The following is a 44,221-nucleotide window of genomic DNA, read 5'->3' on the forward strand; positions in this document are numbered from 1 at the left end:
GATGTAAGCGATTGGCTAAAAGCCGGTGCTAACCAAGTTGTTATTGGTTCTATGGCGGTAGAAAAACGCGAGCAAGTAAAAGCCTGGGTTGAACAATTTGGCGCCGAGCACTTTGTTATTGCTCTTGATGTAAATAAAACAGCTACGGGCTGGGCACCTGCTACCCATGGTTGGTTAAGTGAATCTGAGTTTGGTTTACTTGAGCTTGTAGATTTTTATGTAAGCTTGGGCGTTATTGACTTTTTATGTACGGACATCAGTAAAGATGGCACCATGACTGGCCCATCGTTTGAGCTTTACGAAGATTTAACTCGCCATAACAGCAGCATTAAAGTACAAGCTTCGGGTGGGGTAAGCTCACTTGATGACATTAAAAAACTTAAAGAGCTGGGCGTTGGTGGTGTTATTTTAGGTAAGTCACTACTTGATGGCGCATTTAGTGTTGAGGAGGCGTTGGCATGTTATCAAAACGCATAATCCCGTGTTTAGATGTAAAAGACGGCCAAGTAGTAAAAGGCGTTAAATTTAAAGGCCACGAAATAGTGGGCGATATTTTAACAATGGCAAAAGCCTACAGCGATGCCGGCGCCGATGAACTGGTTTTTTATGAAATCAGCGCAAGTGTTGAAAAACGCCTACTTGATGTAAATTGGGTAGAGAGCATTGCCCGCCATATTGATATTCCATTTTGTGTGGCTGGCGGTATTAAATCGGTAGCCGATGCAGCACGTGTACTAGAGCGTGGCGCTGACAAAATAAGTATTAACAGCCCTGCTATTGCCCGCCCTGAGCTTATAAAAGAGCTACACGATGAATTTGGTAAGCAATGTGTTGTTGTAGGTATTGATAGCTTTTACGATGAAGTGACCGGCGAGTATTTAGTGTATCAATTAACCGGCGATCCTAATGCATCAAGCCGTACACGTTACAAAACCGAGGAATGGGTTAAACGAGTACAAGACTTAGGCGCAGGCGAAATTGTTTTAAACTGTATGAACCAAGATGGCGTACGAAACGGTTACGACAATGAGCAGCTAAGTAAAATGCGCGCATTATGTAATATTCCTTTAATCGCATCAGGCGGTGCAGGCAGTATGCAAGACTTTGTTGATGTATTTAAACAAAGCGAAGTCGATGGCGCATTAGCAGCAAGCGTTTTTCACAAAAATGTGATTAACATTGGCGAATTAAAACAATTTTTAACTGATAACCAAGTGGCAGCAAGACTATGCAAATAACACAACAAAACCAAACCCAAGTAGATTTTGCTAAAAGCGAAATGATCCCTGCGATCGTTCAAGATGCTCGCTCTGGTGTTATTTTAATGCAAGGCTTCATGAACAGCGAAGCACTAAAGGTAACGCTTGAAAGTAACAAAGTAACCTTTTACTCGCGTTCAAAGTCACGTTTATGGACCAAAGGTGAGTCATCAGAAAACTACTTAAACGTAGTATCGGTGCATACCGATTGTGACTTCGACTCAATTTTAGTACTGGCTAATCCAGAAGGCCCAACATGCCACTTAGGCACACAAAGCTGCTTTGGTGATGACGCAAAACCTAGCTTAAGCTTTTTAGCGCAATTAGAAGATGTGATTGTTGAGCGTAAAAACGACGACCCAGCAAAAAGCTACACCGCTTCATTATTTGCTAAAGACTTAAGCCGTAGCTGTCAAAAAGTGGGCGAAGAAGGCGTAGAAGTAGCGCTTGCTGCAATGAAACACGATAACGATGAGCTTACTAACGAATCGGCTGATTTAATTTACCACCTTACTGTATTGCTACAACGCCAAGGCTTAGCTCTTGAAGACGTTGTAAAATGCCTACAAGGTCGCCATAAATAATACTGCTGCTTTATTTTAGCGCATTTACAGGCCCATATTTTATGGGCCTTTTTACGTTATGGTATTTATTTTTTTACATAGGTTGCGTATGGTGCAGCTTATCGAATTCTTTTAGCGTTGCTTATGAATAAATCAATTATCACAGCCTTATCCTTATTGGTACTAACAGGCTGTGTAAGCCAAAAAGCCCCTGCGCCTAAAATAGTAAAAACGCAAAACGCATGTAGCCCACTAAACACATTACTTAATGCGCACACTAACGGCTTTAATGCAGTAAAAGCAAATAAAGTGGGAAAGGATTTTATAAACCAGTGGCATGCTAATACTCATTTTATAGGCAATACCTGCACCATTACTCAACATAATAAGCAGTTTAGTTATCAATGCACGAGTGAAAACAAACAAGCCCATGCCACAAATCTACATATACAAACAGTGGATAAAATACGTCAATGTGTAGCGTCACAAGGCTGGTACGAAAATACGAAAGAGTCAGCAACCTCAATGAGTAGTAACTTTGTTTTGGATGAAGCTCACCCAGTTATCACCTTATTTACCTCTCAAAGCAGAACGCGCTATATTACCCGTTTTGAAATTGCTCCACCGCTAGGAAATTAAATGCAAAAACCCACACACTCAAACACTAAGTTAAAAACAGACTGTTTAGGCATATGTGAGCGCCGCTGCGGTTATTGCACTGGCTGCGGGCGAACTAATGAAGAAATATTTGATTGGATCATCCTCAGCCAAGAAGAAAAAAACGCCATTTTAGCGCAGCCGCGAGCTGACTTAAAAAAGCCATAAATTTGCCACTTGCGTGTAACAGCCCCCCTTTAGTATTGCTAAAAACGGTAAGGGGTGAACATCATGGCAGCATTATTTGTAATAAACTTAGCGCGCTCAGCGCAGCGACTCGCAAATACTCAAACGCAACTGGCACGTGTTAACTTGTCATTTGAACGGATTGATGCCGTAGATGGCGCACAATTAAGTACACAACAAAAGTTCCTACATTACAGCCCGCAATTAAATAAACAGCAGTATCACTATCCGCTAAGCAATGGCCAAATCGGCTGCTATTTAAGCCACCGTAAAGCATGGCAAAAAATAGTTGATGAAAAACTAGATTACGCGATTGTGCTCGAGGATGACTTTTATATTGATGAGAGCATTCATAATGCGATAAAAAATATTGAGCAGCTACAGCAGCCCTGGCAGCTTATTAAACTCGCCGCTTATGAAAACCGCACTCGCCCTATTGCCTATCAGCAAAACCTAAATAACCACCAGCAATTAGTCATACATAAAAAGCTAATGACCGGCTGTTGTGCTACGGCAATCAGCTATGAAGGGGCTAAGCAATTACTTAAAGCCACAGCTCAATTTGGCCGCCCTGTAGATTGCGACTTACAGCATATTTGGGAAACCCACGTAAATGGTTTTTCGCTTATGCCATACCCTGTTTCGCAAAATACAGACATACAGAGTGATATTGCAAGCTGCGCTACTAAAACCAAGGTTAAAAAAGCTTTTTTTAAACGTAAGTTTCAACAATTACACAGCGGCGTTTTAAATAAACTTTATACAAATGCATTTATAAAACAAAGCAAGCAAATTAAACTTAATAAAAAAGGCGCTTCAAAAGCACCTTCTTTACTTACGCAAGGTTCTTAATTTTATAACTATGCTTTATCGAGCGCTTGGCTTACATCGGCAATAATATCGGCAATGTTTTCAATACCGACTGATAGGCGAATTAAATCACGGCTCACACCTGCGCTTGCAAGCTCTTCATCATTTAATTGGCGGTGCGTGGTTGACGCTGGGTGACAAGCCAGCGATTTAGCATCGCCAATATTAACTAAACGCAAGATCATATTAAGCGCATCAATAAAGCGCGTGCCTGCTTCAAGGCCACCCGCGATACCAAAGCTTAAAATGCCTGAGGCTTTACCACTGGTGATTTTTTGGCTCATTACATTATATGGGCTTGATGTTAAACCAGCGTAGTTAACCCAAAGAACTTTAGGGTGATTTTCTAGGTATTCAGCCAGTTGCTGCGCGTTTTCGCAGTGGCGATCCATTCGTAAGCCTAAGGTTTCTAGGCCAATTAAAATGTCAGATGCGTTTTTAGGCGCAAGTGCTGCACCGGTATTTCTAAGTGGCACTACTCTACAACGACCAATAAAGGCTGCTTCTGCAAAGGCATCGGTATAAACCACATTGTGATACGACGGATCGGGTTCATTCATCATTGCAAAGCGTGTGGCATTGGCTTTCCAATCAAATTTACCTGAATCAACAATCATACCGCCAATAGCTGTACCGTGTCCGTTTATATACTTTGTCAGTGAATGAACCACTATATCGGCACCTAACTCAAATGGGCGGCATAAATACGGGGTAGCTACAGTATTATCAACAATAAGTGGCACCCCTTTACTATGAGCAATGTTAGCTAAACGCTCAATATCGACAATATTACCTGCGGGGTTACCAATGGACTCACAAAATACTGCGCGGGTATTATCATCAATCGCGTCTTCAAAGGCGCTAAAATCATCAGCTTTAATCATGCGTGCTTCAATACCTTGGCGCGGTAACGTATGGGCAAATAAGTTATATGTACCGCCATATACTTGGCTGGTGCTCACAATATTAGTGCCTACTTCACACAAGCATTGAATAGCATAGGTAATAGCTGCCATGCCCGAGGCTACCGCTAGCGCACCAATGCCCCCTTCCATTGCAGCAATACGCTGTTCAAGCACCGCATTGGTTGGGTTCATAATACGAGTATAAATATTGCCTGGTACTTTTAAGTCGAATAAATCAGCGCCGTGTTGCGTGTTATCAAACGTGTAAGATGAGGTATTATAAATAGGCACTGCTGCTGATTTAGTGGTTTCTTCAGACTCGTAACCATGGTGCAGTGCTAATGACTCTAATTTCATAATTATTTCCTTCAATATTGTGATGATTAAACCTAGCATTATTAGCTTATAAAATGCACATGAATTAAATTAATGAATTATGAGTGTCAGGGGTATTAAAGTTTGCGGCATGAGTTTTGCTCAATCTAGAGGGTGTTTTATTTCACTGCATAGGTTTTGTTTTATCAAAATACCAAAGCAGAAGCAGTAAAGCCTATCATATTAATGTGTAGCGTTATTTGGCTAAAGGGTTTAAATACTAAATGCGGTGGGCGGCTCAATATACGCTATTTAAAGCTCAATGGGTTTTAGGTTAACACTTATAATAAATGTACTTATAACGCTTTAAAATCAAGTAACTGTAACGCAGGCAGCGGTTTACTAAAGTAGTAACCTTGAATCAAATCGCAATTTAGTTCGGCTAGTAATTTTTGTTGTGCTGATGTTTCTACGCCCTCAGCTACCACACTTAAGCCTAAGCTATGCGACATTGCAATTGTGGCTTTAACTAAGCTGTAGTCTTCTTGGTTTTCGGTAATACCACAAATAAAGCTGCGATCTATTTTTAATACCTCAAACGGATATTGCCTTAAATAGCTAAGCGATGAGTAGCCTGTGCCAAAGTCATCCATGGATAGTTTAATACCGAGCTTATTAAGTGCATACAATGACTCTGTTATATTGGTTTGTACGCTCATTAACACGCCTTCGGTTATTTCAAGCTCGACATTTTTAGCACTTACTCCGGTTTTTTCTAACGTGCTTGCTATAAAACTTAGCAGCTCTGAATCTCTAAATTGGCTTGGTGATAAATTAATTGCCATGCTGTAGTTTTGTTGAGTGCTTGCCTGCCACTGCGTTAAAAATGCTAATGCCTGCTCAATAACAAACTTTCCAATAGGAATAATTAAACCTGTTTGCTCTGCTAACGGAATAAATTCATCGGGCATAACCTTACCAAGCACACTATTGTTCCAGCGTAATAGCGCCTCTGCCCCAATTATTTTAAGTGTTTTAGCATCGCATTTAGGTTGGAAATACAATTCAAATTCGTTTTTTTCAAGAGCAACATGCATTTGCTCTTCAATTGCTAACCGCCTTTTTATGGCGGTATTCATTTCGCTGGTAAAGCAGGCGTAGGTGTTTCTGCCAAGCGCTTTTGCTTGGTACATTGCTGTGTCTGCATGGCGTAATAAATCAGAGGCTGTTACCCCATTATCAGGGTACAAAGCCACGCCAATACTTAACGTTAATAACAATTCGCGACCATCTATTTCAAAGGGAGTTCTAAAGCTTTTAAGTAAGCGTGTAACAATCGCTTCTAACTGTTTTTTACTGCGAAGCTCTGATTGTAGAATAATAAATTCATCGCCCCCTAACCTGCCTACGGTCGCGTTTTCATTAACTATTTGGCTCAGTTTATTAGCGGCGGTGATAAGTAATGAGTCGCCAATTTCATGCCCGAGTGTGTCGTTTACTTTTTTAAAGTCATCTAAGTCGATAAAAATAACAGCGGCTAAAGTGTTTCGTTCGCTCGCAGTGTTAATTAGCTGAGTAAGTCGTTTTAAAGAATAAAAACGATTAGGAAGTAGCGTTAAGCTATCGTAATAGGCTTGTTTACGTATAAGTTTGTTTGACTCATGCTGCTCTGTTATGTCGCGAATTATCACCATTACTTGGTCTGAATGATGTAAATAACTCACTCGCGCTTCGAAATACAAAACGCCTTTGGGTACTAAAAGTTCGTATTCAAAGCATACATTACCTTTGTGAATTAACAGCTCTTGAATATTGTCTTTAAACATTTTGGCTACAGTATAGGGCAATACGCTAAACATCGATTTATTTAAAAATTGCTCAGGCTGTAAATGTAAGTTGCTCAAATCATTTGCGTGGTAATCAACTATGGTGCCATCCGGTTTGAGTAAAAAGTACAAATCAGGAATGGCTTCAAATACTTTTTCGAGCATCTGCTGTTTATCCATAGCTTGCGCTTGTGCTTGTTTTACATCGCTCAAGTCTATGTCGATGCAGTACATCTGTTTTACCCCATGCTGATTTGTAAACATAACATGGCTTGAAAACACAGTAACATTGCTGCCATTTTGATGCTGTAATGTAAGCTCAGCCGCGGGTATTTCGATATCGTTTATGAGCCACTCACGATGAGCATCTATAACCGCATCTTGCATTGGGGGCGGAATAATTAAATCTTCTAGTTTTTTTCCGGTTCCGTATTCCTTTGTATAGCCATAAAGCAGTTCACTGCCTTTATTCCAATAAATAACGCGGCGCTGCTCATCGTATCCTTGCACAGAAATACTGTGTATCGCATCAAATAACTGATGCAGCGGATCGTTAAGCACAAATTGATGTGAGAGGATTTGAGTGGTTTTTAATGACTTCATTTATACGCAACCTAGAGTCGTTATTAACACAATAATAGGACGTACTCTTAAAATTAGCACTTTTAGGTTGGTTTTTAAGTGATATACCTTTGCATAAGATATAAAAAAAGGAGCCAAAGCTCCTTTTTTTAAACGCTATTATGATTAATCAGCTTGCACATTAATCGGGTGCTCTACCCCCACCCATGCTTTAAATAAGGCCCGTTGAGATAAAGTTGCACTTTTATCAGCAACCACCTTTTTAGGTTTATCATAATCTTGCGATAAAATGAGGGTTGTCGATTGAAGTGCATCGCGACGAATAAAATCGATAGTGACTTTTTCACCCGCTTTAAATACTTCTAAGCTCGATTTTAGATCTTTTCCAACATGCTGCTTGTTAACCGCCACAATTTTATCGTCTGTTGTGAGGCCCGCCTGCCATGCTGCTCCGCCTCTGCGAACGTGGGTAAGTGTTAATAACTCACCGCTATTTTTTGCAGTCGCATCAATGCTTGCTAGTGGCTTAGCGCTCTCAGGACGAGTAAGCTTTAAGCCAACTTTACCTAATAAAGCATCAAAATCTATATTAGCTGGGGTGCTCACGTTATCGTGCCACCACGTTGTGTAGTCTTCACCTGTTAGGTCTTTTAATATTGCCAGTACATCTTGCTCAGTAAACCCTTGTGGTAACGTGTGCTTGTTGTATAAAGCGTTGTGTACTTGGCGGTAATTAACTTTTGCCTGGGTTGTTTCTAATAAATGTATATCTAACAACATAGAAAGCAATGAGCCTTCTAAATATATATTGGTGCTGTAATTACGCGCGTGGTCGCCGCCTTGGTTTATCCATTTATCAAAGCTTGTTTCGCTGGCACTTTGTACTTCTCGACCTGGTGTTTGTAAGTGACGATTAATCGTTTTACTCATCACTTTAAAAAACTCATCGGTGGTTTCTATGCCTGAGCGCACTAATAGATGATCTTCAAAGTAGCTAGTAGAACCTTCCGAAATCCATAATAAATTTGAGTAGTTCATGTTGGTGTAATCATAAGGCGCCAGCCCTTTAGGGCGGTAAGCTTTTACATTCCAGGTATGAATAAATTCATGCGCAGCGGTACTTATAAAGCCTAAGTAGTCTTCGCGGCTACCAAAACGATTCCGTGGGCGCTGTATAATGGTTGAGTTTAAATGCTCAGTTGCCCCGCCAGCACCCGATGTAGCATGCACCATAAATACATAACGCTCATACGGGTAGCTATTCCAAATAACATTACCTGTGGTCACTAATTTTTTTAAATCAGTAAGCATTAGTTGCTCATCGTAGTTGCCTTCGCCCCATATGACTAACTCGTATTGGCGGCCATCTACTTCAAATTTATGAAGTTTGTTAATTCCTGTTTCTATTGGTGAGTCTACCAGTACATCGTAATCTGCGGCTTTAAAACTGTGTTTATTACTCGCATTTTCCATGCCTGATACAGAGCGCCACGCTTTAGGCACCTTTAAATCTACGGTAACTGGTTCTTGGCGAAATGATTCACTAAACATAAAAAAGCCAGATGCATCAATAAAAGCATGGCTATCGTCTATGTGGCGTGCACGTTTTCCTAACTCGTTTGCATAGACTTGGTAATCAATATTCACGTGTGTTGGCTCAGCTAAATGCACTCGCCATGTACTGTGATTAATTTTTTCCCATTTTAATGCATTGCCATTGTCGTCTGTGGCCGCAAAGTAACGTACCCCATTGGCTAAATTTAATATTTCGTAGCGACCAGTACGCCATGCAGGCAATTTAACATCGATATGCGATTGCGCCGACTTTGGAAACTCTACACTTACATTACCTAAATGATGTTGTGGCTGTGTAATACTTAAAGAATAATTTACATCGGCTAACGCAGGGGCTGCACAACAGGCCGCTAACATTGACAGGACTAAACGCTTTTTCATAATGACTCAAGGTTACTTATTATTTGAAATAAGCCTAACAAGGCATAAATTAAAAGTGAATTAAAAACGACAAACAACCTAATAGCTCAGTTTACATGCAGAGTCTAAGTAAAAATGCTAAGTTTTTAATTAGATAACTACACTTAATATGATTTTGTTGTAAACTGAAGGTAATGTAATTAATACGATGGCGGTATGCTTAGGTGTCTGAAAACTCTAACGCTGTAGATAAAAAGTTAAAGCAAGCAATTGAAGCAAGGATAGCCATTGAAAATGCGCGTAAGCTCCAAGTTGATACTTTATCAAATCTAACTGCAAAATTGTCTTTAAGCTGTAAAGGGCTTGATATTGAGCTTGATAATAAACTCGCCAAATTTAGAAGTTCGCTAAATAAAGGTGTCGGGTTTGAAATATTATCCCCTTTAATAGATGACATTTTATTATTACTGCAAAACCAAGAGGCGTTACAAACAGCCCATCAGCGAGAGCTGTTTTCGAGCGTACAAACAGCCGGTAAGCTTTTACAAAAAACCAAAGGCTTACCAGATGATACCCGTCGCACTTTAAGACATTTACTCGACCACGAAATTAATAATGTACAGTCAACGCACGACTACATCCCGATATTAAATCAGCTTATTAACTTTTATCACCATGCTTTGCATAGCAAGCTTTCAACCACAGATGAAACAAGTACCAATGCTTCTCCTCGTATGGCTAAAAAGCTGTTAGAGCTTGCAAATGAGCTGGTATTAGAGGATGAATCGACTGAACAAATTAAACAAATAAAAAATACAATTACCGAAAACGATAATGTAGAAACCCTGCTGCAAGCCGCTTTAAATATAATAAGCGTCGTGGTCAAAAATATCAGTAAAGAGCGCCAATCGGCACAAAGCTTTTTAGTCTCGCTTAACCAAACATTAGAAGAGTTGCACTCATCAATTGTATCTACCAGCCAGCACTCTAAATCAATGGGGGAAGAGTTCGATACACTAAATAAACGTATTGAAGGAAAAATAAAGCATTTAAACGAGCAAACCCAATCTGCTACGTCTATTTCCTCTTTAAAAGAATTAGTTGATAACGAGCTAAAATCACTCAGCCAAGACTTTATTGCTAAAGAGCAGCTAGAAAGAAAAGACCGCGAAACGCTGATTGCCAGCTTTGATGAAATTAACGAGCGAATCGGCAGCTTAGAAGGCAAACTAACCAAATATAAAAAACGCCTAAACGAGCAACGCTTTAAAAGCTTACTCGACAGCCTTACAAAACTTCCTAATAGAGCGGCTTTTGATGAACGTTACAATCACGAGCTTCACTTATTTAATGTCCAAGCCTCGGATGTTACCCTAGTGGTTATTGATGTGGATCACTTTAAGTCAATTAATGATAGATTTGGTCATACTGCAGGCGATATAACCTTACAAGTTATTGCAAAGGCGCTGCAAAAATCAGTAAGGCAGTCTGATTTTATAGCCCGCTACGGCGGAGAAGAATTTGTACTACTTATGCCTGGGCTTTCGTTGTTGAACGCTGCGCAGCCGCTTGAAAAACTTAGAAAAGTGATTAAAAATATTCCTTTTAAATTTAGAGAAAAAGAAATAGAAATCACCATTTCGTTAGGCGCTACACAATTTAAAAAAGGCGATACACCGCTCAAAGCATTCGACAGAGCAGATGACGCCCTCTATGAAGCAAAGAAAACGGGTCGGGATCGCCTTTGTATGAGTAAATAATGTCATAATTCTCAATTAGTTTGAGTGCTAAAGTAGATGACATGCAGTTTTTACATTTTAAGCAGCAAGGAGAATGCCGATGTTAATACAGTTAAACCCGACTGGGGTTTTAGATTTACTGTCACAATTGGAAGTTGATTTATTAGAGCAATCTTCAGCCAGTGAACGTTATCGACTTTTTAGAAACTGTGCCTTAGCCGTCCTTAACGTAGGCAGCCACACAGATGCAAGTAATGAAATTTACGACAAATACCAAGACTTTGATATTCGTTTAGTCAGTCGCGAGCGCGGCATTAAAATTGAATTAGAAAACCCTCCCGAAACCGCCTTTGTTGATGGCGAAATAATTACCGGTATTCACGAGCATATTTTTTCGGTGATCCGCGATATTTTATTTATTTGCCAAAAATACGAAAAAGATCTTAAAGAACAAAAAGCCATTACCCACATGGTATTTGATATGCTTAGAAACGCCGGGGCGCTGCGCGTTAACAGCGAACCAAATATGATTGTGTGTTGGGGTGGGCATTCAATTAACGAAATAGAATATAAATATACAAAACAAGTCGGTTACGAGCTTGGCTTACGTGGTTTAAATATATGCACTGGCTGCGGCCCGGGGGCAATGAAAGGCCCGATGAAAGGTGCCACTATTGGCCATGCTAAACAACGTATTAGTGAAAACCGTTATCTTGGTTTAACCGAGCCTAGTATAATTGCCGCAGAGCCACCAAACCCTATTGTAAATGAGCTGGTAATTTTACCCGACATTGAAAAGCGCCTTGAAGCATTTATTAGAACGGCGCATGCAATTATTATATTTCCAGGTGGTGCAGGTACTGCAGAAGAATTACTTTATTTATTAGGTATTTTGCTGCACCCAGATAACGAAAAACAGTGTTTGCCTGTTATTTTAACCGGCCCTAAAGAAAGCGAAGCGTACTTTAGCGAGTTATGTAAGTTTGTAGAGCTGACATTAGGCAAAGAAGCCCTTGATAAGTTTGAAGTAATCATTGATGATCCAGCTCTAGTAGGGCAAAAATTAAAATCAGCTATGGCAAATGTACGTAATTATCGTAAAAGCCAAGGCGATGCCTACTACTTTAACTGGACACTTAAAATCGATAACGATTTTCAGCAACCTTTTGCACCTACGCACGAAAACATGGCAAGTTTAGATTTGCACCTAGAACAGCCCAAGCAGCAATTAGCGGCTAACCTACGTAGAGCGTTTTCGGGGATTGTTGCTGGCAATGTCAAAGATGAAGGCCTACGCGCTATAAAAGCACATGGACCCTATGTGTTAAGTGGTGAGCCTGATTTAATGAAAGATATGGATAAACTATTACAAGCATTTGTAGACCAAGGTCGTATGAAGTTACCCGGTAGTAAGTATATCCCTTGTTATGAAATAAAAGCATGAGTTTGACTATTTGAAACCCCATTTACTTTTAATTGATGCGCTTAATTTAATTAGGCGCATTTACGCAGTTGACGCTAACCAAACACACCATAGTGAAGAGCAGATGCTAAAGGCCAGTTGCGCGCGCGTAGCACATGCTTGCAAAAAGCTTTTACAGTCAACAAATGCCACTCACGCTATAGCTGTTTTTGATGGCGACAAAAGCTGGCGCTACCACTTTTATAAGCAATATAAACACTCTAGGGCCCCCATGCCCGACACGCTTAAAAATGCGCTGCACAACTTTAAAGAAGCTATAGAGCAAACGGGTATCGTTGTATTTGAACCGCTTAACGATGAAGCCGACGATATCATAGCCACCTTAGCCGACAAAGCTGCAAAAAATAAGATAAACAGTACCATTGTTTCTACCGATAAGGGTTTTTTACCTTTTTTGAACGACTATATTTGTGTGTACGATTATTTTAAAAAGAGCTACCTAGATTGCGACAGCATTGAGCAGCGCTTTGGTATTGAGCAAAGTAAACTTATTGATTTTTGGGCCTTAGCGGGCGATAAAACTAACGATGTACCCGGCGTTAAAGGCATAGGGACTAAATCGGCTCAGCTTATTGTAAATACCTACGAAAGCATAGATAGCGCCATAGAAGATGATGCCCTATCAAGCAGTATTCAAAAAAAGCTAGTTGAGGAAAAAGACATGTATGTTATTTCTAAACAATTAGTCACTTTGCGTACAGATATACAGCTAGGTTTTAGTTTAAAGCAGTTAAGGTTGCATTAGTCGCATGTTGATAGCACTGTTTAAGCGCACAACATATACTCACTTTATTGTTGCGAGTGTGAGTTAAAAATGATTAAAAAGTTTATAAGATACTTAATATTAGGGTTAGGCTTGTATGCACTCATTGCGACTTTAGTGATCACCTTTTATAAAGATGACCCGCAAGCAATGATTTGGCAAGACCGTGAGGCCTTTAACGAGCGCTACATAAGAAAGCTGTCAATTGATGAGGCGGTTACTTTAAACAGTGTACTCGATTATTTAGGAAGCCCCGATTTAACCTATGCCAAACGTAATAAAGACCAAGTATGGCAGATTGTTTTTTACCGTACTCAGCACCAAACTTCAGATGGCATAACCACGATGGATGAATGCACCGGCTTATTATTTAAAAATGGTGAGTTATTTTTATGGGGCCCCAGCGCCTATACAACTTATCAGGAAAAGATCAGGTGATGGCCAATGGATGAGCCTATTTCAAAACAGTTAGTGCGGTTACTACACAACACACATCAAATACTAACAATTTATAGTGACAAAACGCAGTGGCAACATCTTTATCCGCTTGTTGTACAAACAGCCCAGCATTATCGCGTTTTGTATCAGCAACACCCACACGCTTTACAAGCGCGTTTAAGCTTGTACACCAGCCACTACGACTTTGCTACAAACCTCGTTATTAACCAATGTGTTATTAGCACCGCACTGTGCGCTAGCCAGCAATTTGATGACGAACTAACCGAGCTTTATATTGGTGTGGCATTGGTAGAGCATTGCTGCGTTGTAGCGCAGCATAATAAAATTGCGCAGCAGCAAATGCTTACACTCAGCGATAAAAAAATATGGCGTTTTCGCCATCAGCTAGCAGCAAAAGTGTTGCTCAGTGCACAGCACCCTACTCAAAATAGCGTGCGTATGTTGGCTAAATTAAATAAGTATAAGCAAGCGTTACTAAGTACTAGCGACATAATGCTATACGACAATGCCATAACCTTGTGTGCATTAAGTAATATTATCGCGATGAACATAACCTATACATCGAAAAAGAACCCATTAAATTTTTACAAAGCTTTGGGTGAATTGTATGTCAAAACAGCTAACCCATTTGCGCAAAGGTTAATTAAGGATTTAATAGCGCATATAGGCCCACACCTGCCAGGCAGTAAAATTGTTTACAGCGACCAAGCAATGGTTTATCTAGCAAGTGATGAGACTAATAAGCATATACTTATTAATGCCAATAATGAGAAAAAACTGGCGTGGTACAAGGTTAAAACCTCACTTAAAGATCAACCACTGCAATGGCTATGTACTGATAAACGGGTATTATTTTTAGCCTGGAACAATGAGCACCTGGTACGTAAAGCCCCGGTGCAGATAAGTTCAAAGGCCGAATTAATAGCGTTAGTGAGTCATATAAAAGTAGCGCATGAATATAGTTTTAAAGGCTTAGATAAGTTACTGGCCCCTTTTAGTGAAATAACACAGAAGCTCTGCCAAGCCGTCAGGCCCTATAACAATCAGCACCAAGCCGCCAAAGACTTACGCCATAGCTTGTCGATGGTCGGCTACGATAATGCACCGGCGATTATTCAGCGGGTTATATTTGAGCAATTAGTGGATACATCACATCATCCGCACAAACACATCGTACTGAATAAACTTAATAGCTTTATTAGTATTTTAGCTTTAATGGTAAGTAATAACCCAAAACAGCAATTTGAACATATAGCCTTGCCCATCTATGGTTACGTGCATTATTTATTAACCCATTGCAGTGCACAGCTCTGTGCAAAAGTAACCATAAGTAGCGTGCCTAACCAAACCTATAGTGCCCCATTAGCAGCCTTTTTTGGGGTGGAAACGATTAATAATGAACATTTAAATACAGAATTAACACAGCTACTGAGTGATAATCCATGGACCAAGCCCCTACTCGATGCTGAACAACAACCTAAAAAAGCGCTAAACGAGCAGCATAAATTATGGATTAGTTTAAAGGTCGTGGCGCAAACTATTTTTAAACCCGCTCTGCCTTTAACGCCTTGGCAAAAACAAACTTTAAATGCGCAGCTAAAAGCACAAGGCTTTAAATCTGAGGATGATTTTTTTGCGCAACTGCAAGGCTTATCGCTATATAACAGCATTTAAGTCACTTATGCTGACTATAAACACAGGTTATACCCTGTATTTATAGTATAAACTGGCAAAATGGGCGATAAGTTGGTATAAATGCGCCCTCAAAATATATCCACATACGTCACATAAATGACCTAACAAGCAGTTACTATTATTAGTAATAATTTATGTGCGTTTTTTATTCTTTTAAAGGAAAAGTCAATGGCCAAACAAACCATCACAGTGATCAAAGGCGACGGCATCGGTCCGAGCATTATCGACTCAGCACTTGAAATATTAAAAGCCGCAGGTTGCGATTTTGATTATGAATTTGTTGATGCAGGCCTTGCTGCACTAGAAAAAACTGGCGAGCTACTTCCTCAAGAAACAATTGATACAATCGCTAAAAATAAAATCACTCTTAAAGGTCCTTTAACGACGCCGGTAGGTGAAGGTTTTACGTCTATTAACGTAACATTACGTAAGCAGTTTGGTTTATACGCAAACGTACGCCCTGTTAAATCATTTGTTGGTACTAAAGCACGTTACGATGATATCGATATCATTACTATTCGTGAAAATACCCAAGGTATGTACTCAGGTTTAGGCCAAGTAGTAAGCGAAGACGGTAACGAAGCAGAAGCTAAATCTGTAATTACTCGCGAAGGCGCTGAGAAAATCATCACTTTTGCCTACGAGTTAGCAGTACGTGAAGGCCGTAAAAAAGTAACCGCAGTACACAAAGCAAATATCTTAAAATCTACCTCTGGCTTATTTTTAAAAGTTGCACGTGAAGTTGCTGAGCGTTACCCGCAAATTGAATCAACTGAAATGATTGTTGACGCAACATGTATGAAGCTAGTTATGACTCCAGAAGAGTTTGACGTTGTAGTAACAACTAACTTATTTGGCGACATTTTATCTGATCTTTGTGCTGGTTTAGTTGGCGGTTTAGGTATGGCACCAGGTGCAAACATTGGTGAAGATGCTGCTATTTTTGAAGCCGTTCACGGAAGTGCACCAGATATTGCTGGCAAAAACCTAGCAAACCCTACTTCAGTAATTTTAGCGTCTATCCAAATGCTTGAGCACTTAGATATGGGCGACACGGCTGAGCGTATTCGTAGCGCAGTAGCTGATGTAATTAAATCTGGCGATCGCACAACACGTGACTTAGGCGGCAGCCACGGTACAACTGATTTCACTCAATCAGTAATCGACCGTTTATAATTTAACAAGGTTAATCTTGTTTTAAGCCTAAAAAGCCAGCATATTGCTGGCTTTTTTGTATTTTAACCTTTGCTGATAACATCACTTGGCATAACTACGCTATTTATTTTAAATAGAATTTTTAATGCAGCGAGCATCACCTTTTATACCACTGGTGTTAAGTTATTAGACATTTAAGTCAAATGGTTTTACTTCACAAAATCATTAAACTTTATTGCTGGTACGCCGGTAAAATCCACTTATCACTAATAGCGCAATTAAATAACCTATTGCCCCACCACTTGATGACGATTCACTTTGCGCTTCTTGTACCGAGACTGTTAGCTCACTACTTATAACTTCATTGGTTTGGCTGTCTGTGAGTACAAGTTTTACTGTATAACTACCTGCACCTTGGTAATTATGACTTGGGTTTTGCGTTATACCTAGTGGGCTGCTATCGCCATAATCCCAGCTATATGTATAATTACCAGATCCACCTAATGGTGAGCTATTAAATTGTACCGCTAAGTTATTTGCCGTATGGCGTGTACTTAATTGCAGCGGTGCATTAACACTCAAAGCATGCTGTTGGCTAACACTTATTCCTTGCGTATCAGTTACTATTAACGCGAGGGTATAATCTCCAGAGTAGCTAAATTGGTAATCTAGGTTTTCAGTTTGCGATACGGGTTCACCATCTATAAGCCAACTCATGTTGTAAGGTGCTTTACCGCCAGTTACGATTGCTTGAGCAGATAAAGTCGCACCGTTTAACTGATACGTTAAATTTTCAATTTCTAGCGGTTTTGTGATGGTAATTTGTTTAGTTTGTGTTTGCGTAGTCGTCTCACCCATTGCCGAAAAGGTAACGCTGTATGTGCCGTAATCGGCATAGGTATGTGTAGGACTTAGCTCAGTACTCGATTGCCCATCACCAAAGTCCCATAAAAATGTATCTGTGGGGGTTAACTTTAAACCGGCTACATTAAAGCTAACGGTTGCCTCGTTTACTGTTGTGGTTATTTGTTGTAGCGCATCATAGCTAAGCAAAAGCTCTGCTGTTTCACTTTCAGGGTGTTGGCTGACTATTTCAAAGTTAAACCCTTGGGGAGTAAGCACCACACCTGATTCAGCCTGCTGCGTAAAGCTGTAATCAAAATGATCATTAAACTCACTAATGGCAGCTAAGTCTTGATCGCCTAAACCTGCACTTTGCTGATATAAACTAAATGCAGCATCGCGTACTTGTATAGGTGTATCTGCAAGTGTGGTGCTACTTGTACCGCGATAAATTGGCTTTTGATCCGCATCAACCACTAAATTAAAACCACCCCCTGGGTGATCAGTTGTGTTGTTGTTATCAAATGCACTATTGCTATACCACAATAAAGCTCCCGGTGAATATTGCTCTGCTTGTAAGCCGGCATCCACACCTCTGTGCGCACGTAGCTGTATATAGTAGTGGGCTGGTTTAGCATAAATATAACTACTCACGCGGCTAAAACCATTTAACGCTAAGTTAATACTTGGCTGCTCTGCGTTATTTTGCCAAATCACAGTATTGTTGTTTGTTATTTTTAAATCATCGGCTACAAAACCATAATACTGTGTGTTTGTATCGGTAATATACTCAATACTTAATGTAATGGTTTGTCCTGCATATTGTGTTAAATCAAACTCATGCATTAAAAAACCATTAGGTTGCTGCGCATCTGCATGTAAAAACGAATCACCAGTTATATACGGGCCTATATCGCCATAATAAGGATTTGTCTCGATTGTATAATTACCAGCTAAAGGAGTTTGATTTACCTTTACTTGTACAAGGTCATAATCGCGCTCAATACTGTAGTAAGCTAAAAAGCTAAGAGTCAGTGGTGTAGCCGCCTCAGGTAAGGTCACGGTTTGTGAGAGCGTGTGTGTTAGGTTGTTACCTGTACCAGAGTAAAATTGAAAATCACCTTCAACCGGGGTTTTAAATTTTTCTAGCTGCTGCGCAAGTGTCACTTTAATTTGGCTTTGCTGCTGAGAAAGTGAGCTAGTATAAACTAGCGACTGCTGAGGCTGGCTGTTCACTTCCTCCATGGTTAAATTAAGCTGGTTCACCCAATTGCCTTGGTATCTGTTTTGTAAATACTCAAGCCCCTGTGCACTAAACATAACGGGCTGTGAACCCCTAGGCCCACCAGCCCAGCTACCAGTAGACATTATTGACCAAGACGATACAGGCTCACCCACGGTATTTGACTGTAAGTCGTACTCATCTGCTAAACCTAAGTCGTGACCAAATTCATGCGCAACGACACCTATGCTGGCATCTATTGGGTTTATCGTATAACCCGATAACTTAACGCTACTACCGGCAATACTGACAGGTTCACTGTTTTCATCAAATACGTAGTAGCGGTGAGACCAAATTGCATCAACGCCTAAATAGCCTCCACCGGATTCTTCACCAATACTGGAATGAAAAACCATAACATGGTCGATAATGCCGTTTGGCTCGTTGATAATGCCATCGCCGTCAATATCATCTAAATCTGTTAAATCATATTGCGTTAAATCAATATCAAATTGTGCAGCGGCTTTTTCTACTGCTTCTTTTATCAGTGCAGGGGCATTTATATCGCGTGTGTTGCCTACGCGCTCACCATAGGTTTTTGCATTACTATCTGCCCTAACCCACCCATATACTTGCCCGCTAAAAGTTAAGCTAGCGCCTGATGCGTCGTAATAATAATCGTATACGCTGCTAAGTGTTTCATTATTAGGACCAATAAACCCACCCTCATTAAAAAGCAATTGTTGGTAATGCTCCTTTGTATAATTTTCGTAATACATGTCGGTATCATCATCAACTAGTTGATTGTCATCGTACTTTAAATCAGGAAAATCAATTAAAATAGCCAGTACTTTGACCTCATTTAGCGCGTTGCTAGGGCTAACCGTACTTGCATATTGCAGCTGCTTATTGGCTTGCTTAGCGCTTAAGCGGGCTTTCATGGTAGAAACAGGTTTTAACTGCGAAGGGTTAAGCCGTTCAGTATTCGCTAAGTAGCTTTCAACCGTTGGCTTGTTAGTGGTTTGTTGGGTATCAGCGCGTTTATTTAACCAATACTCTATTCTTTGTTTGTTAATAATACCTGGGTCATGCGTACTGGTATTTGCTGCGTTAAGATTTAGGCTGCAAAGAAATAAGCCAAGCCATATTATTTTTTTCACTGTATCTTCCCCAGATAAATTATTGCTCTATCATACCTAATATATGCAATAAGCACAGCGCTCAAATCACCTATTTACCCATTATGGTTACTCGGTAAATTAGCATAATTTCTTCATATTTTTTATATAACTACAAATAGCGTGCAACTTTTTAGTATTAAAACAAATTAATTTGAAATTTTAATCCAAAACACCTCTTTCAAGGTTGACATAAGCACGTAAAACCCTTAAAAATAACCCCATATAGAATTTTTAATCTAAAGCAGCATTTTGCTTTTTATAAAGTGACAATTATGAAAAAACAACTTCACCTTTTAATCGTACTCGTAGTGGTCTTAGTGATAAGCCCAGCGGGGATGTATTAAAAAGTGAAATTGCTTTTTAAAAACCCTCGCACTACGCGGGGGTTTTTTTATGCATAAACAGCGCACAGAGGAATGAGGATGAGCAAACAAGAATATAATGGTTCTGAACTAGTTGTTCAGGCATTAAAAGAGTTGAAGGTTAAGTATATTTTTGGCTACCCAGGTGGGTCGGTTTTAGATTTATACGATGCACTTTTTCAACAAGAAGACATTGAACATATTTTAGTGCGTCACGAACAAGCCGCAACCCATATGGCTGACGGTTATGCCCGTGCTACTGGCGAAGTTGGTGTTGTACTTGCTACCTCAGGCCCTGGCGCAACTAACTGTATTACAGGTATTGCCACCGCTTATATGGACTCAATTCCGATGGTGGTATTATCGGGGCAAGTACCTACTAGCTTAATTGGTGACGATGCATTCCAAGAAACCGACATTGTTGGCTGTTCTCGCCCGGTTGTAAAACATAGTTTTAACTGCAGAAGCGCTGAAGAAATTCCGGCTATTTTGGCAAAAGCGTTTTATATTGCAAGTACTGGCCGCCCAGGACCCGTTGTTGTTGAGCTACCAAAAGATATGCTTAACCCTGCTATTAAGTTTGAGTACAACTTCCCTAAAACAACAGAGCTTAGAACCTACAGCCCAAATACAAAGGGCCACTCTAAACAAATTCGAAAAGCAGTTACCGCAATTTTAGAAGCTAAAAAACTGGTTATATACTCAGGCGGCGGTATTATTTTATCTAACACCTCTGAGCAATTAACCCGCTTAGTTGAATCGCTAAATGCACCTATCACTAATACATTAATGGGCTTAGGCGGTATTTCGGGTATTCACCCAAATTACGTGGGTATGCTGGGTATGCACGGCACGCTTGAAGCCAATAAAGCCATGGCAAATGCCGATGTAATTTTAGCACTGGGAGCGCGTTTTGATGACCGTGTAACCAATAATGTTAAAAAGTTTTGCCCTAATGCAACCATCGTTCACGTAGATGTAGACCCAACCTCTATTTCTAAAACGATTAAAGCACATATTCCGGTTGTGGGCTGTTTAGCCACTGTAATGGAGCAACTGCAAGCTGGCATAGATAAAAGCAGTATTCAAATTGATCGCAGTGCACAAGAGGATTGGTGGCGACAAATTATTAGCTGGCGCGAGCAAAAGTGCCTAAGCTATAACACCGATGGCGATAAAATAAAGCCTCAAGCTGTTATAGAAGCAGTGTATAAAGCCACTAATGGTGACGCATATGTAAGCTCTGATGTGGGTCAGCACCAAATGTTTGCAGCGCAATATTATCCATTTAAAAACCCTCGCCAATGGATCAATTCAGGGGGCTTAGGCACCATGGGCTTTGGCTTACCAGCAGCGATGGGTGTTAAGCTTGCCTTTCCTGATAAAGAGTCAGTGTGTGTAACCGGCGATGGCTCTATTCAAATGAATATTCAAGAGCTATCAACATGTTTACAGTACAACTTGGCTGTAAAAGTGGTTTCACTAAATAACCGCTCATTAGGCATGGTACGCCAATGGCAAGATATGATTTACGGCGGTCGCCATTCATCTTCATATATGGACTCATTACCTGACTTTGTAAAACTTGTTGAAAGCTATGGCCATGTAGGCATAAAGGTAGATACTTTAGAGGAACTACAACCTGCTATAGATAAAGCCATGAGCATTAACGACCGTTTAGTATTTTTAGATATTAACGTTGATGAAAAAGAACATGTATACCCAATGCAAATTAAACTAGGTGGCATTGATGAGATGTGGTTACGTAAAGGAGTAAAAGCATAATGCGTCGTATATTATCTATTTTATTAGAAAACGAACCGGGAGCCTTATCTCGCATTGTTGGGCTTTTTTCACAGCGCGCCTACAACATAGATAGCTTAACAGTGGGTACAACTGATGATGAATCACTGTCACGTATCACCATTACCACTATGGGTGATGATAGAATCGTTGAGCAAATTACCAAACAAGTTAATAAATTAGTTGATGTACTTAAAATTATTGATTTAACCGAAATGAGTCACATCGAACGCGAATTATTACTTGTTAAAGTATTTGCCCAAGACGAAACCACCCGTGCAGCGGTTACACGCGTTGTAGACGTGTTCCAAGGTGCTATTTTAGATATGGGACGCCAAAGCTACAGCTTACAACTGGTAAGCAGCACAGACAAAATAGAATCGTTTTTAGACACCCTACGCCATGAAACCGACATTATTGAAGTGGTGCGCTCTGGTGCTGTAGGGATCGGCCGTGGTGACAAAGCGTTAAAAGCGTAATTAATTAAAGCTTAAGCGTTTAATATTAAATCCCTGCTAAGCAATCAGCAGGGATTTTTTATGCTAAGCCTTGCCTTACAACGCTCTGCATTAATACCTAATTAGGCATGTGGAAATAAGCTTAACTTAGGTAAGCTCACTGCTTTAATACAGGCAAAAAAAAAGAGCTAAATAGCTCTTTTTTAAAAAATTCTGTAAAACGCCAATTAAGGGTTTACTTGGTCTTTAAGACCTTTACCTGCTTTAAAGCTTGGGATAGTTGCCGCTGCGATTTGGATCTCAGCACCCGTTTGTGGGTTACGGCCAGTACGTGCTGCACGTTCTTTAACTGAGAAAGTACCAAAACCTACTAATGCAACTGAATTACCTTCTTTTAAAGAAGAAGTTACAGCGCCAGTAAACGCGTCAAGTGCACGTGTAGCAGCAGCTTTAGAGATTTCTGCATCAGTAGCGATTTTTTCAACTAATTGAGCTTTATTCATTGTTAGATTCCTATTCGTTATTATTTTGCCTTCGCAAAACCTATCTTTATGCATTTTTAAGGAGTTAGCAACAGCAAATTGCATTTTTTGCTTAAATACTTCGAAAATGCGTAAAATTTTAATAATTCTCGGTAAAATACAGCGTGTTGGGTTAACTAAAACTTAATTTAAGTACACAAAAGGCACACTTTAAATAACACACTGCTCTATATTTTTTCGATAACTAAGGTCACTTCCCCAACCTCGACACCAAACTTAACAATAGACGTTCGGTTTATCAAGCGCGATTGTGTAACCAGGTACATCCAATCATCAAAATTTACCTCAAGCGTACTGCCGTCATAGGGTAAGGCCACATTGTAGTTCCAATGAAACACACTGCCTGCGCTTTTACCGGTTGCAATGCCAAGCACATCATCAGCACGTCCCACTAAGCTATTATCGTCATTAAGGGTGACATACCAAATACGCTTTTGTGTTTCACCATCGTCATACACAAAGTCTTCCTCTATAACGCCCTTGTTGCCTTCCCAGCGCGCATTCATAGAGACAACAAGTTTACGTGTGAGTTCGCCTTTATAATCTTGCACAACGCCGTATGCTTTCAAATCGCCACTAAAAAACGCTTTAAAATCAAATTCTGGGTTGCTGCTATTGTAGTGCTCTACTTTTGGCGCGGAGCAGCTCACTAAAAATAATGCGGCCATTAAAATACATAGCTGTTTAAATTTATTTATATTGCGCATGTTAAATCCCTAATAATTGTTTTCTAAGTGCTGGCTCTGAGGTGTTTGGGCTTAGCCAAATAGCTAAAAACTGATTGGCAAATTGCGAGTCACTAATTTCACCTAACTTTTTATCATTATGATAAAAAGTAGCCTGACCGCTTGGTGATGTTTGTAAGCTTAACGACTCGCCTTTATTAATGTCTGGCCAAAGCGCGAGTAATTTATCAGCATACTTAGCTGATAAATCACTTTTACCTAAATGCTGCCACTGCTCTTTAGTGGCTTTAACAATGTCTTTTGCTGCAAAGTCTCGCAAATAGGTGAGCGTAAATTTAACGGGGTGCGCCCCCTGTTTGTAACTCCCTGAGCGGGTATATAACGTTGCATCGTAAACATCCCAAAATAAATATTCCATGCGCGCCTCGCCCACTTTTTTAAAGTCAGTTTGCTCTTCGCTAAAGCTCAATGGGGTAAAAAAAGTAGCCATAATCATTGCGGCCGTTATTGCACATATTTTTGCGGTGATATTCATACAAGCTCCTGTTATTGCTTGCTAAAATTTATAATCGCTTTAATTTTTTGGTTAATAATAAGAATTAATGTAAAGGCAGCAGCCCACAGTGCGCCGTACAGAAGCCAAAACATCCACACAGGTGAATAAATACTAAGCACGCCAAATTGAGCGCCTGAATAATAACTAATTGGCGCCAAGGCTAAGCACACTAAATAGCCTTGCCAAAGTTTTAGATTAGTAATAAACGCCATTGATGTGTTTAAGCAAAGCAATAATGCTGCCCATAGCAAGGCTAACCAAAGCGGAAAAGGGGATACTTTAAATTCCAAAAGGTTTAGCTGCACAGCAAGGTATTCACATAACAGCGCAATTGGTAAAGCTTTTACTAAAAGCAACGCGTCGAGCTTATGCTGCTTTGATAAAACAAACATAAGCACAACAATACCAGAGGTGTATAAAACAGATTGAGCTTCTAAAAACAGTGATAAAAACCACACTGTTTGAAAAAGCACAAAATTAATAATTAAGGGCAATTTCGTCATTTTGACTAGTAAAACGTGGTTTACGCGCCGTTAAATGAACGGTACTTGTTGCTCGCGTTCTAAAAGCGCCTTCGCAATAAGCAAAGTAAAATAACCATAATCTGTAAAAACGCTCATCAAACTTGTCACTGTCTAGGGTGTGCCAGTTATCAATAAAGCGTGTGCGCCAATCGGCTAGTGTTCTAGCATAATGCGCGCCTATGTCGCTTACAGTGTGAATAACCATATCGGTATTGTTTTTAATTTGCTCGCTCATCTCATTAATTGAAGGCAGACAACCACCGGGAAAAATATACTGCTGAATAAAGTCAGAGTTTTTTAAATAATGTTGATAACGTTGATCGCCAATAGTGATCGCTTGGATGAGCATTGCACCGTCTTCTTTAAGCAAACTATTACATTGCTTAAAAAAGCTTGGTAGGTATTCATGTCCTACTGCTTCTATCATCTCTATTGATACAAGCTTGTCGTATTGACCTTCTAATAAACGGTAATCAAGCTTGAGCAAAGTTATATTATTTTCAAGTCCTAACTGTTTAACCTTGTTTTCAACATAGGCATATTGCTCATCAGAAATCGTTGTTGTGGTCACATGGCAGTTGTAATGTGTGGCCGCGTAAATAGCAAACGCCCCCCAGCCTGTGCCAATTTCAATAACTGAATCGCCTTCGTTTATCTCTACCTGCTCACAAATTTGTTTAAGCTTGTTTTGTTGAGCATCCTCAAGAGAGGCGTCTTTTGATGGATAAACAGCGCAAGAGTAAAGCATTTCCTCGCTTAAAAATGACTCGTATAAATCGTTACCTAAATCGTAATGTGCAACGATATTCTTTTTCGACCCAGATTCTGAGTTGCTGTTTTTAAGATGGTTAAAACGGTGGGCTAGGCCACTAAAAAACGAGAATTTTTTTTCAAAAGCATCTAGTTGTTTTTGGTTTATGGCAAAAATTTCGATGAGTTTGGTCAAGTTATCACATGACCATTGCCCAAGAATATAAGACTCACCAGCACCCACACTGCCAGATAGCGCAAATGCTTTATACATGGCAGTGTCGTTAACGGTAATAGTGGTTTTTAAGTCTGAATGTTGTTGACCAAATACTGTTGAGCGACTGTTCTCAACTAACACTATTTGGCCTGTTTCAATACTTGCAAAGGCTTTGGTGACTAGCTTTTTATATAAGTTTGTAAACCAACCAGTTTGCTCTTGGCAGTTTATACTCGAGACTTTTTCCATCTTAAACCCTTTATAATTGTATCGCTACCCGCAACTAAGCTTGTTTAACTATACTAAGGTTTTCCTGAATGACCTAAAAAAGGAACCCTTTTAATAAACAGCTTAAGTGCTTGCACATAAATACCTTTGAAAATAGACAAAGTCATCGCAGGAAATTTTTTTAATAATTTATTAACTTCTTGCTTCGTTAACTGACTTCGCTTTAATCGTAAAGACGCGTCGAATAACAACTCATCCCCACGTTTATTTTCTATATGAATTAATGTGTTATCGGCTGTATGTTGTACTTGCCAATGGTAGTCCATATCTAAATTCATAAAGGGTGATACGGAGAAAGCCTTCTTAAAGTTCACTTTTTTTTGTAAGGGCACCAAATAATAATGGCGCTCATTCCACGGCGTATTGCTTACCTCAGCCACCATATATTTAAAGTTATCGGTGCTATTACCGTAAAAGTAAAAATTTACAGGGCTAAAATAAATGCCCATACACCTAAGTTGGCCAAGCATATAAATATGCGAAAACGTCTCTTTAACGCCTAGTTTTTCTATTTGGCACTGTGCACGTTCAATAATACTTAATGGCTCTGAGTTTGGCAGTGTGTTTAAATAATCGGCTTGATTAAAACGCAGTGCTTTAAACCCAAAAGTACCTAACATAGGGTGAATGTTATTAAGCAATAACGGATTTTTTAAATCTACCCACATCATATAAAGCGGGTATTTAAACTGATGGTTTTTTACCGCAAAGCGCCTGTGCCTTACATCGCCTAAGTATACAGCGCTATTCAAATTCAACACCTAATTGCTTAGCCACATCTACCCCACTGCGAACACCATCTTCATGAAAACCGTTATACCAATAAGCACCACAAAAATAGCTATTATTTTGGCCATCAACAGTGTGCTTGAGTTTTTGTGCGGCAATGGATGCTTCGTTAAAAACAGGGTGATGATAAGTAAACTCACGTAATATATTTGCTTTGTTAATCCCTTCTAAGTGATTAAGGGTTACACAAAATTGTGTATCTGAGTCTATACCTTGCAGTATATTCATTTGGTATGTAACAACCGCTGCTTTGTCGGTGTTTTCGTTTAGTAAGTAATTCCAGCTAGCCCAGGCGGCTTTTCTATCTGGCAGTAAACTGGTATCTGTATGCAGTACTACCGAGTTTTCGGTATAAGGGATTGCACCTAATACAGCGTGTTCTTGCTCAGTCGCATCACCAAGTAATGCAAGGGCTTGATCTGAGTGACACGCAAATACCACTTTATCAAATTCAGCTTGTTCGCCATTTTCAAGAGTAATAATTACTTTATTATCTACACGCGTAACCGTCTCAATGTCGGTATTTAGTTTTATCCGCTCTGCAAAACCTTTAATAAGCGGCTTAATGTATTGCTTAGACCCACCAGGGATTACATACCACTGCGGCCTGTTTGTAACATCAAGTAAGCCATGGTTGTAAAAAAAGTTTACAAAAAACTCAACCCCTACATTTTGCATCTCTTTGATGCTGGTTGACCAAATTGCCGCCCCCATAGGTAAAATGTAATGGTATTTAAAAAAGTCATTAAAGCCGTGCGTATCTAATAACTGACCCAGTGTTTGATCTTTAAGGTAGTTTTGCTCGCTGTGCATTGCTTTACATAATTTATTAAACTTAACTATATCGCTTAATAAGCGCCAAAACTTAGGCCTAAATATATTTCTTTTTTGAGCGAATAAGCTGGCAAAGGTGTGTCCGTTGTACTCAAAACCACTTGCTTGATTATGAACACTAAAGCTCATTTGTGTTTCTTGTCTGTCTACGCCAATGCGCGCGAGTAGTTTTTCAAAGTACGGGTAAGTGCGGTCATTGAATACTATAAAGCCCGTGTCTATTGCGCGTTTAACCCCAGCATCCGATATCTCTACTGTCGCGGTATGACCACCAATGTAATCGTTTTTTTCAAATACGGTAATATCGTAATGCTTGTGCAGTAAATGAGCACAGGTTAAACCCGATACGCCAGAACCTATTATTGCTATTTTTTTCAACGGGCTAATCCTTTTGCTAAACGTAACCAAAGTGGTAACGGTAAAATACGTAATGCTTTTAAAATAAGCGTAAACCGATAAGGAAAATGAACTTCTTTACGGCGTTTATTGATCCCCTTAATCATATAATCGGCGGCCTCTGTTGCAGTGACGGCCATAGGCATTGGGAAATCGTTTTTATCAGTAAGGGGGGTTTTAACAAAACCAGGGTGCACCAACGTAACATCAACATCGTTTAAGTCGATTGCTAAGCTTTTCGCTAAATAGCTTACTCCGGCTTTAGATGCGCCATAAGCCTCAGAGCGTGGCAGAGGTAAATACGTAACGCTTGAGCTAACAAGTACAAGTTGTCCGCCCGCACTAATTTTTGGTAATAGTGCCTCTAGGCAGTAGCCCATTGCCAGCAGGTTTACTGAAATAACTCGCTCAAACAAAGCGCTGTCAAAGTTACGGGCATCATCTACATACTCACAGTTACCAGCGTTAAGAATAACCTTATCAAAAGCACTAAACCCCAGGGTTGCTTGCTTTATGTCTTTAAGGTCTGTGGCATCAAACTGACACGCTTTAATATTGGTGTGTTTTTCAAGCTCAGCTAACTTTTCAAGGTTTCTACCGCAAGCAATTACCGTGTTGCCTTGCTGAGCGTACTTTATTGCAAGCTGCTCGCCAATACCTGAGGTTGCACCTGTAATTAAAATATTCATCGCTACCCTGCTCGTTTATCTATGTAATTTATAACGCCACCCAAAATAGGAATATGCTTGTATAGCATTTCAGCTACATTAAAATAGTCGCGGTGGCTAATAATTTTACCCTCTTTAAATACCAGCTTGCTGTGCCCTTCTACAGATATAGTTTTGCCAGAAGCCAGTTTTGGGTGGGCGTAATGCATAGTCCAATACAAAAATGCTTTATCATCACGCTCGTAGGTGTCACTAATATCAAACTGACAATGCTTAACATTACTATATAGATTAGAAAAATATCGGGTAAGCTCGCTTAGCCCGTGTATTTCGTGCATTGGGTCTTTAAATTTAATTTGCTCGCTGTAAATATCATTAAGCAAATGCAGGTTTGATTTATCGAGTTGTTGATATATGTCTACAAATTTTGCTACCGGTAATGCTGTTTCCATATCACCCCTTAAATGCAGCTATTGCACGTTCGCGAGCTGCTTTATGATCTACGATTGCCGGCCAGTAACATTGATTATCAGCCCCTATTGACGCTAAATAAGCATGAGGAAAATGAATATGTTTATCTGGCACTTTTTCAAGCTCTGGTAAATATTTACGTATAAATTTACCATTAGGATCAAAGCGCTCACTTTGAGTGATAGGATTAAATACGCGAAAATAAGGCTGCGCGTCACAGCCAGTGCTTGCAGCCCACTGCCAACCGCCATTATTAGAGGCTAAATCGCCATCAATAAGGTGCTGTATAAAAAACTGCTCGCCTTCACGCCAATCAATTAATAAATGTTTGGTCAAAAAGCTGGCAACTACCATTCTTAAACGGTTATGCATCCAGCCGGTTTGAACTAACTGTCTCATCGCTGCATCAACGAGTGGGTAACCTGTTTTCCCCTCGCACCAGGCTTTAAACTCAGCCTCGTTTTTACGCCATTTAACGCCATTGTACTTTTCGTTAAAGTTATCACCACGAGAAAGCTTAGGAAATTGCGCAATTAAATGACGATAAAATTCGCGCCAAATAAGCTCGTTTACCCAAGTAAACGTTTTACTTTTAGATGTTGTTAAAATATCTGGGTAGCGGTTTTGAATATTAACCAGTAACTGCTTAGGGCTTATAATACCCAGAGCTAAATAAGGGCTTAAACCCGATGTGCCTTTAATGCTGGGTATATCACGCTGTTCGTCGTAGCTACTTAATTTGTCGCAAATAAAATTATCAACAATGGTTGCTAAGCTTTCATCATCAACTGGCCATTTTTCTGAGCTGCCATCACTTTTAATTGCCTGTGCGTTGTTATTTATCGGCTGTTTTTTTAAAGGCCACGGTAATAAGCTAAAGTGAGTATCTTGGTGTTGTTTAAGCCACTGTTTTTTAAATGGCGTAAACACTTTGTACATTTCGTTACTTTGGTTTTTAACACTGCCTACAGGCGCTATTATATCTCCCTCATAGAGGGTAAAAGTAATATTTTTATCATCACACTTTGCAAGTATTTGCGCATCACGATTTACTTCATTTAACTCATACTCTTTATTGGCAATTACATGTTCTACCTGATGTTTATCACAAAATGATAAAAGCGCACTTTCACAATCGTCAAAGTAAGGGGCATCAATAATATGCAGCTCTATTGCGTACTGCGCTAGCTGCTCGCGTATATAATTGAGGCGTCTTTTTAGTAAATCTATTTGAATGGGAGCGGCGTTGTGTTGTTGCCATTGCTTTTCGCAGATAAAAAAAATGGCCTGTTTAGCGCCATTATTTAGCGCTTCAATAAGCGCTTCGTTAGAAAAAAGGCGCAAATCGCGCCTAAACCAAAAAAGTGTATTCATTATATGCCGTAACGTAATTTTAGTTCATTAGGGTAAGGATTAAAAAACACCTGCTTTTCTAGGTATTCATTAGGATGTACTTTTAAGTGATGTTTTAACAAAGTAAGCGGTACGTACAAAGGCACTAAACCTTGACGGTATTCATCGATGGCATCGCGTAGCTCTTGCTTTTCAACCTTAGATAAGTCTTTTTTAAAGTAGCCCTGCAAGTGCATTAACGTGTTGCAGTTATTCCTACGTGATGCAGGCTTTTTAAGGCCGTTCATTAACCCAAGAATGTACTCATCTGCTAAAGCGTTAATATCATCACCTTTATAAGTACCAAGTAAATTACCTAAGTCGCGGTAAGCTTGATAATTATGAGCCATTAATAAGTACTTATATTGCGAATGAAACTGGGTAAGCTTATGCACTGTGAGCGGCTCAGAAGCTAATAACTGCCACTGTTTATAGGCGTACACGCGCATTACAAAGTTTTCGCGTAAATGCATGTCGTTTAAGCGGCCGTTTTCTTCACATGGCAGTAATGGATTGTGCTTCATTATTTGCTCAGCAAAAAAACCAACGCCTTCAGAGGTATTGCCGGTGCCCGCTTCGTTATAAATTTTAATTCTTTCCATACCGCAGCTTGGGCTTTTCGCACAAAAAACAAAACCACTTAGGTTTTTAGCTTGCTCTGTGGCTACTTTTTTACCGTATTCAGTTAGCTTAGGCCCAACATCGCCAGTGCCATCTGGGCGACATACTTTTATTGTATCGCCCACACGTACTTGGCGTATGGTTGGCCGAGGAATAGGTAACCCTACGGCTACCTCTGGGCAAAAACGCGTGTACTCTACATGTTTTCCAAGCTCATCCATACAAAAGTTAGACTTTTTATGGCCTGTATCAAAACGTACTTTTTCGCCTGCTAAGCAGGCGCTAATACCTATTTTTATTGTGTCTGTTTGCATAAATTCTCTTAATAAATCAAGTTACCTATAGGATTAAGTAACTTACTGAGCCCTTTATTAAAATGTAGCGCACTACTGACTACTGTAAAGCATAAACAGCCATCTTTTGTAAGTGGAGTGTGCTGATGAGAGCCATCTTGCCAAATGAAGTCTCCTGGCACGTAACTGCCCTCTTCATCACTAAACTCACCATCAAGTAGCAAGGTTATTTCAAAGCCAGTATGAGTATGCTCGGGGATTTCGCCCCCTGCGCCAATATGTAAAAGGCTTGAGCGCAATGGGCCATCATCAATAGCAACGCGAGAGCGAGCAAGCTTACCCACTTGCGTAAAACGCCCATGCGAAATGCGTGTTAAGGCGCGTGGTAATTCGTAGTTATGCTCGTTAACTTGTACGGTTACCGGCTCAACTTCGTAAACTTCATCAATGCTAGCATCGGCGGTTATCAAATCTAGCAGGTCAGCGTCAAAATCTGGCGCTTGTAAATCATTACTTAAATTTAATGTATCAGGGGCGTATGACGCATCGCTAAATACATCCTTTGCATTAGCGGCTTCAAGTTTTGCCACTTTTGCTTGGCAAACCGGGCACATATCAACGTGTATAGATACCGCAACGCTTAACGATGCAGGTAACTGCGCTGAAGAATATTGTGCTAGTAAAGATTCACTAGGGTGATGTTTAATCATGCTGATCTCCCATTTCATTACGTAATTTTTGCAAGGCTAAACGCAATCGTGATTTTACCGTGCCTACAGGAATATTTAATTGTTGAGCAAGTTGCTCTTGCGACATATCTTGGAAATAAACGCCTCGGACGACCTCTCGCTGTGCGGTTGGTAGTTTGTCTAGGTATCGTTTAATTTGTTGATCTTCCAAGTGGTCGCTAAATTCAAGTGTTGTATCTTGAGATTCGTTAATAAGTGGCCAAATATCTTCGCTTATATTTTCTTCTTTATTACTTTTCATTTTACGAAGCATATCAAATGAGGCATTACGCATTACGGTATATACCCAGGTCGTCGCAGCCCCTTTATCGCTGTGATACAAATGCGCTTTACGCCACACTGAGGTTAATGTTTCTTGTACAAGCTCCATTGCTTGTGCCTCAGAGCCAAATTGCTTAATTCCAAAGCGTTTGATTTTTGGCGAAAAGTATTCAAATAAGTAAGCAAACGCTCTTTTGTCTCGCGAAGTAGCTACATCAAGCAGAGCTTGCATAAGCTCTGCACTTGGCGTTTCTGGCATGGCAGTATATTTACCTGTATTAGGTTCACAACGTGGTGAGGGTTGTTGACTTACCATAATAATTAATCCCGTGTATGCTTTTGTACATATCTATACGCCAAGCAATTAAACGCAGATCACATTATTTTAGGCAAATTCATTGTTGATCACAGTATGGAGGAAGTTTAGTAAGTTAGCAAAGTTACTTTCGAACGCAAGTTGCTGTTTTTTATCAATAGATATAGGTAATAGTTCAAGCCAGCGCGCAGCTACCCAGGCTAAATTATCAAACTTGGTTTGCCTATATAAACTAGAAAGCTCTTTATTGTTTAAAAATATGTCCTGCAAAGAATCAGACAAGCGTTGATTATTAGCCGAAATTTCACTGTGTGAGTCATTGTACCAATACGGCGTATTGCAATCGCTTAATAAGCCATGGCGCAATTCACTTTCATCTTGGTATACGTCATTTATTTGCACGCTTTTAGCAGCGTACACATCAATGAGTAGCATATTGCTAGGGTCTTGATCAAAGTCGATAATATCGACTAAACAGCCCTGAGCGCTAATATTAAATGGCGTGTCGTGCTGGTAGGTGCACAGTACAAAACCGACATTATTTTGTAGTGCGGCTTTTACCATGTTTAAATACCTAGGCTCAAATATACGCAAACGCGTATAGCCTTCTGGTAACACAAATATTGGTAATGGGAAAATCGCACGTTTCATAAAGTCTACTTCTTTAAATTACACTGCCTTTATTTACGTGCGCTTTTACTAAGTCGATCAGCTTACTCAAATCGAATTATTTACCTATAAATTAAAAGTTGATCCAACTTCCCATACTTTTTATTACTTGAACCATATAGTAAACACTAATCATGCTTACAACAGGCGCCAACATAAGTGCAAATAATCCTAATTCGTTACTCATCGTCTTATCCTTTTACACTTATTTAGCTTTAATTTGCGTAGTTACCGGCATTGTAGACTGCGTGGTAACGTCAGCTTGTTCTTGCGCTTGATTTACAAATTGCTCAAGTACTGCCTGGGCATCAAAACTAAGGCTCTGCGAAATTGATTGCTCAAGCTCTGCCGTTGCTTGATTAATATAGCTTGTTACGTTTTGCGTTATAATATCAGTTACATCTAGGTCCACTTCACTCGCATGTACTTGCGAAGAACCTAATACTAATAAACTTGCCATAGCGATTTTAATTGAATGTTTCATAATGGTATTCCTTGTTGTGTATATTGTTTAGACGCAATAACATAATCAAGGGTTGTGCCAACAGAAAAATAAAAATTAAATCATTGATATTTAAAGACTATATCAAAAGCCATATAGCAACGCAGTATTCAGGCTTGGTTAATTTAACTAACCTTTTTAATTTTTTGACTAACTATTAGTAAATATTTTTAGTTCACTATTTGCAGTTTAAAACAACGACTACCATTACTTTTTAGTTTGCGTATCGGGTTTAACTTTTTTACCTAACCGATAAGCATCAACCATACTTAGTAACCAAATGACCACCATTAAAGGAAGATATTTATATTCCCCAAGCTGAGCACATTCACCTGATGGATTACGGGCGGCTTGTAAAATGCCTGAAGCCGTCATCGGAATTTTACCTGCTAAAATTTCATTTGCGCTACATTGCGCTATAGCCAAAATATCACCTAATGTCATAAACAAAAGTAGCGTGAATACACCTGCAAAAATACAGCCTATTAAATGCTTTTTAAGCGAAAAATGCCCTGCCCCAGGATACACAATGGCAGTAAGTAAAACGGCTTTGAGCTCTTTTTTCATGATAAACGTGCCTTAATTAATTGAGACTATACGACCACACTATACCCGATTAATTCCCTTTAAAATCAATAAAAGTACGGTGACTAATTTACAGTATCAATGCTGACATTGAAACATTGAGCGTACACCTGTACACTCAAGTTTAATTAATAAGTGGTAGGACTAGTATGACTATAGATGCACCCTATTCTCGCAAAGAAGAAAAACTCAATGTATTAAGCCATGCACTGGGTATCTTTTTTGCTGTGTTTGTAATGTGGGATTTATTTAAACAAGCCACCAGCGTAAAAGCTTATATTAGCACCGCTGTATATGGGGCTAGTTTATTTGTATTGTTTTTATCATCCACACTTTATCACGCCAGTGTACAGTCAAAATTACGCGCGTTTTATAAAAAGTGCGATCACTGCGCTATTTACGTATTAATAGCGGGTACGTACACCCCATTTTTATTGCTATCTCTTAATGGATTGTGGTCTTGGGGGACACTGAGTTTTATTTGGGCAGTCGCGCTTGGTGGCGTTGCTTATAAAGTGCTGATTAAAAATGGTAATAAAAAAGTCTCGCTGGCTACCTACTTACTTATGGGCTGGTTTGCCCTTGCGATTGTATACCCACTTTATTTAAATATTGATGTAAAAGCACTGTACTGGTTACTGGCCGGTGGCATTTTTTATAGCTTAGGAACATTATTTTATAGCGCTAAAAGCACTCAATTTAGCCACGCAATTTGGCACCTCTTTGTAATAGCTGGGTGTGTGTGCCACTACATTTCAATTACTAATTACGTGTATTAATGCATGTAATTAGTAATTTTACGCTATGCACATAAACCGCAATAATTTGGCTACCCTTTATATAAAAGCGCGATAAAAGCGCGTTGTAGCTTAAGCGATATCACCGCCTTAATTTAAGACGCTGTTATTTACGGCTTTGACTATAAGCCTATCACTGTCCTTACTCGCATAATTAACTAGCTCGATAAACAGCGTGTAACATTTTCGGTACTCTTATCCATTTTTTACCCATTTTATTCACTTACTCTTTTCTTAGTTTAAAAATAAATGCATTAAAATAAGTGACATAGCTTCATATTTTAAATGTAACACTATGGCATATCTATTGCTCCTTCAATATAAATGATCAGTAAAACCTTGGCCAAGCAAATACGTTAAAGGAGATACAAAGTGGGCGCATTCCAAGCTGACTCTACAATTGAGGCAAGTGCTAGATTAGTAAGTTGCTACTTATACTCAATATTTTACAACCACACCCACTTTTACGTCTATTCCCCCAAGCAAAGAGATAGGTAACACGCTTTGCTGCGTTATATGCCATAAGGCTCTTTGTGATTACATGCAGTTAATCCAACTTAAACTTTACGTTAAAGGAGACGTTGATATGCCAACTAACCAATTTACTATGCAAGACCCTAGAAGCCAATACCAAATGGGACGGACCGAAAAAGACAGTGATCAACCAGACCCAGGCCTAGATGAAATTTTAAAACCTAAAGCAGATCACGGCGAAGATACCTATGTAGGTAGCGACAGATTAAAGGGCCGCAAGGCGTTGATCACCGGGGGCGACTCGGGCATTGGCAGAGCGGTTGCCATTGCATTTGCCAGAGAAGGTGCCGATGTGGTTATTAATTACTTAGCCAGCGAAGAAGCCGATGCGAAAGAAACACTCGATATATTAAAAGCCAGCGGTAGCAAAGCTTGGGGAATTGCAGGCGATATCTCCGATGAGAGTTTTTGTAACGACCTTGTGGCGCAAAGCGTTGAAAACTTAGGCTCAATCGACATATTAGTGAATAATGCGGGTAAGCAACAGTTTGTTGCAGAGTTAGACGATTTATCTACCGAGCAATTTTGCCAAACATATGCAACAAATGTATTTGCTATGTTTTGGATAACAAAGGCGGCGGTAAAACATATGCCACCGGGCGCTAGTATTATTAATACAACCTCTATCCAATGCTATCAACCCTCTGCTGGGCTTCTTGATTACGCATCGACTAAAGGCGCAATTACAAGCTTTACTAAAAGCTTAGCAAAAATGGTGATTGATAAAGGCATTAGGGTTAATGGGGTTGCTCCAGGGCCAATTTGGACCCCGCTTCAACAAAGTGGCGGCCAACCGGCTAAAAAATTGCCTGAATTTGGTGATAACGTACCATTAGGCAGACCAGGTCAGCCTGCTGAACTAGCACCCACCTATGTCTACTTAGCATCGCAAGAGTCAAGTTACATTACCGCTGAAATAATGGGCGTGACAGGTGGGCAGCATCTACCTTAATCATGCTGGTTCTCTTATATTAGTTAATCTTAGCTTATTGATTTTATAAAATAATAGTGGCGTATTTACGCCGCTATTATTACCTAGCCTTTTTTCAATTATACCTAAATAAGCCCCACTAAGTATTGGTGAGGCTCTGGTTAACAATACCTTAAACAGCACCTTAGCTTGGTACTAAAACCTGTGCTCATACAGCACTATTTAGCTCAGTGTGAGCAAGAGCGTGCCTATTTAGCTCAGTGTGAGCAAGAGCGTGCCTATTTAGACACGCATAAATTAACTGCTTAAATAACCCAAGCAGATTAAGTGTTATCTTTTTTAGCACGTATACCGCGAATGAACTCTTCTAAATAAGGCGTAAATTCTAGCGCAAGTGCTATAAATAGTACCGTTGCCAAGTAAGTTATTGGTAAAGGAGAGGCTTTTAATTGTAGCGTAAAGTCAGGAGGAAAGCCGCCTGGAGTAAATAAAGCGGTAAATTGCTCCCAATGGCGCGCAATAATTAATACCAAAGCTAACAGGGGTATCATTTCTAAAAAACTGTGTATATGTTGCTCTACCGGCCCTACCCTTCGCTTACTTACTGCATAAGTTACATCCCACATTGCTGTAAGCTCATGCAGAAAAAACAACACAATACAAATGGCAATAATCAAACTATTAACTTCAAAAATTAAAACGAGGATTAACGGAATGCCCACTTCGGCAAACATTAATAAATGAATAAATGACTCTTTAGCACCGCTGGTTGTAGAAATATTACTACGTCGATGACAAAACCAATCAGCAATACCAGCAGCAAGCCAAACAGGGATCACAAAATACATCAAAATCAATAAAGTTGGGTCAGTCATAGTTTGTTAGTCCTTAATATTTGGTTTTAATAACCCTCATGCTTAAAACTAAATATTTACACTTCATCACCTGGATTATTCATCACTAGCGATGTGAAAAAACATACTTTTCAAATAATTTATCAGTCACTTTTAAGATGGCTTGAGGATTACTTACGTTTTTACGCTTTTACCTTTTTGCTAATGAGATACCATTTTAAACGCGCCCTTGAGCGAGCATTTGGTATGCTCAATATCTATTTACAACTAATAAGTAGTTCAAGTGCTATGCCAAATCTCGACGCTTAATTGTTTTAATGCCATTTTAGCTATAGGTAGGTGTAGAGGTGTTTTTTACTTTGCCGTATATATTTTTATTGTGTAAAAAATAGAAAATATATCGCTTATCATTGTAAGTTTTTCATTCACAAAGCTAGATAAGGAGGTTGTGGTAAAGGTAAAACTAGAAGCTGAATAACCCTATTTGTTGTAGATTTACGATAGCTAAAAACAAAAAAGTAAGCCGCATACTTGTAATAAAGCAGCCTTTAAAAGCTCTTTTACGATAATACGTTCATTACTGCCATCTACACTCGCGCATATTTACTTTGTCGTTTTTAAAGCTAACCCCTTCTAATAATAGCTTTTGGCGCTGCTCTTGGTATTTATCACTGCCTGCAGGGAATGATATTTTACCTTGGCTATTTACTACTCTGTGCCACGGTATAACAGAATCATCTGGCATTTGCTTTAAAAGGCGCCCTACTAAGCGTGAATTTTGCGGATAACCGGCAAGCGTTGCTACTTGCCCGTAACTTGCTACAAAACCTACAGGTATATTTGCAATAATGGTGTAAATGAGGGTTTCTTTATCAATATCAGCGGTCATTAACGTACGCCTCACTGAGTACTTTAAATTGCTCCCAAATAGAGCGCGCAACAGGGCCATGGTGTATTGCATCACGCCTAAATGCACGTACTTCTATGCCAAACTCATCTTCTCTGTCGTTTATCTGTATTTGCTGCAACAGCCCAGCTTCTATTTCAGGGGCGCAATAGTCTATGTTCATCATTGCCCAGCCGGCACCAGCAAGCAAAAACGACTTTAAATTGGTTACATCGTCAATCTTCATTAAGGCAGAGCCTTTTGAGTAAGAAAGCTTGTCGCTGTCTATGCTTAAGTCACTTTCAAACATGGCCAAACACGGGTAATTTTGTAGCTCATTAAAGGTCATGTACTTAGGAAACGCTTTAGTAGATGCAATAATTCCAATGTTTAATTTACCAATTGGTAGGCTTTCTAAGTGCCCTGTTGCATGAAATAAGTCAAACCAGGGGCCTATGCCTAACTCCACTTGCCCACTATTTACTTGCTCTAAAGAGACAAAGCGTTTGCCACTGGTTAAATTAAACTCTGTACGCTTAAATAGTCTAAAAGTATTACTTATGATCTCGTTATAACTGTCTTTTTGACAAATTTGCTCGTAGCAAATTCGATATTGTGGCTCGTTACCCAGTGCAAGCTCTTTAGCAAGCTGTGCTAGCTCATCATTTGCATGCAATAATTGTTGTGCTTCACGATGAAAAACACGCCCTTTTTCAGTTAACTGTAATCGGTACTTACTTCTATCAAGTAGTTCAAAGCCAATTTTTGCCTCTAAGTTTTTAATTGCTAAGGTAAGCGCAGGTTGAGTTTTATGTAATTTAAGCGCCGCGCCACTTAAACTTGCACTTTGTACAATGGCATCTAAAATTTGTAATTGATTCAGCTTCATACTGCGCTCAACATGATCATAAATAAAACTTATTATGTTTCTAAAATTTAATGAATTTTATTTTATATGGTTGCGGCGTATCCTGCACTTAATTATTTTGCCCATCATTGCCACGGAGAAGACATGAAACTCTTTCGTCTATGTATACTTACTACGACTTTACTTACCTTAATGGCCTGTTCTGAGCCAGAAAAGCAAGTAAAAGAAGAGCCCATTAGGCCTGTAAAGTTATTCAATATAGGACATGATTCGCAAACAAATGTGCGCAGTTTTCCTGCTGAAGTGGTTGCTAACCAAGGCTCGTACTTAGCATTTAGAGTCAATGGTGAACTGGTAGAGTTTCCGGTATTAGCAGGTGAAGAAGTTGAAAAAGGACAACTTTTAGCAAAGCTTGACCCAGAAGACTTTCAGTTACAGTACGATGATAGAAAAGCCCGTTATGAGCTTGCTAAATCACAACTTAGCCGCATTGAACAATTACTTGAAAAAAGAATCGCGAGTCAATCAGAGTACGATGAAGCATTGGCCAATATGCAAGTGGCAGAGTCTGCCTTTAAAATTGCCGAAACCAACCTAGAATACAGTGAGCTGCGCGCCCCATTTGCAGGAACTGTAGCCAAAGTATTTGTTAAAAACTTTGAAAACATTCAAGCCAAGCAAAACATTTTACGCCTAGAAACCCGCGATTTAATGGATGTGGAAATCCAAGTTCCTGAAAAAATAATAGCGCGCATTAAAAAAGGCAGTGACTACCACCCTACCGTTGTGTTTGACGGTTATGATAATAAAGAGTACACCCTTGATTTAAAAGAGTGGGACACGCAGGCCGATCCTACTACGCTTACCTACAAAGTTGTTTTTTCGCTACCAGTGCCTAAAGACTTTAACCTACTTGCAGGGATGACGGGCCGTGTATTTATCGATTTATCAAAAGTAACCAGCTCGCAAGTGGCTTACACTATTTTACCGGTAGAGTCGGTTTTTTCTGAAGCTAAAGAAAGCGTGTCAGATAACGCCTATGTGTGGGTATATAACCCAGAAACCGGCGTTGTTAATAAACAAGCCGTTAAAGTGGGCCAAGTACACCGCGACGGTATTGAAGTGTTAAGCGGTATTAAAGAAGGCCAAATTGTCGTCTCTGCTGGCGTGCACTCATTAGATGAGGGCATGAAAGTACGTCCATGGAATAAAGAGCGAGGCTTATAATTATGAGCTTTGCGCAACTCTCCATAGAGAAAAAAGTAATTAGCTGGATGTTTGCACTACTGCTGTTAATTGGCGGAAGTGTGTCGTACTTTGATTTAGGCCAACTAGAAGACCCAGAGTTTACACTTAAAACCGCCATGGTTATTACTATGTATCCGGGTGCATCGCCACAACAAGTAGAGGAAGAAGTCACCTTTCCTATCGAAAATGCGATTCAGCAACTCCCCTACGTAGATTATGTGACCTCTATTTCATCAAATGGAAAGTCGCAAATATCGGTAGAAATGAAAAGCACCTACCGAAAAGAGCAGCTGCGCCAGATTTGGGATGAAATGCGCCGTAAAATTAATGACTTAGCGCCTTCACTTCCAAGTGGCGTTTACCCAAGCACCATTTTAGATGACTTTGGTGATGTATACGGCGTTATGTATGCGGTTACCGGCGATGGCTACTCTTATGATGAACTTAAAGATTACACCGATTACTTAAAGCGTGAACTCGTACTGGTTAAAGGTGTGAGTAAAGTGACCATTGCTGGTGAGCAACAGCCTCAAGTAATGGTTGAAGTGTCTACCCGTAAATTAGCGCAGCTCGGAATTGCCCCAAGCCATATTTTTGGTTTACTGCAATCGCAAAATACAGTCTCTAACGCAGGTAAAATTAGAGTGGGTGATGAGTCTATACGCTTTCACCCAACCGGCGAATTTAAAGATGTTAAAGAGCTCGAAACCCTACTTATATCAAAACCCGGTGCTAGCGAGCTTATTTACTTAGGTGATGTAGCCAAAGTATTTAGAGAATACGCAGAAGTACCCAGCAATGTTATTCGCTACAACTCAGAACAAGCGCTTTTAATTGGCGTCTCGTTTATGAATAGCGTGAACGTAGTAGATGTAGGTAAACGTATTGACGAGCACTTAGCAGAGCTTGAGTACCAACGCCCACATGGCATACATGTAGAATCGGTGTATAACCAACCTAAAGAAGTAGAAAAATCGGTAGATGGCTTTATTGTCAGCCTAGTAGAGGCGATTGCCATTGTAATCGTAGTACTGCTTATATTTATGGGGTTAAAAAGTGGTATTTTAATTGGCGGTATTTTATTACTCACCGTTTTAGGCACCTTTATATTTATGAAGTTGTTCGCCATAGACCTGCAACGTATTTCTCTGGGTGCGCTTATTATTGCCCTTGGTATGCTGGTAGATAACGCTATAGTAGTAACCGAAGGCATATTAATAAATTTAAAGCGTGGCCAAACTAAGTTAAAAGCTGCGGTTAATATTGTAGAACAAACTAAATGGCCGCTACTAGGCGCTACAGTTATTGGTATTACTGCGTTTGCCCCTATTGGCTTAAGCTCTGATGCGACCGGTGAATTTGCGGGTAGCTTATTTTGGGTCTTGTTTATATCGCTTTTACTAAGCTGGATCACCGCCATTACGCTTACGCCATTTTTTGCAAATTTAATGTTTAAACAAGATGAGTTTAAAAAAGCTAAAAATGCTGAGGGCGAAGAGGAAAATGACGACCCATATCAAGGCTTTATTTTTACCGGCTATAAAGCACTTTTAGATGTATCTATGCATTATCGTAAAACCACGCTTGTGCTTATGGTTGTGCTCCTTTGCTCGGCTGTGGTTGGTTTTGGTGCGGTTAAACAATCGTTTTTCCCCGCCTCTAACACGCCTATGTTTTATGTAGATTACTGGCAGCAACAAGGCTCCGACATAAGAGCAACGCTAGAGGGAATTAAAAAGCTTGAAAACTACCTTCAAAAAGAAGAGCTAGTTGAAGAAATAACCAGTACTACAGGCCAAGGTGCTCCACGCTTTATGCTTACTTATGCACCGCAAAAGTCGTACTCGTCATACGGGCAGCTCATTATTAGAGTAAAAAACCGCGAGGCGGTGGCTGTAGTAATGCAAAAAGTGCGTGAATACTCGCAAAATACACCGCTTTCAGCTGAGCTTAAAATTAAGCCTATGGAAATTGGCCCCTCAACCGATGCTAAAATTGAAGCACGCTTTACAGGCCCCGATCCGGTAATACTTAGACAATTAGCCGCCCAGGCTGAAGAAGTTATCGCACTAGACGACGGCGCTTATAATATTCGTGATGACTGGCGTGCGCGTACTAAAATGATTCGTCCACAATTTAACGAACAAAAAGCGCGCCGTTTAGGTATTAGTAAGTCAGACCTTGATGATGTACTGCTTACTAGCCTTTCTGGCAAGCAAGTGGGTGTATACCGCGATGGTACGCAACTTCTGCCAATTATTGCTCGCTCACCGGCAAATGAGCGCCTAAATGTAGAAAGCGTTCACGATTTACAAATATACAGCCCTGTATTGGGTGTATTTGTGCCAGTAACGCAAGTGGTTGACGAATTTGTGGTTGAATGGGAAGACAGCCTAATTATGCGCCGCGACCGAAAGCGCACAATAACGGTAATGGCCGATCACAACGTATTAGGCGATGAAACTGCCGCTAAGTTATTTGCACGCGTGCGCGGACCCGTAGAGGCAATAGAGCTACCGCGTGGCTATAAATTAGAATGGGGCGGCGAGTATGAGTCGTCATCGGATGCACAAGCCGCTATATTTGGCTCATTACCGCTGGGTTATTTAGCGATGTTTGCGGTAACCTTACTGCTGTTCAATTCACTTAAACAGCCTTTAGTTATTTGGGCTACAGTGCCACTTGCCATTATTGGTGTGAGTGCGGGCATGTTAATAATGAATGCGCCATTTAGCTTTATGGCACTACTTGGATTACTAAGTTTAAGCGGGATGCTGATTAAAAACGGCATAGTGTTGGTCGATCAAATAAATCTTGAGCTTCGCGATGGTAAATCGCCTTATCAAGCTGTGTTTGAATCTGGCGTTAGCCGTGTACGCCCTGTAGCCATGGCGGCTATTACCACCATTTTAGGTATGATCCCGCTGTTGTTTGACGTGTTCTTCCAGTCAATGGCGGTAACTATTATGTTTGGTTTAGGTTTTGCAACCATACTTACGCTTATCGTAGTACCTGTGCTTTATACTGTTGTATTTAGAATAGACTACGAGCCTAGAAAGTAATTTAAAAGCCTTACAGCACGTTTAAAACGCAGCTTACCTCACAGTAGCTGCGTTTTTTATTATTTAAACCGAGGTTAAAGATGGACATAATAAACTAGGTTGTATTTGTATTCTCTTTGGCTATTTTCACTTTATAACCGACGAAAATGGCAATGTAGATTTAAACAACTACCGTTTCACGGGCGGTATTGCACTGGTAATAACAGGCATGTTTGACGGTACTTACGATTTAATTAAACGACTGCGCTCTAAAAACAGCGTATCTGCATTAGCCATTTATTTAGGGCTTTTTTTACTTTATATTGGCGTTGTGTTTTATAAATAACCCCTCAAATGACAGCAAAACAACTTTTTAGAATAATAATTACCGCTAGTTTACTATTCCCCCCCCTATTTTTTATTGCTTGGGATGAAAATCTCGATCCCCCCTTTATTGCCAATACCGCTTATGATTTTTTAACACATAAGCTGCTTCCTGTTTTGTCAGTAATAATTAGTATTGCAGGGGGGATGTACGGTTACAAAAAGTACAACGCATGCATAACGTTTAAATCAAATTTTAAAGATTATGTAGGGCCTGTTTATCTTTCGAGGTTAAATTTGCAGCAGTGTGTTTGGCATTTAGGCAAGGCAGAGCCTATGTAGTGTGGTTATTCCCCATAAATAGGCGA

At 39.8% G+C, this 44,221-nt stretch carries 42 protein-coding genes; 19 read left to right on the forward strand and 23 right to left on the reverse strand.

The window, feature by feature from the left end; genetic code table 11:
* The 6 genes from B2R65_RS02315 to B2R65_RS02340 all read left to right on the forward strand — a co-directional run.
* Positions 1–477, forward strand: a 477-nt coding sequence (locus tag B2R65_RS02315; RefSeq protein WP_286740720.1) for a HisA/HisF-related TIM barrel protein, incomplete at its 5' end; no start/stop codon positions are given.
* Positions 459–1,238, forward strand: a complete 780-nt coding sequence (gene hisF / locus B2R65_RS02320) for an imidazole glycerol phosphate synthase subunit HisF (protein WP_006793443.1) — start codon at positions 459–461, stop codon at positions 1,236–1,238. The genes B2R65_RS02315 and hisF, both read left to right, overlap by 19 nt.
* Positions 1,229–1,843 (forward strand): bifunctional phosphoribosyl-AMP cyclohydrolase/phosphoribosyl-ATP diphosphatase HisIE, encoded by a 615-nt coding sequence (hisIE, locus tag B2R65_RS02325; RefSeq protein ID WP_286740724.1) that lies wholly within the window; start codon positions 1,229–1,231, stop codon positions 1,841–1,843. The genes hisF and hisIE overlap by 10 nt, the downstream gene beginning before the upstream one ends.
* 123 nt (positions 1,844–1,966) lie before the next feature.
* Positions 1,967–2,461: a lipoprotein gene (locus tag B2R65_RS02330; protein WP_286740725.1), complete on the forward strand. Its 495-nt coding sequence runs from the start codon at positions 1,967–1,969 to the stop codon at positions 2,459–2,461.
* Positions 2,462–2,647, forward strand: coding sequence for a DUF1289 domain-containing protein (locus B2R65_RS02335; protein ID WP_286740727.1), 186 nt, complete (start codon positions 2,462–2,464; stop codon positions 2,645–2,647).
* 63 nt (positions 2,648–2,710) lie between these two features.
* The gene (locus B2R65_RS02340) at positions 2,711–3,517 is read left to right on the forward strand and encodes a glycosyltransferase family 25 protein (protein ID WP_286740729.1); all 807 of its coding nucleotides are present in this window, start codon (positions 2,711–2,713) and stop codon (positions 3,515–3,517) included.
* Positions 3,518–3,525: 8 nt separating this feature from the next.
* Here B2R65_RS02340 and B2R65_RS02345 read toward each other — a convergent pair whose 3' ends face one another.
* From B2R65_RS02345 to B2R65_RS02355, 3 genes are all read right to left on the reverse strand, one after another.
* Complete coding sequence (locus B2R65_RS02345; RefSeq protein ID WP_286740731.1) at positions 3,526–4,797, reverse strand: O-acetylhomoserine aminocarboxypropyltransferase/cysteine synthase family protein; 1,272 nt, start codon at positions 4,795–4,797, stop codon at positions 3,526–3,528.
* 314 nt (positions 4,798–5,111) lie between these two features.
* Positions 5,112–7,184 carry a sensor domain-containing protein gene (locus B2R65_RS02350; RefSeq protein ID WP_286740732.1) on the reverse strand — a complete coding sequence of 691 codons (2,073 nt, stop codon included), beginning with the start codon at positions 7,182–7,184 and terminating at the stop codon, positions 5,112–5,114.
* Between the two features lie 144 nt (positions 7,185–7,328).
* Positions 7,329–9,119 (reverse strand): M61 family metallopeptidase, encoded by a 1,791-nt coding sequence (locus B2R65_RS02355; protein WP_286740734.1) that lies wholly within the window; start codon positions 9,117–9,119, stop codon positions 7,329–7,331.
* 203 nt (positions 9,120–9,322) lie between these two features.
* Between B2R65_RS02355 and B2R65_RS02360 the strand changes: the two genes are divergently transcribed.
* The 6 genes from B2R65_RS02360 to B2R65_RS02385 all read left to right on the forward strand — a co-directional run bounded on the left by B2R65_RS02360 (position 9,323) and on the right by B2R65_RS02385 (position 16,413).
* Positions 9,323–10,858 carry a GGDEF domain-containing protein gene (locus B2R65_RS02360; RefSeq protein WP_286740736.1) on the forward strand — a complete coding sequence of 512 codons (1,536 nt, stop codon included), beginning with the start codon at positions 9,323–9,325 and terminating at the stop codon, positions 10,856–10,858.
* A gap of 79 nt (positions 10,859–10,937) precedes the next feature.
* On the forward strand, positions 10,938–12,281 hold the full coding sequence (gene ppnN / locus B2R65_RS02365; RefSeq protein WP_004586396.1) for a nucleotide 5'-monophosphate nucleosidase PpnN: 1,344 nt from the start codon (positions 10,938–10,940) through the stop codon (positions 12,279–12,281).
* A gap of 10 nt (positions 12,282–12,291) precedes the next feature.
* The gene (gene xni / locus B2R65_RS02370; protein ID WP_286740739.1) at positions 12,292–13,065 is read left to right on the forward strand and encodes a flap endonuclease Xni; all 774 of its coding nucleotides are present in this window, start codon (positions 12,292–12,294) and stop codon (positions 13,063–13,065) included.
* 69 nt (positions 13,066–13,134) lie between these two features.
* Positions 13,135–13,521, forward strand: a complete 387-nt coding sequence (locus tag B2R65_RS02375) for a DUF3192 domain-containing protein (RefSeq protein WP_004586398.1) — start codon at positions 13,135–13,137, stop codon at positions 13,519–13,521.
* A 6-nt stretch (positions 13,522–13,527) separates the two neighbouring features.
* The gene (locus B2R65_RS02380; protein ID WP_286740740.1) at positions 13,528–15,216 is read left to right on the forward strand and encodes a hypothetical protein; all 1,689 of its coding nucleotides are present in this window, start codon (positions 13,528–13,530) and stop codon (positions 15,214–15,216) included.
* Positions 15,217–15,405: 189 nt separating this feature from the next.
* Positions 15,406–16,413, forward strand: coding sequence for an isocitrate dehydrogenase (locus B2R65_RS02385; RefSeq protein WP_004586400.1), 1,008 nt, complete (start codon positions 15,406–15,408; stop codon positions 16,411–16,413).
* 204 nt (positions 16,414–16,617) lie between these two features.
* Here the strand turns inward: B2R65_RS02385 and B2R65_RS02390 are convergent, their stop codons facing one another.
* The gene (locus B2R65_RS02390) at positions 16,618–19,617 is read right to left on the reverse strand and encodes an immune inhibitor A domain-containing protein (protein ID WP_286740742.1); all 3,000 of its coding nucleotides are present in this window, start codon (positions 19,615–19,617) and stop codon (positions 16,618–16,620) included.
* Between the two features lie 443 nt (positions 19,618–20,060).
* Between B2R65_RS02390 and B2R65_RS02395 the strand changes: the two genes are divergently transcribed.
* Together B2R65_RS02395 and ilvN are read left to right on the forward strand one after the other, a co-directional pair.
* Positions 20,061–21,785 (forward strand): acetolactate synthase 3 large subunit, encoded by a 1,725-nt coding sequence (locus B2R65_RS02395; protein WP_286740744.1) that lies wholly within the window; start codon positions 20,061–20,063, stop codon positions 21,783–21,785.
* Positions 21,785–22,282 (forward strand): acetolactate synthase small subunit, encoded by a 498-nt coding sequence (gene ilvN / locus B2R65_RS02400; protein WP_004586403.1) that lies wholly within the window; start codon positions 21,785–21,787, stop codon positions 22,280–22,282. Before B2R65_RS02395 ends, ilvN begins: the two co-directional genes overlap by 1 nt.
* A gap of 206 nt (positions 22,283–22,488) precedes the next feature.
* On the opposite strand, the gene B2R65_RS02405 is transcribed toward ilvN, so the two are convergent.
* From B2R65_RS02405 to B2R65_RS02480, 16 genes are all read right to left on the reverse strand, one after another.
* Positions 22,489–22,764, reverse strand: a complete 276-nt coding sequence (locus B2R65_RS02405; RefSeq protein ID WP_004586404.1) for an HU family DNA-binding protein — start codon at positions 22,762–22,764, stop codon at positions 22,489–22,491.
* Positions 22,765–22,970: 206 nt separating this feature from the next.
* Positions 22,971–23,510: a DUF3833 domain-containing protein gene (locus tag B2R65_RS02410; RefSeq protein ID WP_273588494.1), complete on the reverse strand. Its 540-nt coding sequence runs from the start codon at positions 23,508–23,510 to the stop codon at positions 22,971–22,973.
* Between the two features lies 1 nt (position 23,511).
* Positions 23,512–23,985: a chalcone isomerase family protein gene (locus tag B2R65_RS02415; RefSeq protein ID WP_273588608.1), complete on the reverse strand. Its 474-nt coding sequence runs from the start codon at positions 23,983–23,985 to the stop codon at positions 23,512–23,514.
* Between the two features lie 50 nt (positions 23,986–24,035).
* Complete coding sequence (locus B2R65_RS02420) at positions 24,036–24,548, reverse strand: DUF2878 domain-containing protein (RefSeq protein WP_264389895.1); 513 nt, start codon at positions 24,546–24,548, stop codon at positions 24,036–24,038.
* Positions 24,523–25,785 (reverse strand): SAM-dependent methyltransferase, encoded by a 1,263-nt coding sequence (locus B2R65_RS02425; protein WP_004586408.1) that lies wholly within the window; start codon positions 25,783–25,785, stop codon positions 24,523–24,525. The genes B2R65_RS02420 and B2R65_RS02425 overlap by 26 nt, the downstream gene beginning before the upstream one ends.
* 53 nt (positions 25,786–25,838) lie before the next feature.
* A complete protein-coding gene (locus B2R65_RS02430) occupies positions 25,839–26,576 on the reverse strand; it encodes a DUF1365 domain-containing protein (protein WP_054981923.1) in 738 nt (245 codons plus the stop codon).
* Positions 26,569–27,825, reverse strand: a complete 1,257-nt coding sequence (locus B2R65_RS02435; protein ID WP_286740764.1) for an NAD(P)/FAD-dependent oxidoreductase — start codon at positions 27,823–27,825, stop codon at positions 26,569–26,571. The genes B2R65_RS02430 and B2R65_RS02435 overlap by 8 nt, the downstream gene beginning before the upstream one ends.
* Positions 27,822–28,532, reverse strand: a complete 711-nt coding sequence (locus B2R65_RS02440; RefSeq protein ID WP_004586411.1) for an SDR family NAD(P)-dependent oxidoreductase — start codon at positions 28,530–28,532, stop codon at positions 27,822–27,824. Before B2R65_RS02440 ends, B2R65_RS02435 begins: the two co-directional genes overlap by 4 nt.
* 2 nt (positions 28,533–28,534) lie before the next feature.
* Positions 28,535–28,963, reverse strand: a complete 429-nt coding sequence (locus tag B2R65_RS02445) for a nuclear transport factor 2 family protein (protein WP_286740766.1) — start codon at positions 28,961–28,963, stop codon at positions 28,535–28,537.
* A gap of 1 nt (position 28,964) precedes the next feature.
* Entirely contained in the window at positions 28,965–30,356 is a 1,392-nt protein-coding gene (phrB, locus tag B2R65_RS02450; RefSeq protein WP_286740768.1) for a deoxyribodipyrimidine photo-lyase, read from the reverse strand.
* The gene (locus B2R65_RS02455; protein ID WP_096042971.1) at positions 30,356–31,309 is read right to left on the reverse strand and encodes a YbgA family protein; all 954 of its coding nucleotides are present in this window, start codon (positions 31,307–31,309) and stop codon (positions 30,356–30,358) included. Before B2R65_RS02455 ends, phrB begins: the two co-directional genes overlap by 1 nt.
* Before the next feature lie 8 nt (positions 31,310–31,317).
* The gene (locus B2R65_RS02460) at positions 31,318–31,998 is read right to left on the reverse strand and encodes a ChrR family anti-sigma-E factor (protein ID WP_286740771.1); all 681 of its coding nucleotides are present in this window, start codon (positions 31,996–31,998) and stop codon (positions 31,318–31,320) included.
* Positions 31,991–32,614 (reverse strand): sigma-70 family RNA polymerase sigma factor, encoded by a 624-nt coding sequence (locus tag B2R65_RS02465; RefSeq protein WP_004586416.1) that lies wholly within the window; start codon positions 32,612–32,614, stop codon positions 31,991–31,993. The genes B2R65_RS02460 and B2R65_RS02465 overlap by 8 nt, the downstream gene beginning before the upstream one ends.
* A gap of 69 nt (positions 32,615–32,683) precedes the next feature.
* On the reverse strand, positions 32,684–33,265 hold the full coding sequence (locus B2R65_RS02470; protein WP_286740774.1) for an LON peptidase substrate-binding domain-containing protein: 582 nt from the start codon (positions 33,263–33,265) through the stop codon (positions 32,684–32,686).
* 223 nt (positions 33,266–33,488) lie between these two features.
* Entirely contained in the window at positions 33,489–33,767 is a 279-nt protein-coding gene (locus B2R65_RS02475; protein WP_054981918.1) for a hypothetical protein, read from the reverse strand.
* 225 nt (positions 33,768–33,992) lie between these two features.
* A complete protein-coding gene (locus B2R65_RS02480) occupies positions 33,993–34,352 on the reverse strand; it encodes a hypothetical protein (RefSeq protein ID WP_286740777.1) in 360 nt (119 codons plus the stop codon).
* 167 nt (positions 34,353–34,519) lie between these two features.
* Between B2R65_RS02480 and trhA the strand changes: the two genes are divergently transcribed.
* Together trhA and B2R65_RS02490 are read left to right on the forward strand one after the other, a co-directional pair.
* Complete coding sequence (gene trhA, locus B2R65_RS02485; RefSeq protein WP_286740779.1) at positions 34,520–35,149, forward strand: PAQR family membrane homeostasis protein TrhA; 630 nt, start codon at positions 34,520–34,522, stop codon at positions 35,147–35,149.
* A gap of 604 nt (positions 35,150–35,753) precedes the next feature.
* A complete protein-coding gene (locus B2R65_RS02490) occupies positions 35,754–36,653 on the forward strand; it encodes an SDR family oxidoreductase (protein WP_055019167.1) in 900 nt (299 codons plus the stop codon).
* A gap of 302 nt (positions 36,654–36,955) precedes the next feature.
* Here B2R65_RS02490 and B2R65_RS02495 read toward each other — a convergent pair whose 3' ends face one another.
* From B2R65_RS02495 to B2R65_RS02505, 3 genes are all read right to left on the reverse strand, one after another.
* Positions 36,956–37,507, reverse strand: coding sequence for a diguanylate cyclase (locus B2R65_RS02495; RefSeq protein ID WP_264389886.1), 552 nt, complete (start codon positions 37,505–37,507; stop codon positions 36,956–36,958).
* Positions 37,508–38,063: 556 nt separating this feature from the next.
* The gene (locus tag B2R65_RS02500) at positions 38,064–38,375 is read right to left on the reverse strand and encodes an MGMT family protein (RefSeq protein WP_248450236.1); all 312 of its coding nucleotides are present in this window, start codon (positions 38,373–38,375) and stop codon (positions 38,064–38,066) included.
* Positions 38,365–39,261, reverse strand: coding sequence for a LysR family transcriptional regulator (locus B2R65_RS02505; RefSeq protein WP_054981916.1), 897 nt, complete (start codon positions 39,259–39,261; stop codon positions 38,365–38,367). Before B2R65_RS02505 ends, B2R65_RS02500 begins: the two co-directional genes overlap by 11 nt.
* A gap of 123 nt (positions 39,262–39,384) precedes the next feature.
* Here B2R65_RS02505 and B2R65_RS02510 point away from each other — a divergent pair, with 123 nt between their 5' ends.
* The 3 genes from B2R65_RS02510 to B2R65_RS02520 all read left to right on the forward strand — a co-directional run bounded on the left by B2R65_RS02510 (position 39,385) and on the right by B2R65_RS02520 (position 44,195).
* Positions 39,385–40,467, forward strand: a complete 1,083-nt coding sequence (locus B2R65_RS02510; RefSeq protein WP_248531897.1) for an efflux RND transporter periplasmic adaptor subunit — start codon at positions 39,385–39,387, stop codon at positions 40,465–40,467.
* A 2-nt stretch (positions 40,468–40,469) separates the two neighbouring features.
* Positions 40,470–43,550: an efflux RND transporter permease subunit gene (locus B2R65_RS02515; protein WP_286740785.1), complete on the forward strand. Its 3,081-nt coding sequence runs from the start codon at positions 40,470–40,472 to the stop codon at positions 43,548–43,550.
* Positions 43,551–43,883: 333 nt separating this feature from the next.
* Positions 43,884–44,195 carry a hypothetical protein gene (locus B2R65_RS02520; protein ID WP_174694622.1) on the forward strand — a complete coding sequence of 104 codons (312 nt, stop codon included), beginning with the start codon at positions 43,884–43,886 and terminating at the stop codon, positions 44,193–44,195.
* Positions 44,196–44,221: the final 26 nt, after the last annotated feature.

It is taken from the genome of Pseudoalteromonas sp. UBA2102 (assembly GCF_002331165.1).
Lineage (GTDB): Bacteria > Pseudomonadota > Gammaproteobacteria > Enterobacterales > Alteromonadaceae > Pseudoalteromonas > Pseudoalteromonas atlantica.

Bases quoted from the DNA above. Each gene is read 5' to 3' on its own strand.
- hisF (WP_006793443.1), top strand. From the start codon at position 459: ATGTTATCAAAACGCATAATCCCGTGTTTAGATGTAAAAGACGGCCAA.
- hisIE (WP_286740724.1), top strand. From the start codon at position 1,229: ATGCAAATAACACAACAAAACCAAACCCAAGTAGATTTTGCTAAAAGC.
- B2R65_RS02330 (WP_286740725.1), top strand. From the start codon at position 1,967: ATGAATAAATCAATTATCACAGCCTTATCCTTATTGGTACTAACAGGC.
- B2R65_RS02335 (WP_286740727.1), top strand. From the start codon at position 2,462: ATGCAAAAACCCACACACTCAAACACTAAGTTAAAAACAGACTGTTTA.
- B2R65_RS02340 (WP_286740729.1), top strand. From the start codon at position 2,711: ATGGCAGCATTATTTGTAATAAACTTAGCGCGCTCAGCGCAGCGACTC.
- B2R65_RS02345 (WP_286740731.1), bottom strand. From the start codon at position 4,797: ATGAAATTAGAGTCATTAGCACTGCACCATGGTTACGAGTCTGAAGAA.
- B2R65_RS02350 (WP_286740732.1), bottom strand. From the start codon at position 7,184: ATGAAGTCATTAAAAACCACTCAAATCCTCTCACATCAATTTGTGCTT.
- B2R65_RS02355 (WP_286740734.1), bottom strand. From the start codon at position 9,119: ATGAAAAAGCGTTTAGTCCTGTCAATGTTAGCGGCCTGTTGTGCAGCC.
- ppnN (WP_004586396.1), top strand. From the start codon at position 10,938: ATGTTAATACAGTTAAACCCGACTGGGGTTTTAGATTTACTGTCACAA.
- B2R65_RS02375 (WP_004586398.1), top strand. From the start codon at position 13,135: ATGATTAAAAAGTTTATAAGATACTTAATATTAGGGTTAGGCTTGTAT.
- B2R65_RS02380 (WP_286740740.1), top strand. From the start codon at position 13,528: ATGGATGAGCCTATTTCAAAACAGTTAGTGCGGTTACTACACAACACA.
- B2R65_RS02385 (WP_004586400.1), top strand. From the start codon at position 15,406: ATGGCCAAACAAACCATCACAGTGATCAAAGGCGACGGCATCGGTCCG.
- B2R65_RS02395 (WP_286740744.1), top strand. From the start codon at position 20,061: ATGAGCAAACAAGAATATAATGGTTCTGAACTAGTTGTTCAGGCATTA.
- ilvN (WP_004586403.1), top strand. From the start codon at position 21,785: ATGCGTCGTATATTATCTATTTTATTAGAAAACGAACCGGGAGCCTTA.
- B2R65_RS02405 (WP_004586404.1), bottom strand. From the start codon at position 22,764: ATGAATAAAGCTCAATTAGTTGAAAAAATCGCTACTGATGCAGAAATC.
- B2R65_RS02410 (WP_273588494.1), bottom strand. From the start codon at position 23,510: ATGCGCAATATAAATAAATTTAAACAGCTATGTATTTTAATGGCCGCA.
- B2R65_RS02415 (WP_273588608.1), bottom strand. From the start codon at position 23,985: ATGATTATGGCTACTTTTTTTACCCCATTGAGCTTTAGCGAAGAGCAA.
- B2R65_RS02420 (WP_264389895.1), bottom strand. From the start codon at position 24,548: ATGACGAAATTGCCCTTAATTATTAATTTTGTGCTTTTTCAAACAGTG.
- B2R65_RS02425 (WP_004586408.1), bottom strand. From the start codon at position 25,785: ATGGAAAAAGTCTCGAGTATAAACTGCCAAGAGCAAACTGGTTGGTTT.
- B2R65_RS02440 (WP_004586411.1), bottom strand. From the start codon at position 28,532: ATGAATATTTTAATTACAGGTGCAACCTCAGGTATTGGCGAGCAGCTT.
- B2R65_RS02445 (WP_286740766.1), bottom strand. From the start codon at position 28,963: ATGGAAACAGCATTACCGGTAGCAAAATTTGTAGACATATATCAACAA.
- phrB (WP_286740768.1), bottom strand. From the start codon at position 30,356: ATGAATACACTTTTTTGGTTTAGGCGCGATTTGCGCCTTTTTTCTAAC.
- B2R65_RS02455 (WP_096042971.1), bottom strand. From the start codon at position 31,309: ATGCAAACAGACACAATAAAAATAGGTATTAGCGCCTGCTTAGCAGGC.
- B2R65_RS02460 (WP_286740771.1), bottom strand. From the start codon at position 31,998: ATGATTAAACATCACCCTAGTGAATCTTTACTAGCACAATATTCTTCA.
- B2R65_RS02465 (WP_004586416.1), bottom strand. From the start codon at position 32,614: ATGGTAAGTCAACAACCCTCACCACGTTGTGAACCTAATACAGGTAAA.
- B2R65_RS02470 (WP_286740774.1), bottom strand. From the start codon at position 33,265: ATGAAACGTGCGATTTTCCCATTACCAATATTTGTGTTACCAGAAGGC.
- B2R65_RS02475 (WP_054981918.1), bottom strand. From the start codon at position 33,767: ATGAAACATTCAATTAAAATCGCTATGGCAAGTTTATTAGTATTAGGT.
- B2R65_RS02480 (WP_286740777.1), bottom strand. From the start codon at position 34,352: ATGAAAAAAGAGCTCAAAGCCGTTTTACTTACTGCCATTGTGTATCCT.
- trhA (WP_286740779.1), top strand. From the start codon at position 34,520: ATGACTATAGATGCACCCTATTCTCGCAAAGAAGAAAAACTCAATGTA.
- B2R65_RS02490 (WP_055019167.1), top strand. From the start codon at position 35,754: ATGCCAACTAACCAATTTACTATGCAAGACCCTAGAAGCCAATACCAA.
- B2R65_RS02495 (WP_264389886.1), bottom strand. From the start codon at position 37,507: ATGACTGACCCAACTTTATTGATTTTGATGTATTTTGTGATCCCTGTT.
- B2R65_RS02500 (WP_248450236.1), bottom strand. From the start codon at position 38,375: ATGACCGCTGATATTGATAAAGAAACCCTCATTTACACCATTATTGCA.
- B2R65_RS02505 (WP_054981916.1), bottom strand. From the start codon at position 39,261: ATGAAGCTGAATCAATTACAAATTTTAGATGCCATTGTACAAAGTGCA.
- B2R65_RS02510 (WP_248531897.1), top strand. From the start codon at position 39,385: ATGAAACTCTTTCGTCTATGTATACTTACTACGACTTTACTTACCTTA.
- B2R65_RS02515 (WP_286740785.1), top strand. From the start codon at position 40,470: ATGAGCTTTGCGCAACTCTCCATAGAGAAAAAAGTAATTAGCTGGATG.
- B2R65_RS02520 (WP_174694622.1), top strand. From the start codon at position 43,884: ATGACAGCAAAACAACTTTTTAGAATAATAATTACCGCTAGTTTACTA.